The following is a 55530-nucleotide window of genomic DNA, read 5'->3' as shown; positions in this document are numbered from 1 at the left end:
GTCCGAGACTTGTGGATTCACGGAGAGGCCGCTCGGAAAGCCTACCTCGATTTGGCAGAAAATCCAGCGGGTCGGGCGCTGCTGGAGCGCTATTTGAGCCAGGGCTACGTGACGGTGAGGGATGTGCAGCAGTTGGATGCCGCCTACGCCGAGGAACCCAGATGGCGTCAGCCAGGGGATCCCTGGCCCAATCCTCAGCAGGTGCTTTCCCTAGAGCTTTTGGATCGGGGTGCCCAGAGAGACAGCACAGCAACTGAGCAGCGGAGCGGAGATTTGTCCTCCATCAACTCATTGGAGTCACCGCAGCCATTGGGGGATCCCACCCCGACTCCCAGGGCCGCTCTTCGCCAAGAACGCTGGCAGCAGCAGCTTTGGCAGCTCAGCGTCGAGTTTGCCCGCTATGGGGTGCTCGATTATCTACGGCAAGTCGCCCAACCCGTCCAGAGGCTGGGGATCCCGGCGGGGGCTGTCTTCTTCCCAGAAGGCAACCAGGCAGTAGGAGAAGGATTCGACGCTCGACTACAACCCTGGGATCGCTTTGATCCGGATATGGAATGGCACCCAATGTCCTATGCCAGGTGTGAGGATGCCACTTGTGTAGCCCAGCAGGTGGAGCAGGTTTTGGCCGTAGCTTCTCCCCAAACCTTCGTTTGTCCGGCCATCGCCGGCCTATGGGGACAGTCGCAACGACAGCGCCCCAGCCTAGAAGTGCAAATGGCAGAGCTGGCCCGCCGCTTTCCGCAGTTGCCCTGTGTAAGCCATTTTGCCCTCTCTTGGATCGAGCCTGAAATGGAGCGCAGCCGTCGCACCTGTCAACTCTAACGCCCATCCCAATCTGAAAGTTAGGAATTCTGAACTTATGAGCCCTGAGCAATTTGATCTGATTAACCGCCTGTTTCAACTGACCTTTCAGATCGGGGATCGCTTGGGCTGTGAATCCTCAGATCCTGCTCAATTGTTGCTGACCAACCGGCCCAGCCTGGAATCCAGTTGCACATTCTTTCCTTCCGATTTCACCTACGAAGCCTTGGATCCCCAAGTGTGGGCCGACTACATGGCGGAAGTTCCGGCCTTAGCGCAGATGGCGAATATTTTGCAACCTTATCCTTTCACCTGTGGCATTTATCGCCAAGACGAGGTTTCGTGGTGGATTTGCGCCTTTTGGGCAGCCCAAGAGGACTTGGGAACCAACTTGCTCTTGCGCGCCCACAGAGTCGAAACTTAGGCGCTTGAGCCCTATCTCCTCTCCCTCATCGAGACGGGGATCGGCGTTACCGGAATCAAAGGGGCTGATAGCAGTCGTGGTTTTTATTACCATCTATTTCAACTGATCGCGCTAGCGGGCCAGAGGCCTTAGCAGGAAGCAACCGGTCGTTTGTTTCACCTTGACGGTGAGATAAATGACTATGCGTTGTGGAACGGTTTATTGCAATTGACCTACTCGCGACCGCTATAGCTGGCTTCCGCCCAGAGCGTGAGCTGGGGGCCTTACGGCACTCCTTCGTAAATCACATAGACTCCGGCGCGCTCAGGCCGAGAATGCCGGTGAGGACGTTAAACAAAACCTGCTGCGTGGCCTGCACCAATTGGATGCGGGCTTGGGCCAAAAGGGGATCCTCTTTCAAGAGCGGCAAAATACGGCAGTTGTCGTAAAACTTGTTGAAATCGGCGGCGATGGCTTCTGCATAGCGGATGATCTTGTGGGGAGCGCGCTCTTCGGCAGCGGCGATCAGCTCATCCGGCAAGGCCAACAAGCGCAGCAGCAGGGCCCGCTCTTCTGGCTCTTTGTAGGGCAGTTTTTGTTGCTCCGTCAAAGGGACTTTGTTGGTCAGTTCAACCTTTTCTTCTTCCTGTAGCCGCCGCAGCAGAGTGCAACAGCGGGCATGGCTGTAGTGAACATACACGACCGGGTTATCGAAAGTTTGCTTGACGGCCAAATCCAAATCGAAGTTGATGGGGCTGTCCATGCTGCTGCTAAGCAAAAACCAGCGGGCTGCATCGACCCCCACGCCAATTTCTGGATCTTCGATCAGGTCATTGAGTGATACAAAGTTGCCGGTGCGCTTGGACATGCGCACTTCGGTTTTCTCACCGGTTTGCGGGTCGGTTTTGAACAATTTGACAAATTGTCCAATCAAGATTTCCAGCTTGACATCTGGGCTGAAGGCACCCACCGCCGCCTTTAAGCGGCCGATATAGCCATGGTGATCCGAGCCAAGAATGTTGATCAGCCGGTGATATCCCCGCTGCACTTTATCCCGATGGTAGGCAATATCGGCGGCCAGGTAGGTAAAAGACCCATCGGCTTTTTGCACCACCCGATCCTTGTCGTCACCGAACTCTTGGGTTTTGAAATAAACGGCTTCTTCTGCCCCTGGCTTGGGATCCTCACCCCGGGGAGCCTTGGCCCTGTAGAGAAAGCCGCGTTCTTCCAGCTCCTGTAAAGTCTGTTGGATGGCGCTCAGGCCCGTCTCGGGATCCGGGGTGTGCAGGCGGCGTTCGCTGAACCAGTGATCGAACTCGGTGCGCAATTGCTGGAGAGTTTGCTTCTGCCAGGCCAGCATTTCCCCGTAGGCCAAATCAATATATTCCTCCAAGGTGGTGGGCAGAGGGCGGATCCCGGCTTTCACCTGCTCCAAGAGACGTTGGGCCATCTCGATCAAGTAGGTGCCGTGATAGGCATCTTCCGGCAAAGCGATGTCTTCCCCCTGCAGTTGCCGCACCCGCACCTCGAGGGACTGGCCCAGGAGCCGCATTTGGTTGCCGGCATCGTTGATGTAAAACTCCCGCTCCACCTGGTGCCCCGTCCAGCGCAGCAGGTTGGCCACTGTGGAGCCGACGGCAGCCCAACGCCCATGGCCCACATGCAAAGGCCCCGTCGGGTTGGCGGAGACAAACTCCAGCAGAATGCGCTCGGGATGGGGGGTGGCTGTTTTGCCGAAGTGTTCTCCCAGATGCAGCAGCTCCTGCAGGCGCTCGGCCAAAAAGGGATCCCCCAGCCGGAAGTTGATAAACCCGGCCCCCGCCACCTGGGTTTCGATGTCCGGCAGATCCAGATGGCTCTGCAGGGTTTGGGCAATCTGTGTCGGTGCCATGCGACAGGCTTTGGCCATGCCCAGGGGGGTGGGACAGGCGTAGTCCCCGTAGCGAGGGTCATTGGGGATCTGGATCACGGGGGCAATGGCTGCGGCTTGTGGGGGAGCCAGGGATCCCAGTTGGCCTGCTTCTGCTGCCTGTCGAATGGCCTCAGATACAGCACCGGCGAGAAAGCGAACCAGGGAGGTGGAAGGGGATTGGATGGCCATGGTTGAAGAGGGATACACGTGAGTTAAGAGCAATGGCGATCGGGATCCCTGCGGCAGCAGGAGCACTATCATACCGGCAACGAACCGGCCATGACCAAGGCAGAGTTCTCACCTTGGCTAAAAGGGGATCCCCCAGCAGGTAAAGGTATCCTCAAATACAGAAGTTTGACTCCGCCTTGCTAAGTTGGTTGCTTATAGTCTTCACTCCATTGTTTGCCGCATTCCCGTTTGCGGATCCCTACTGAGCCAGGTGCTGTGGAGCATATAGATATGTCCATCCCGAAATCGTCGCGTCGTCAATTCCTTCAATCTGCTGCTGCGGCTGCCTCTTGGGTTGCCGTTGGAGGGCTAAAGGCGAGGGCTCAGAGCCGCGGGCCGCTTCTGGTTTCCCAGGGACTGACGCCCCTGAAGTTTACCCTCTCTTGGTTGCCCTCTTCGATGGATACCCCCCTTGTAACGGCGATCTTGAAGGGCTACTTCGCCGAAGAGGGGCTGGAGGTCACCTACGAGCGCGGCTATGGCTCCGCCGATTCCATCACCAAGATTGCCGCTGGCCAGTACGACCTGGGGGAAGGGGATCCCTACTCCATGATCGAGTTCAATGCCAAAAATCCGGACGTGCCCTTGGTAGCGATCTATGTCCACTTCAATCGCTCTCCCTTTGGCATCTACACCTTGAAAGATAAGGGCATTGGGGAGCCGGCCCAACTGGCGGGCAAGAAGCTAGGAGCACCGGCAGGGGATGCGCCGCGTCGGCTCTGGCCGGTCTTTGCCAAGCAAGTCGGCATCGATCCGGGCTCGGTGGAGTGGGTAACTATGGAGCCGCAGTTGCGCGAACCTTTCCTCATCCAAGGTCGGGTGGATGCCATCAGCGGCTTTATGACCTCAGCCATGCCCAATCTGGTGCGGGGCGGCGTCAGCTTGGAGGACATCACGGCTTTCCTTTACAACGACTATGGCCTTGAGCTGTACGGCAATGCGCTCATCACTCGTGTGCAATTGCTGCAGGAAAAACCGGAGCAGCTCAAAGCTTTTTTGCGGGCGTATGTTAAGGGTTGGCAAGACACTATTCGTGATACCGATGGCAATATGTTGGCCCTTCTGGACAAAGCCAAGGCCGACGGACAAGTGCTGGATACGGCAATTGAGAAATTGCGCCTTACCCTGGCAATGCCGCGCCTGTTTGTTACCGATGAGGTGCGACAAATTGGTTTGGGGGATGTAGTGCCTGCTCGTATGGAAACCTCGATTGCTCAGGTGGTGGATGGCTTTGGCTTGCCCACTAAGCCCTCTCTAGAGCAAGTGTTTGATGGAAGTCTGCTCCCACCCAAGTCTGAGCGGATGATTGGATAATCTGGGTTAGGCCAGCAACGATTTTGAAGCCTCTGTCTATTGGCTTGCCGGTGCAGGCCAACTTATCCTGCTTGCTGGGAGGCTATTTCTGGCTGCAGGTGCGGTCTGCGTCCTTATTGGATCCCTCATCCGCGAAGTATCCCCAAAGCTTTTCGTGGCAGGGATCCCAGGCTGCTCCCGAAAGAGGCCGACGGGAGACCTGTTCGCGTTGGTGGATGGGAGACCGGAAGCGGCATGGAGCAGTAGGGGAGTGTCTCGAACTTTGTTTAGGGTTACCCAAGAACGCCGTAAGGCCCCTGCCTTTGGGCATGGGGAGCATGTCAATGAAATCAAACCTGAGAAACAGATGTATTGGGAAGAGTAGCTTAGGGGTGCTTGAAGTCGAGATAGCTTTTCCGATCCCGAAAAAAAGCTGAATAAGTTTGTGGTGCTCAGGGATCCCTTTTAATCTGAAGAGGGTCGCTAGGAAGTTTGGGCCCTTGGAAACTTTTGTTCTGATTAAGCAAGTTCCCGATCAAAATGCCAAGGCCGGCATCAACAGCGACGGCACGATCGATCGCGCCAAGGCCAAGCGGATGTTGAACCCCTTCGATCGCTATGCGCTGGAAGCAGCCCTGCAAACCAAACGGCAGCATGGGGCAAGGGTAACGGCAATCACAATGGGGCCACCCCCGGCCATTGAGGTGCTCTACGAGGCAATTGCCCACGGGGTGGATCGGGGCATTTTGATGACCGACCGCCGCTTGGCCGCTTCTGATACCCTAGCCACAGCGTATACCCTGGCCCAGACGGTTCGCTATGCTGGCCGGCCTGATGTGATCTTCTGTGGGCTCCAGACCACCGACGGCGATACGGCCCAGGTGGGGCCACAACTGGCGGAGCGATTGGGGATCCCTCAGGTCACCTATTGCGAAGCCTTCGAGATTCGGGATGGGATCCTGGTGGCGCGGCGGGCCATTGAAGGGGGATCCCAGATCGTGATGGTGCCCCTGCCGGTTTTGATCACGGTGGCCAATTCCGCTCGGCGTTTGGCCTACCCCACCCTACGGGGTGTGCAGCGGGTGCAGCGGCTGATGCGGGATGAGGCGGCACGGGCCGAGGCGATCCAGATCCTCAACTTGGACGATGTGGGGGCAGACCCGGAGCGCTGCGGTCTCAAGGGATCTCCGACCATCGTGGCTGCCACCGAAAAAGTGGGGGAAATTGGCGGCAACTGTCAGATCTTTCAAGGGCAGTCCGTCCCCCAACTGGTCAACCAACTAACTCAGGCCGTTGACCTCTTCCGCTACGCGGCAACTTCCTAGATCTTCTGCCTTGCATCCCTCTGGCCAATTCTTATCTCCATCACCTTTCAATCCTCATCGTCTCATCTATCGATCCCAGGGTGGCTAGCCGGCGAAAGCTCCCGGTTTTGGGCAGTGAAAAGTTAACTCAGAAAGACTCTGCTGACCTCGTCGCAATTGCAACACCCAAGATTGCCCTCGACCCGATTCAATCCCGATCTCAACTTAGGAGTCACGGTTCTATGGATCGCAAGCGGATATTGGTCTTCGCGGAGCAGGTGAATGGGGAATTGCAGCCCATCGGCTTAGAGTTGTTGGGAGCCGGGCGGCGGCTGGCCGATAAGCTGGGAGCCACCCTGAGTGCCCTTGTTCTTGGACACAACATTGCCCATTTGCCCTCGATCCTGATCGGCCACGGGGCAGATCAAGTCTTCATTGCCGATCATCCGGAGTTGGCCGAATACCGCACCTTGCCCTACCGCCGGGTGATCACGGACTTGATCAAAAGCTGGCCCCAACCACCCCACACCATCCTGCTGGGATCCACCACCACCGGGCGAGATCTGGCCCCTCGCTTGGCCGCCCACCTGGAGACCGGCCTGACGGCAGACTGCACCGAATTGGACATCGGCCCCTTCGAGTACACCAATAGCAAAGATCCGAGCAAGTCTGGCCTCTTCCCCGACTGCCTCTACGCCATCCGGCCCAGCTTTGGCGAATCTCTCAAGGCCCGCATCCTCGGCCCGTGGAAAAACCCCCAAATGGCCACGGTGCGCCCAGGGGTGATGGTGCCTCTGCCCTGGGATGGATCCCGCCAGGGGGACGTGATCCCGGTGCCGGTCAACTTGGATCCCGGCGACCTGAGCCTGCAGATTGTGGAAACGGTGCGCAACCTGTCCCAGGCGGTGGATCTCACCCGCGCCAAGGTAATTGTTTCCGGCGGCTACGGGCTGGGATCCCCAGAGGGATTTGAGCTGTTGAAGGAGTTGGCCGCTTGTTTCCCCAACAGCGCCGTCGGCTCCTCCCGCAAGGCCGTGGATTCTGGGTGGATCCCCTACGCCCATCAAGTGGGCCAAACCGGCAAGACCGTCCGACCTCAGCTCTACATTGCCTGCGGCATTTCCGGAGCCATCCAGCATCGCGTGGGCATGGACAAATCCCAGACGATCATCGCCATCAACAAAGACAGCTCTGCCCCCATCTTCAAATTTGCCCACTACGGTATCGTCGGGGATCTCTACCAGGTGGTACCCGAACTGATCCGTCAGATCCAGCAGGTCAAGTACCCCCAGCTAAAGGTGGGGGCTTGTGGAAGTAAGGTCTAGCCAGCCTGAAACCCCAAGGGCAAGGAAAGACTAGCCTGCCCAAGCAACCCAGTCATGGAGGGCGATTGAAGGGGACTGAGCCGACTGGGCGTGGCAGCCCACAGTACGTAGCGAATGCTTCCCTAGTTGGCTACCTCTACGTTGGTCAGTGGCGAAGGGACGTACATACTCCGAGTAGGAGACTTACCGCATGTTTGTGCCTGTCGTAGACCACAACCAAAACCCGCTCATGCCGACCACACCCAGTCGAGCCAGAAGGTGGATTAAGACCGGCAAGGCTACTCCCTTTTGGAAGAGAGGGGTGTTTTGAGTCCGGCTTAACGTGGAGCCTTCTGACCGGCAAACCCAACCCATAGCCGTCGGCATTGACCCAGGGAGCAAGAAAGAGGGGTGGTCGGTTAAATCCGCCGCACAGACCTACCTGAACCTCCAAGCGGACGCGGTCACCTGGGTGAAGGAGCATGTCGAACAACGGCGCATCATGCGTCGAGCGCGACGGTATCGCCAAACGCCCTGTCGTCAACCCAGGTTTAATCGCGCCAGGGGTGGGTTGCCCCCTTCCACCAAGGCTCGCTGGCAGTGGAAGCTACGTCTGGCTCGGTGGCTAAGCCAGTTGTTTCCCGTATCCGTATTTGTGGTTGAGGACATTAAGGCGAAGACCCGTGGCAAGCGCCGCTGGGACGTGTCTTTCTCTCCCTCAGAGGTGGGTAAGCAATGGTTCTATCGGCAGCTAGCCAATCTGGGACAGGTACTAACCCGCTCAGGGTGGGAAACCCAGCAGATGCGGGATGCCTTGGGTTTGCAGAAAACCAACAAAAAGACCGCCGAAGTGTTTGCGGCCCACTGCGTGGATGCGTGGGTGTTAGCCAACTCCGTGACCGGGGGGCACCTGCAGCCGGACAATCAGCAGATGCTTATGGTCGTTCCTCTGCGGTTTCATCGTCGTCAACTGCATCGTTTGCAACCGGGCAAAGGAGGGAAAAGACTTTCCTACGGGGGTATGCTGAGCTTAGGTTTGAGGCGGGGTAGTTTAGTGCGCCACCCCAAGTTTGGGCTCACCTTTGTCGGAGGCAGTTCTGCTGGAAGAGTAAGTCTGCATCGGTTGGAGGATGGGAAAAGGCTAACCCAGAGCGCCAGGAAAGAAGACGTAAAGTGTTTGAGCTTCTGTTCTTGGAGGTTCTACAGAAGAAACAAATAAAGCCGACCTAAAGGGCAGGGATTCTTTTCCGGGTTGCAGGATGATTCCCACTTCCTGGGCTACACCACTCTTGCGAGTGGTGGGGGATGCCATGACCCCAACTGCTGGGATGAACTCCCAGATACTTTTCCTGTTGACACTGCGCCATAGCACAAAGCCGCCCTAGTCGCGTCAGCGGGCCGTAGGCCCTAGGGCAGGGCTTGCAACCCAGTTTTCTTGGTCATAGATTGTGTTCATGGGATCCGCATACCGTTGTTGGCTGAGCTTGATCTGTCTGGTGTTGGTGGGATGCTGCTGGGGATCCCCGGCGTTGGCTGCCCATTCGTTGCCCTCCACAGTGGCAGAGGCGGCTCAGGTGTCGCCCCAGCTCGCTCGCGATGGGGGTATAGAGCACCTTTCCCTGACCGTAGCGCGGCAGCGGCTGGAAGCCATTGCCGAGGCCATGCGCTCAATTCGCCTGTGCAACCGGCCCAACTGCCGTTACCGAGATATCGCTGTGGAGGTGTCGGTTCACGATGGTGGTGCAGAGCCCTTCTACGAGGGCAGCATCGACGCCATGATCGACCGTCCTTCCGGCAGCTTGGATAGAGCCCACTACCGGCTGCAGTTTCGCCAGGGGCGCTGGCAGTTGCTGGGGGGCGAAGAGGTGTCCGATGTCTCTTCCTTTTTCTTTGAGGGAGATACCTACGAGGTGTTCAGCGCCTACGGCACCCGCAGTCACAAAGCCAAGTTGGCAGATGCCGGCAGTAACCTGCGCGTGGGCTATCGGGAGCTGTATTACCGCGTTTTCGACCGGGGCCAAGAGCGTTTGCACTAGCGGTGCGGAGCATGATGAGAGGCCGGCAACACACCCTAGCCAGCTCTATTTCTCTGGAAGGCGTTGGCCTGCACACCGGCCTGCCGATTCGCTGCAGCCTGCATCCAGCTCCTGTCGGCAGCGGTCGGGTGTTTGTGCGGGTGGATCGACCGGGATCCCCTGAGATCCCGGCCCAGTTGGGATCCCTGGCCCCTGCCCATCTCTGCACCCTGCTGCAGCAGGGATCCCCCTCTGTTCAAGTGCAGACGGTGGAACACCTGCTGGCCGCCCTTTACATCCTGGGCATTGACAACTGCCGCATCGAGGTGGAGGGGCCAGAGCTGCCGATTCTGGATGGCTCTGCCCTGCCCTTTGTAGAGGCCATTGCCCAGGTCGGGATCCAGGCCCAAGATCAGCCAGCCCTGCTGGGGGTGATCCAAGAACCGGTCACTGTCTGGGCGGGGGAAGCCTTTGTCAGCGCCCTCCCCCATCCTACAGCCCGCTTTACCTATGGCATCGATTTTGCCGATTGCCCGATTGGAGAACAGTGGCTGAGCTGGAGGGAGAACAGGCCGGATTTTGTCCAGTCCATTGCGCCGGCCCGCACCTTCGCCCGCCAGCAGGATGTGGAGCTGGCCCGGGAACGGGGGCTAATCCAGGGGGGCAGCCTGGAAAATGCCATTGTCTGTAGCCAAACCGAGTGGTTGGGGCCATTGCGCTACCCAGATGAGCCGGTGCGCCATAAGCTGATAGATTTACTAGGAGATCTCAGCCTCCTGGGCTGCCGACTGCAGGGGCACATTGTGGCCTACAAGGCGGGCCATGCCCTGCACCACCGTTTGGCCGAGCAGTTGCTCAAGAGTGGATCCCTGCTGATCCATGAAGAGCAAGGGGGAGAAAGAGATCCGGTTGCGTAGCCACAACCCTGCCATCCTCAGGTGCGACAGCGGTGCCGAGCACTTTTCTTCAAGGGGATCCGCTCTATTGGAATCTCTTGATCTCTTCTCCGTAGATCCCTGGGTGCTCTTTTGGCTGAGTTCTGGCCTGCTTCCTCCCCATCCGGGGTTTCAGTTTTGTCTTCTGTCTCCACGGGTTCACCATGGCCTCTGATGTCTCCCCTCCTCCCCTTCTCTCGGCTGAGGCAGCCGCTCAATTGGCAACTGCTCCCCCTGTCTTCACAACGGAGCAGATTTTGGAGATCTTGCCCCATCGCTATCCTTTTTTGCTGGTGGATCGGGTTGTGGAGTATCAACCGGGGCAACGGGCAGTGGGCCTGAAAAACGTCACCTTCAACGAGCCCTTTTTTCAGGGGCATTTCCCCAACCGACCCATCATGCCCGGCGTCCTGATCGTCGAGGCTATGGCCCAGGTAGGGGGGATCGTGTTGACCAAGTTGCCGGACGTGGCCGGGCGCTTGGCCCTGTTTGCCGGGATCGATGGTGTTCGCTTTCGCCGCCCGGTGCTGCCGGGGGATCAACTGCTGCTCTCTGCCGACTTGCTCACCATTCGCCAGAGGCGCATTGGCAAGATGTTCTGCCGCGCTCAGGTGGGAGGGCAACTGGTGACCGAGGGGGAACTGATGTTTTCCCTGGTGGATTGAGGGACAAACAGCGGCCATCCGAGAGGCGCTCTGCTGTGGGTCTTCTCACCAATTGAGATAAAGTGTTGGCATAGGGAGATGGCTCGGGGACTGCTTGCGCCTTTCTGTCGGGATACGGTAGACATATTGCTGCGTTGGGGTGGCAGCCTATTGGTCACGATGGCGGAGCGTAGCTCTAAGGTTGATCTCCCCCGGAGTCAAGCCTTGGTGATCCTTCGCGGGGTTGGGAGCGTAACCACAGTTGCTGGCTAGGTTGGAAATGAGTTCGTTCGCTTCAGCGGGATCCACTCCCAACGCCTCTGCAAGTGCGCCGCACCGCTCACGCGAGCGGATTCATCCCACCGCGGTGATCCATCCGAAAGCTGAGCTACACGAGACGGTGCAGGTTGGCCCGTATGCGGTGATCGGCGAGCATGTTCGTATCGCTGCCCATACGGTGGTGGGAGCCCATGTGGTGATCGATGGCTGGACGGAAATCGGCGAGGACAACCACATTTTTCCGGGAGCAGTTGTGGGCACCGAGCCTCAGGATCTGAAGTACAGCGGCGCCCCCTCTCAAGTGGTGATCGGCAGAGGCAATCGCATCCGCGAGTTTGTCACCATCAACCGGGCCACCAATGAAGGGGAAGCCACCCTGATCGGAGATCACAACCTGCTGATGGCCTACACCCATGTCGCCCACAACTGCGTCATCGAAAATCAGGTGGTGATTACCAATGCTGTCTCTTTGGCCGGCCACATCCACATCGAGTCTCAAGCCCGCATCGGCGGCATGGTCGGGATCCACCAGTTCACCCGCATCGGGCGCTTGGCCATGGTGGGGGCGATGAGCCGGGTTGACCGCGACGTTCCCCCCTACATGTTGGTGGAAGGACATCCAGCCCGCATTCGCGGTCTGAATTTGGTGGGGTTGCGGCGAGCCAAAGGGATGGAGGGATCCCTGCCCTTGCTGCGGCAGGTCTACCGATTTTTGTACCGCTCAGGGTTGCCTTTGGAAAAAGCGCTGCAAACGCTGCGCAGCAGCCTGTGTGTTGTTCGTAGCGGCGGTGCGGAGGGAGAGCGCCACATCCTTTCTCTGCAGGGGAAAGAGTGGGTGGACGAGACGGGATCCCTGCAACATCTGCTGCAATTTTTGGAAGACTCCCTCTCGCAGCCGCAACGACGAGGCCCTCTGCCGGCCCTACGCGGGAGAGGGGAAGATTCCTTATCGACAGCGATGCGGAGCACTTCAGAGCTGGATGATTGAGAACTGCGGTCGGGAGTGTAGCTCTGGTGAGCCACCTGTTCATCTGCACGGGCGAGGTCTCAGGGGATCTGCAGGCCGGCCATCTGATTGAAGAATTGCTGCGCCAGCGCCCTCAACTGCGCATCACAGCGGTCGGGGGAGAGCGCATGGCTGCTGCCGGGGCCCGTTTATTGCACCGCACTACCGAGATCAGCTCCGTTGGCATTTTAGAGGCTCTTCCCTTTATCGGCCCCGCCCTCTGGACGGAATGGAAGATTCGCCGCTTTTTGGCCCAAGACCCGCCAGATGTGGCTGTGCTGGTGGACTACATCGGCGTCAACAGCCGCATTGCCCGTCTGCTGCAACGGCGGCAGATCCCTGCTGTCTATTACATTGCCCCCCAAGAGTGGGTGTGGTCGCAGGACGCCCGCCTCACCTACCAACTGGCCCAGCAGATGCGGCTGATGTTGGCAATTTTCCCTGAGGAAGCCCGCTACTACGCGGCGGCAGGAGCCCATGTCCAGTATGTGGGCCATCCCCTGTTGGATATTTTGGCCGCTGTGCCCAGCCGTGCTGCAGCCAGAGCCCAGTTGGGGATCCCTGCCGAGGCTACAGTGGTGGTGGTGGTGCCGGCTTCGCGGCGGCAAGAGCTGCGCTCGGTTCTGCCTGTCCTGCTCAAGGCGGCCCAGTTGCTGCAAGCTCACCTGCCCCAAGTGCAGTTTTGGGTGCCCTTGGCCTCGCCCCGTTTTGCTGCCCCAATCGCGCGGGCTGCCCACCGTCTTGGGTTAAACCTCACCCTTTTGGATCCCCAAGCTCTGCCCTTCTTCTCCCCCCACAAAGCCCATCACCTCGCCTTGGCAGCGGCTGATTTGGTGTTGGCCAAGTCCGGCACGGTGAACTTGGAAACGGCCATCTTAGGGATCCCCCAGGTGGTGATCTATCGCCTTAACCCCCTCACCTTCTGGATCGCCCGCCATTGGCTGAGGGTGTCGGTGCCCTTCATGTCTCCGCCCAACCTGGTGCAGATGCGCCCCATTGTCCCGGAGTTGCTGCAGGAGCAGGCCCAGCCAGAGAAGATTGCCCAACTGGCGCTGGAGTTGCTAACTCGGCCCGAACGCAAAGCCCAACTGCAGGCCGACTACGCCGCGATGCGGGCAGCCCTAGGAGAACCCGGCGTTCTGGCTCGCGCTGCCAAGGCCATCCTAGAGGTGTTGGATGGCGAAGCTGGATCGAAGCAGGATCCCTTCCGCCGCTAACTCCGGCGACCCAGCACCTGGGGCACGGCCCGTCCTCCCGCCAAGGCCGCTGTCGAATCCTCCTCTTCCAGATACTCAGCATCTTGGTTGACCCGCCACCCATCGTAGCGCCGTTCCCCTGCCACAATGTTGCGAGCGGCCAAGAGGCCCGTCATCATGGCGTGATCTTGGTTACTATAGCGGTGCATGCCGTTGCGACCTGCCACCTGCAAATTGGGCAGTGCCTCTTCCAAAAAGGCCCGAATGGTCTGGATGTGAGCTTGATAGCCTTGGTTGTAACCTTGCGATCCAGTTGTACCGGCTGCCCGGCTTCTGCCAGCAAGGTTTGAACGCGCTCCCACATCTGGCCTGGCCCTAGGCGAGGATAGCGAAAGCGATCGATCAGGGTTTTGATCACCCCCTCTCGGTTGGGGAAAAAGGTTTTACGGATCAAAGAAGCCATCGACAGACCCTTGATCCGCTGGGCTGCCCAGTCGGCGCTGATCTCATGACAGGGGATCCCCCACACCTTCTCGGTGTAGGTCTTAAAAAAAGTGCGGTACAGCCGTTCCCCAAACTGGTTGATGACCCAATCTTCAAAAGATACGGGATTGAGCCTGGGAAAGAGGCGCGCCTTTAGGTAGCTGAGCAGACAGAGACTGGTAAACCCTGGCCCCAGTTTGGCAAAGACATCCGCAGGTCGAATCGGATAATCAAAGAAAACACCTCGATAAAAAATGCGGGAAAGCCGCCGACAAACCTGCATTTCCGAGCCCAAAATTTCCGTCCACAGGGCCTCAATTTCCGCCGACTTGGAGAAAAAGCGGTGCCCACCGATATCAAAGCGATAGCCTTGGTAGGTTACAGTGCAGGATAGCCCCCCACCTGAACCGGATCCGCTTCCAAAACCGTTACGGCAACTCCTCACACCACCTCGCCGATCCTGACGGAAATAGGTCTGTCCAAGGGATCCCCTCACGCTTTGGGGTTTTAAAGTGCTCCGCACCGCTGTCGCGATAGACTAGGCTGGAGAGGGGTCAGGGATCCCTTTTGCGTGCAAAAAAGCCTTAGTGCTCTGCACCGCTGTCGCGAACGGCCAACTCTGTGGAGTGAATTTTGTGCAATCTCCACCTATCCCCAGTTCTGGATATCCGTTGCCAAATGCTTCGCCGACGGTGCTGCTGGCCGATGACGACCCATTCATACGCGGGTACTTGACCCACCTGTTGGTTCATGAAGGCTATCGAGTGGCAGAGGCCGAAGACGGCGACCAAGCCCTGCTGCTCTTCAGTCAAACTCAGCCTCAAATTGCCCTGCTGGATGCCCTCATGCCCGGCATGGATGGGTTCGAGTGTTGCCAACGCTTGCAGGCTCTGGATGCGGATCTACCCTGCTTGATGATCACCTCGCTCGAGGATCAAGCTTCCGTAGACAAAGCCTTTGCTGCCGGAGCCAGCGACTACATTACCAAGCCCATTCACTGGCCGGTGATGCGTCAGCGCATCCGACACCTGCTCAAGGCCCGCCAGAACTTGTTGAACCTACGCCAACAGGCGGCCCGCGAGCAAGCCCTAAACCGTGTCGTCCGGGCCATTCGCACCTCTCTGCAGTCGGATCAGATCTTTGCCGTTGCCACCCGCGAGATTTGCCATCTGCTAGAGGCGGATCGGGTGAGCATCAGCATCTATCGGCCTCAGCAACAGCATTGGCGCATTGTCTCCGAATATCCCCCTCAGCCCGACGGCTATCTGGGTTGTCAGATCCCCGATTCCGAAAGCCCCATTGCCCGGCAACTGAAGCAGGGGAAAGTGGTGTTGCTGGAGGCAGCCGACCAAGCCAAAGGCTGGGTCTACATCTCCGCCATGGCCAAAGCCTATCCTGGCAGTTGGCTGCTGGTACCGCTCTACGGCGGCGAAAGCCCCGAATCTGACTCGGCCCACCCCACCCTTTGGGGCAGCCTGTGCCTGCAACTGAAAACGGCACGTCCCGGTTGGTTGGCCACCAATCAGGATCTGATCTTGGCCTTGGCCGATCACCTCTCCATTGCCATTCAGCAGGCGGAATTGTTCCAACAGGTTCAGGAGCTGAACCGCACCCTGGAAGAAAAGGTACAGGCCCGCACCGCCCAACTGGAGCGCCAGGTACAGGAATTGCAGCGGCTGGATTGCCTAAAAAATGACTTCCTTAGCACGGTGTCCCACGAGCTGCGCACTCCTCTTTCCAACATGAAAATGGCCATCCGCCTGCTCAGCGCCGTTCTGCTGCCTGCTCAGAGCGCTGCCCGATCCCCGGATCCGGCCAAGATCTCTCAGTACTTGAAGGTGTTGGACAACGAATGCGAGCGGGAGATCAAACTGGTCGAGGATCTGCTGGAACTGCAGCAGTTAGAGGTGCTCAAGGGACTCCGTCCCGCTAACGCGAACGGTTCACAGCAGCCCTGCTGGTTGGAGCTGAAAGAGTGGTTGCCCCAGATCGCAGAGCCCTTTGCTCAGGAGGCCCATAGTCACCATCAGCGCTTCAGCCTTGGGATCCCTCCAGAACTGCCTGCCATTTTTACTCTGCCGGGAGTGCTAAAGTCGGTGCTGGCGGAATTGCTGAAAAATGCATGTAAATTCACCCCTGCTGAGCACCTGATCAGCCTTCAGGCCATGTACCATCCCGACCACCTGGAAATCCAAGTCCTCAACACCGGCGTAACCATTCCTCCAGAAGAACAAAAGCGGGTATTCGAGAAGTTCTATCGGGTGCCCAGCGTGGATCCCTGGCGGCAAGGGGGGACAGGGTTGGGGTTGGCCCTCGTGCAGCAGCGGGTAAGCCTGTTGCAAGGAAGCATTCACCTCAACAGCGAGGCCAATCGCACCTGTTTTACTTTGCGGCTGCCTCAGGTTCTCCCTGCCTTTGGCCAAGGCAAGCCAGCTCAGCCTAGGGTGTAGGCGTCGGGGTAGCCGGCTTTGGAGAGTTGGAAGCTTCCCCTTCCTGCAAAACTTCTTGCAAGCGCACACGAACCCGCTGGTTGAGGACGGGATTTTCGTTGGCCAAGGTCATCAATTCGCGGTATTGAAGCACCGTCAGCCCTTGCTCTTCAACAATGCGGCTGGCTTGGGTTTCTGTGCGCCGCATAATTTGCTCGTACTCTTCCTCGTTCTGGGTTTCCCGCAGTTGGGCGCTGGCTTCCCGAATCAGGGGATCCAACTCCAACAAAATCCGCACCAACTGTTCCACCTGGGCATCGGTGACTTGCTCTGGGGTTAGAGTCGGAGATGCCAGAGGGCTAGGAGTTGCTGTGGCCGGAGCCTCCCCCGAAGTTGGAGAAGCAGTGGCAGCAGGGCTAGGCAGCGGGGTTGCTCCCTGTGCCCAAACCGGCAGGGATCCCAGGCTGAGTCCCAGACCCATCAGCAATCCAAATTTCATCATGCCCAAAACTCCCTAGACCCAGACAAGATAAACCCAAATAGACTTAAGTCCTTGAGGCGCAGCCAAGCCTGAAGTAAGGCTAGCAAGATGCCTGAATTCCGTCTAATCGGTTCAGCGCAGTCCTGGCAGCCCATCAAGCCCATTCCAGCTTGCCGGTCACCTGGCGCGGGATCTATCCAATCCCTACGGTACCAGAACTCCTCACTCCAGGGCTCCCAGGATGAACTCGCGAAAGGGCTGTGTGGACATGCTGGGGATCTGCAGTGGATCTCTTGTAGAAACAAGAAGTTGGTTGTACAGTCTTACATGCGCTGTTCAACGGTAGCCCGGCACCGGAGTGCCCCTTTCTCTCCTCGGTTGAGCAGCTCCAGACTTGCAGCATTGGCAATTGACTTAGCACTTCAGCCCAAAGGGGGTTGTCTTGAAGCTGAGCTTAGGTATATGTTCTGTTGAGTATCGTTTTTGTTAATGTTAGGCTAGGGGCCAGATTTGATGCGGATCTCCCACATCGGCATCTGACTTTCTTCGCAGGTGTCAGAGCCCGTGGATCCCCTATCAATATCAGCAGTCAACCTAGCAAACGCCCAATCGCCAGCTCTCTTTGCAGGCGATTGTTGGAGGATTTTTTGTTCGGAGAAAGGTTCCCGATTAGATTTTTTTGGGCGCGTCCATAAGTAACCCTTCAAGGGCTTTGAGGGCGACTGCTGTCTTTATTGCCTTTGTAAAAGATGATAACAAAAATGGGTAAAAGTTATTGCTTTTCTTAAGCAGCGCTGATATATTCTTTGCGGTTGCGGTTGTTCGGTCATCCTTCTACAGGAGGCTTACATTGGTTAGGAGAAGAAAGCGTAAGAGTCGCCGTCGTCTGGAAGGGCGCAAAATTTTAGATCACATTCCTCAATTTAATCTGGACAGTGGTGAAGAGAAGTCTGTAACCGCTGCTCGAAAGTATATTCAGGAAAAGTCTATTCAGCCCCCCGCGCTGATTTTGGTGCGGCGAAATGAGCATACCGTTGATCGGTTTTTTTGGGCGGAGAAGGGGTTGTTCGGCGCGCAATATGTCGAGGAAAACCACTTCCTTTTTCCCAGCCTGCGAGCTTTGCTAGCGGAGGTTGCGGCTGAGAAGCCGGAGAAAAAATCCTCGAAGGTTCTTGCAACTGCCGCTCGCTAGCCTCTGACCAGCTTTTCCTATTAGCAGGAGCTCAGGAAACAGCCCCCCTACCCTGGGGGGTTTGTTGCAGCCGCTCTCAGAAGATCGAAAGAACTGACCCTGTGTACGGGATCCCTCCCCACGGGTTGAGCTCCTGCTGCCTCACTCGCCATACTCGACCTGCTGGCGGCAGCAAGGGCACCACGCGCTACCCTACAAGGGATCTCGTCGGGAGATGCCGGATGAGCCGACTGCCTCAAACCACTGCCCATGTCCAAATTACCCGCCGCTCTTGGCAAGAGGGGGCCATTGAGGGGGAAGTCAACGCCAACGGTTGGGTTTGGCGCTTTTGCTGGTGCTTTCGGGCCGGGGAGCTCAAGGTGGAACCCTCTGTGGGGCGGGCTTTGATTTGCGAGCCCTTGAGCCGTTTTCTGGAAAAATCGGACTATCTGCTGGAACCGGGCAGCAACTATTCGTTTGTGATTCGCAGCAGCTTGTGAACTCCTCTCAAGCTGCACAGAGCTTTTGCCCAGCACCGAAGACCGGGGCTGAGCATTGGAAGGCACCTGTTAGGGTGACTGGGAATACAGGGATCCCTGAGAATGGACAGGATGGTGGGGAAGGCTGGTCATGATTGAGGCAGGGACAAGCGTCTTGAGGCGGATGTTGGGGGTCTACGGCAGCTCCAAGATGGGCGTCCTGCTGCTGTTGGGATTTTCTTCGGGTTTGCCGCTGCTGTTGATCAACACCACCTTGAATGCTTGGCTGACCCAAGCGGGCTTGACCACCATTGCCATCGGCTTGTTTAACCTGCTCAATTTGCCCTACTCCTTCAAGTTCCTGTGGTCGCCTGTTCTGGATCGATTTCTGTTGCCGGCACCGGGATCCCTGCGGGGCAGTCGGCGGCGGGGGTGGATGGCCCTGACCCAAGTGCTGTTGCTGCTCAGCATAGGGCTACTGGGTTTTCAGGATCCGACCCAAACCTGGCTGGAAGCTCTGGGATGGGAAGAGCTGGCCCAGACTTGGCCGGGAATCACGGTTTTCACCCGCCCGATCTTTCTGGTGGGGTTGCTGGTGGCTTTTTTGAGCGCCTCTCAGGACATCGCGGTGGATGCCTACCGTACCGATATCTTGGCAGAGCGGGAGATGGGGGCAGGGGTAGCGATTTTTGTATTCGGCTACCGCATCGCGCTGCTGGTCAGCAGTGGCGTGAGTTTGATCTTGGCGGACTATTTGCCCTGGTGGCAGGTGTACGGGATCATGGCACTGCTGATGTCAATCGGGGTGGTCACCTCGTTTTTGGCTCCCGAGCCGGAAAACAGCGCCCTCAAGCCTACCTCTTTGCGGGCGGCTATCCTCGAGCCATTTCAATCTTTCTGGCGGCATCGCCTGGCCTGGGCAATCCTGCTGTTTGTGGTCTGCTTCAAGTTGCCGGACAGCTTGGCAGGGCAAATGACCCCTACATTTTTGTTGCAGACGGGATTTAGCACCAGCGATCTGGGCATTATCCGCAGTTGGATAGGCTTGTTGGCCACCTTGGCGGGGGCTTTTGTGGGGGGGGAGTGGGTCAGCCGCATCGGCACCTACCGCTGCCTGTTCATCTTCGCGGCATTGCAAGGGATCGGCAATTTGGGCCTGGGAGCGATTGGGTTGGTGGGGCAAAACTATCCGCTGCTGGTGGGGGCAACCATTTTCGACAACATGGCCGGGGGCATGGGCACGGCTGCTTTTCTGGCTTTTTTGATGAGCCTCTGCGACCGGCAATTTAGTGCCACTCAGTATGCTTTGCTCACCAGTGTGTTTGCCGTGGGGGGAACCTTGGCCGGGGCTGTGTCAGGCTATTTGGCGGCTGCGGTCAATTGGCCTTTGTTTTATCTGATCACGGCGATGACAGCCGCTCCGGCAATGGTGATCCTGCTGTGGCTCGGCCCCCCTTCATCGCCTGCAACCCCGGCCACAACCGCATCTGAACCGTAACTGCCCCACCGCAAATCCGGTTCTAATAGCCTTGCCTTGAACGCAACAAGGATGGCCGCCTACAGCGCAGCCCCGATTTTGGCCGCCAGATCCACCAGCCGCGCCGCATAGCCGTACTCGTTGTCATACCAGGAGAGCACCTTTACTGTGCGATCCCCTAAGGTCATGGTGGATCCCAAATCCACAATGGAAGAGTGGGGATCCCCGACGATATCCGCCGAGACGATCTCCGGTGGAGCAATGGCCAGGATGCCGCGCATCGGGCCTTCTGCAGCCTCGACAAAGGCTTGGTTGACGGCTTCTCTGGTGATGGGCTGCTCGGTACGCACCACAAAGTCCACGATCGAGCCCGTCAGGGTGGGTACCCGCAACGCCAGGCCATCCATCTTTCCTCTCAGGGCGGGCAAAACCTCGGCCACTGCCGTGGCAGCCCCAGTGGTGGAAGGCACAATCGACACCGCTGCCGAGCGGCCCCGCCGGTAATCTTTGGGATCCGGGCGATCCACAATCGCCTGGGTGGCGGTATAGGCATGGCAAGTGGTGAGAAAGCCGGTCTCGATGCCGAAGCGATCCAACAAGACCTTAGCCAGCGGCGCCAAGCAATTGGTGGTGCAGGAAGCATTGGAGACGATGTGATGCCGCTCCGGGTCGTATTGGTCGTCGTTGACCCCCATCACCACCGTCAAGTCGGGGCCTTTGGCGGGAGCAGAGATGATCACCTTTTTGGCCCCGGCTTCCAGGTGTTTGGCCGCCCCCTCTCGTTTGGTGAACAAGCCGGTTGATTCCACCACCAGGTCAACCCCTAGATCTTTCCAGGGCAGTTGCGCCGGATCCCGCTCTGCCAAAACCCGGACTTTCAGGTGGTTGCCGATTTGCAGATGCCCGTCCACCGCGCTCACGGTTTGGGGAAGGCGCCCATAGGCCGAGTCGAACTGGAGCAGATAGGCCAAGTTGTCGGGTTCGGTCAGGTCATTGACTGCTACCACCTCCAGCTCCCGAGCTGGCTGAGACAGCAGCACCCGCAAGAAGGCCCGCCCAATGCGACCAAATCCGTTGATGGCTACCCGTGTGGTCATCGCAATCCTCCAGTGTCAGTTCATACCGTGGGTCGAGGGACGCGGCATGGGAGACGCTACCCCCTATGGATAGGGTAGAAGAAGAACGGGATCCACATCGCTTTTGCACCCAAGATCTCCAGATTTGCCACTGGGACTCACCCAAGAAGTTGCCGGCAGAAGGGAAAAGTAGGAATGAAGGTATTGCTGACCAACGATGACGGCATCGAGGCTGCCGGGCTGGCCAATCTCAAGTTGGCCCTCAGCGCCCTCATCCCGGAAGAACACTGTTGGATTGTGGCCCCCCACCAACCGATTTCCGGCTGCAGCCACCAGGTGACAACGGGGCGACCTTTTCGGGCCTTGGCCCGCGGCGAGCGCACCTTTGCCGTCGAGGGATCCCCTGCCGACTGTGTGCGGGTGGCCCTATTCAAGCTGGCCCCAGCGGTGGATTGGGTGCTTTCCGGTATCAACGAAGGGGGAAACCTCGGATCGGATGTGTACCTGTCGGGAACGGTGGCAGCGGTACGGGAAGCGGCGATGCGCGGGATCCCGGGAATTGCCATTTCCCAATACCGAGCAGGGGGCCAACCCATCGACTGGGAGCAGGCCCAGCGGTGGACGCGGGAAATCTTGGCGGAGCTGATGGAACAACCCCTGCCCAGGGGGGCGTTTTGGAATGTGAACCTGCCCCACTTGCCCGCCGGATCCCCTCTGCCGGAGCGGGTCTATTGTCCCCTCTGCACCCAACCCCTGCCGCTCGATTATGCGGTGGAAGCCGAGGGAAATGGGGCAGAGTCGCTGTGGTTTCGCTATCAGGGCCGCTATGCGGAGCGCGCTCGGGATCCCCAAACCGATACCGACATCTGCTTCTCCGGTCGGGTGGCCATCACCCAAGTGCAACTGGCCTCAGGCGTTTCCGCTGGGGGGGGTAGAAGCCAGGTTGCGGGCAATGGTTCTCAGCCGTTGCAGCCGTAGCGCCGTCAGGATATCGGTGGGATCCAGCTTCAGAACCTGTTCTATGGCATCTGCCAGGTGTTGAGCGGCCTCCTGTCGGGTGTAGCCGCGAAACTGAGCACGGCGCAGGGCAAATTCATCGGCGTCGAAATGGGCGCTCTCCCGGTTCAGGTTTTGCCAGATCTGCCGGACGGAGAGAGCCGTAATGCCACCTGCCAACAGAGCGGAAAAGGGGTGCTGCAAAGAGAGCTCCGCCACGGTGGTGATGCCCCCGAACAAGGCCAGCGACTGGTAAAACCCCGGCTGCAGCCAGTTGCGATTGTCCAGCCAGCCCACCTCCCGCAGAAACAACAGATCCCGCTGTGGCTGAGGGATCCCTTGCCAACGGCGAAAATCGATGGCGATGGTGCCCTGGGGCTGCCAAGGGGCTTTGCGGCGGGAGATGAGCAGGGCTTCACCCCCGAAGTGGGGAACGACGCTGATCAAGGGTCGGAAGGAAGCGGGGAGTAGATCTCGCAGCCGTTCGGTTTCTTCTTTTTCAAAGGATTTGAAATCTGGGCGGCTGTTCATGGCCTCACCTGTTAGGGGCATTGAGGCGGGGAGCCCGCCTGAACACGGGCGCTGTTCCGGCCCCCGACACCACAGCCCTGTGTAGAACCAATGCGAGGTTAGTCTATCGCATCTCCAGGCTGGCCGTAGAACTCCATGGGTTTCTGTTCGCGGTAGCGGGACGGAGTCCTTAGATCCCAATCCTAGGTTGCGTAGACTGGGAAGGCGAGCCTATCTGTCTCAAATCTGAGGCCATGACTTTCCCAGCTCAGCCAGAACCCCAAGTGCTCCGTACTGCTGACGGGAATGAGCAGAGTGCCGTTCGCGGTAGCGGGACGGAATCCTTTAGCCCCCTTTACACGTACGCCTTCTTCCTGCAGCCAGCGCCAGAGCTTTTGCCCTTCATCCGGCAAACCGAGGGGATCCATCGGTCGGTGCAGGTGTTCTCCCCGACAGGCAGCCGAATTGCCGCTGCTGTGGAGCCGATGCAGGATCCAGAGTCGCTGCAAGTCTCGGATGAGGTGTTGGTGCGCTCTGCCCTGCGCCACGACCAGGTGATCTGCCGACTGTTCGCCCAGATGCCGGTGCTGCCCCTGCGCTTCGGCACCTGCTTCCTCTCAGCAGAAAAGCTGGGATCCCACCTGCTGTCCCGGCAAGCGGAATACGAACAAGCCCTGGCAGCCATTGGGGGGCGGGCCGAGTATTGTCTCAAAGGAAGGGTTCGACCTCAGCCCCAACCGGAGCCACAGTCCTCCCTGAGCGGAACAGCCTATCTTTTGGCCCGCAAGCAAGCTTATCTCCAGCAACGACAAGCCCAAGAGCAGCAAGAGCAGGAGCAGCAAGCCCTACAGCAGCTTTGGCCTTCCACCTGGCCTGTGCAAAGGGTGGATCCCCAACCGGGAGAGGCCTTGCGGCTCTACTTTTTGCTCACTCCTGCCGAGTGGGAAGCCGCCCTTCAGCTCACCCAAACCTGGCTGGCTCAGCACCCCCATTGGCAACTGGATTGGAGCGCCCCTTTGCCCCCTTATCACTTTGTCCGTGCCCTGCGGGATCCCCTGGCCGACAGGTGATAGATCCCAACTAAGGACGCCGTCCCGCTAGCGCGAACAAAGTGCTCTGCATGCGGATCATGGTCGCGTTAGCAGAGCGTGGATCCAAGCGTGATAATGGTGAGGGGATCCCGTCCGCTTCCTGTTTGCATTGGCGAGGCGGAGCCCTCACAGGGCAAAGGACTCCGTCCCGCTAACGGGAACAGCAGGCAAAAGGAAGAGTTGTGGTCTAAAGCGCTATGCGCCGCTACCGCGAACGAGTTGGGCTATTGGGGCTGGGCACGGTTGGCACGGGTGTTGTGCAAATTCTGCAGCAACCCCGGCATCCTCTCTTGCAGTCGGTTGAGATTGCGGCGGTGGGGGTGCGCTCTTTGGACAAGCCACGGCAAGTGCGGATCCCGCCTGAGCGCCTGACCACCAATCTGGAGCAAATCGTGTCGGATCCGGAAATCGACGTGGTCATCGAGCTGATGGGGGGCTTGGAGCCGGCCCGCACCTTGATCTTAAAAGCCCTTGACCACGGCAAACCGGTGATCACAGCCAACAAAGCGGTGATCGCCCGCCACGGGGAGGAGATCTTTCAGGCGGCAGCCCAAGCCAAAGTCTCGGTGCTCTTGGAAGCGGCAGTTGGGGGCGGGATCCCCATTCTGCAGCCCTTGCAACAGTCCCTGCAGGCCAGCCACATCCAGGCGGTCTGGGGCATTGTGAACGGCACCACCAACTTCATCCTCAGCCAGATGACCCAGGCGGCCAGCTCATTTGAGGAAGCCCTGGCCCTGGCCCAGGCCCACGGCTACGCCGAAGCGGATCCCAGCGCCGATGTGGAAGGTTGGGATGCCGCCGACAAGATCGCCATTTTGGCCAGCCTTGCTTTCGGGGTGTCTGTGAAGCGGGAAGCCATCCCCTGCGAAGGGATCCGCGGCATCAGCCCCACCGACATTCGCTATGCCCGCGAGTGGGGCTACACCTTCAAGCTCTTGGCCATCGCCCAGTTGCGTCAGCATTGCGGAGCAGCAAGGGCCCATCCTGTTCGCGCTAGCGGGGCGGAGCCCTTGGATGACGGGGAAGGGGCGGTCGCGACAGCGTTGCGGAGCAACACGATGGCCTTGGACATCCGAGTTCACCCCACCCTTCTGCCCTCTACCCACCCCTTGGCCAACATCAACGGCGTGGACAATGCCGTTTTGGTGCAGGGGGATCCCTTGGGTCAGGTGGTGCTGTCGGGGCCGGGGGCGGGGCGGGGGCCGACTGCCAGCGCCGTTGTCGGCGATCTGCTGACCCTGATTGCCCACCGGCAAACGGGGGCTCATACCCCCAATCCGCTGTGGGGATTCCCCTGCTTTCCTGCTGCCGCCTCTTTGATCCCTCTCTCGGAATTGGAGTCGGAGTTTTACGTGCGGGTATTGGCCCAGGATCAGCCGGGGGTGATGGGGGCGATTGGCACCTGCTTTGGCCGCCACCGGGTTAGCCTGGAGAGCATTACCCAAAAGGAATGTCACCAAGAGCAGGCGGAGATCGTCATCCTCACCCACACCGTCCGCGAGGCCGATTGCCGACAGGCGCTGGCCGAGATCCAACAACTGCCCCAGGTGGCCGGGATCCCCAGCCTATTTCGGGTGCTGCGCTAGCTGCTATAGATCCAAAATGCTCCGCACCGCTGACGCGAACGCGCTGGTGGGACGGGGAGCGGCTCAGAGCATAATTGTTTGACTCTTGAGGATTGAAAACCCCGTTGGAACCCAAAAGATGAACTCTTCTGTTGAGCACTTTAGCGGGACGCAGCCCTCGCAGGCCGAGGTGGTGGTGGTCGGGGCGGGCATCAGCGGCCTAACGTTAGCCTTGCGACTGCAACAGGGCCTATCCTCCAGGGATGACTCCACCCAGCCGGTGCTCCTGGCCGAGGCCAGCTCCCGCGTGGGGGGCTGTATCTCCACCCAATCCGGAGGCGGCTATCGCTGGGAAGAGGGCCCCAACAGCTTCACTCCCACCCTCCCTTTGCTCAACCTGATCGCCGAGGTGGGCTTGGCCGGTCGAGACAGCGGGACGGAGTCCTCTCAACTGGTGCTGGCCGATGCCCAGTTGCCCCGCTACATCTACTGGGAAAAAGAGCTGCTGCCGGTGCCCCTGAGCCCTTCTGCGGCAATTGGCTCGCGGCTGTTGAGCGTGGGCGGCAAGTTGCGGGCCTTACGTGGGTTGTTGGGGTTTGTCGCGCCACCGCCGGGCAAAGAGGAAACGGTGCGGCAATTCTTCCAGCGGCAACTGGGATCCGAGGTGGTGGAACGGCTGGTCGAACCTTTTACCTCAGGGGTGTATGCCGGGGATCCGGATCAGCTCAGCGCCTTGGCAGCCTTCCCCCGCATTGCCGGCTTGGAAGAACGCTACGGCAGCCTATTTGCCGGTGCTGTGCAGGCTTTGCGCAGCCGTTATCGCTACGCGACGCTCCCGCGAACCCGTCACCAGGACAGCGCCAACTCCCCCATCCAGCCTCCTCCTAGGCGGGGCCAACTGGGTAACCTGCGGCAGGGGTTGCAGCAGCTACCTGAGGCGATTGCCCAGAAACTGGGCAGTGCGCTGCGGCTGGGCTGGCGGGCTGTGCATCTCAAGCGGGATGAAACCGGCTACCGGGTGGGCTTTGCCATACACCACAGCGGCGCGGAGCACAACGCCCCAGAAGAAATCCACTGGGTGGTGGCTCAACAGGTGGTGCTCACCCTCCCTGCCTACGCCGCTGCCACCCTCCTGCAGGATCTCAACCCCCAAGCCAGTCGGCTGCTGGCCGAAATTCCCTACCCCCCTGTGGCGGTGGTGGCTTTGGCCTATCCAGAAGAAGCCCTTCCCCAGCCGCTGCGAGGGTTTGGCCATCTGATCCCTCGCTCTCAGGGCCTGCGCACCCTGGGCACCATCTGGGCCTCCTCCCTCTTTCCAGAGCGGGCTCCTCAGGGCTATCACTGCCTGGTCAGCTTCATTGGGGGGGCCACCGACGCGGCTTTTGCCTGTCAGAAAGGGATCCCGCCCATCACAGCTCTCTCCCCCGACGAGCGGGCCCAAATCGTACATGCAGAACTCAGCCAGATCCTGCTCACCCGCCCTGTCGAGCCCATCCGCCTGGGAGAGCGCCTGTGGCCCCAAGCTATCCCGCAATACACGCTTGGCCATCGGCAGCGGATTGCCCAATTGCAGGCCAGCCTGGCCGACCAAACCCCAGGGGTGTGGGTGTGCGCCAACTACCTGGATGGCGTGGCCTTGGGAGATTGTGTGCGGCGGGCCGAGGCCCTAGCCCAGCAGATCCTGTCTGTCCGGCGTTAGCGGTGCAGGGCACTTTATCGCTACGCGACGCTTTCGCGAACACGATGGTGGTGCGGAGCACTTTCACGACAGTGGTGCGGAGCACTATGAGCCACCCCTACACCAGCCTCCTGCTCATCCCCACCGGCATTGGTGCCCGCATTGGCGGCTTTGCCGGGGATGCCTTGCCCATTGCCCGCACTCTGGCAGCAGCCGCAGAGCGGGTCATCACCCATCCCAACGTGTTAAACGGAGCCAGTTTGTTTTGGCCGATGGGGAATGTGTTGTATGTGGAAGGGTACGGCCTGGATCAGTTCTGTGCGGGAGTGTGGAATTTGCGGCCAGTGCGCCAAAACTGTGTTGGGGTAGTGCTGGATGCCGGGATCCCCCCTGATCTGCAACAACGCCACCTGCAGGTGATGCAAGCCGCTCAGGCCACCTTGGGGCTCAACATCGGCCCCTGGCGCTTGACCCGCCAACCCTTGGGCGTTTCCGTCAGCTTCTCCCCCTCCGGGGCCAGCCAGGGATCCCTAGCCCGGCCCGATGCTCTCTTGGAGACTGCCCAGGAGCTGGTTCGCCTGGGGGCAGAAGCCATTGCTGTGGTGGCCCGCTTTCCGGATGACTTGGACTTCAGCCAATACGAGCAAGGAATGGGGGTGGATCCCTTGGCCGGCGTCGAAGCCCTGATCAGCCACCTGGTGGTGCGGGAGTTGCGGATCCCTTGTGCCCACGCCCCCGCTTTCTACCCTGAGACTTTCCCCAAGCCGGTTCACCCCCGCGCTGCCGCAGAAGAGGTGGGGTTTACCTTCCTGCCTTCGGTTTTGGTGGGCCTCAGCTATGCTCCCCAATTTGTCAAGAGCGGGGATCCCGTCCAACCGGGTGACCTGACAGCAGAGCAGGTGGACAGCGTCATCGCCCCGGCCACTGCCTTTGGGGGGCCTGGCTTGCTGCACCTGGCCAGCCGTTATGGCTCCGCAATGCTGTCGCAACCCCACCACAATGCTCCGCCGCTGACGCGAACGGACGGAGTCCTTGCCCGTCCTCCGCTTTTCATTGCCGTCGAGGAAAACACCACCGTGATGCAGGTGCACCCCCGCCAGTTGGGGATCCCTCATGTGTCGGTAACCTCCTATCTGGAGGCGGTTGGAGTGGTGGTGGCCCACCGAGCAGGAGTGGCCTGGTCGTCGCTACGGCTCTCCTCCTCCACCCGGGACAAGCTGGGATCCCACACTTGCGCCGTTATTGCTACGCGACGCTGTTGCGTTCGTGACAGCGGTGCAGAGCACAATAGTGGGACAGAGTCCTTTCGCGATAGCGGGACGGAGTCCCAGTAGGCTACCGGTCGCGTTAGCGGGACGGAGTCCATGAGCAGATGGGAGCCGGCAGGGGATCCGCTGGGTTTAGGCCGGCAAACCACTCGGATAGGGCAGCCGGCAAGCAGAGGCCGGGGTTTCCCTCGATGTGCAGCCGCTCCAGTCGGGGCAGTTCTGCCAAAAAGGTCGGCAATTCTCCCGTGAACTGGTTACGTGCCAAGCGCAGATCCCGCAACTGACTCAGTTGGGCCAGTTCGGGGGGCAGGGATCCGCTGAGGCGATTGTCCGACAAGTAGAGGTTTTCCAGATGGTGCAGTTGCCCCAGTTGAGGGGGGATAGGCCCAGAGAGCTGATTGCGATCCAAAAACAGGCCCTTGAGAGAGCTCATCTGGCCCAGTTGGCCGGGAAGGGTGCTGCTGAGGCGGTTGTTTTGCAGGATGAGGTTTTCCAGATGGTGCAGTTGCCCCAGTTGGGGGGGAATAGGCCCAGAGAGCTGGTTGTGATCCAAAAACAGGCCGCGCAGGTTTCGCAACTGCCCCAGCTCGGCTGGAATGGAGCCGGAGAATTCGTTGTAATCGAGAAACAGGTTTTCCAACTGGCCGAGTTGCCCCAGCTCGGGCGGAATGGGGCCGGAAAGTTGGTTGTGGCTGAGGGACAAGGCTCGCAACCGGCGAAATTGGCCTATTTCGGGCGGCAGGGATCCGCTCAACCCCTGACGATCCAGCACCAGTTGGACAAGGCACTGATCCGAATCAAAAAGGGCCACCTCCTCTACCTTCACCTCCGGGCGGCCCAGAGCTGCCAAGATCTGCCGCAGCAAGAGGGGATCCCGACAAAGGGGAGCAGACCAGGCCCCCACCCCCCAGCTCAGCCAAACCCAGATTGCCAGCAGGCCCACCGCCCACCTCTTGTGCTGAGCCATTCCTCTCTGCTGCCTCATCCTTGCTCTCCAAAGAATCTTTGCCAAGGTAGCATCCTACTCTGTCCTGCCTCTGCCGGAGTTGTTGCTGTGCCTACGGTAGGGCAACGCTAACGCTGTCGCGACGAGGCTGCGAGCAGCAGGAGTAGAAAAGTTCTGTCTCGCTCCGTCCCGCTGGCGCGATAGGACTCCGTCCCGCTGGCGCGATAGGACTCCGTCCCGCTGGCGCGAGCAGTAGCCCAGGCGTCTCACTCTAGCCTGAAACGACTGCATATCACGTTCAAAATCAAAAGACTGGGATCTCTTGCCATTCCGGTCGGCTGTGGGCGTGAGCTGACTCACCACAAGTGCGGGGGGTGGGAAAGATCTTGCCGGGGTTGGCGATGTGCTGGGGATCAAGCACCTGCCGCACCCATTGCATGCTCTCCAGATCCGCAGGCGTAAACATTTCCGGCATGTAGCAGCGTTTGTCTGCCCCGATGCCATGTTCGCCGGAGATGCTGCCCCCCAAGCGCACGCAGAGCTTGAGGATTTCGCCCCCCAGTTTCTCCACCTGCTCCAGGGATCCCGGCACCGACTCGTCGTAGAGGATCAAGGGGTGCAGATTGCCGTCGCCAGCGTGAAACACATTGGCCACCGGATAACCGTACTCACGGCTGAGGCGCTCGATTTCCTTCAAGACAAAGGCTAGCTGGCTGCGGGGGATCACCCCATCCTGAACATAGTAGTTGGGGCTGAGCTTGCCCATGGCCGCAAACGCTGCCTTACGTCCTTTCCACACCCGCGCCCGCTCTTCTGGGTCGGATGCGACTTGCACCTGTCGCGCCCCATTTTTGAAGCACAGCGCCCTCACCTGTTGGCCGGCTTCCTCCACCTCCAGCTCTAGCCCATCCACCTCCACCAACAAAATGGCCGCCGCATCCCGCGGGTAGTAGCCCAACTGAACCACATCTTCCACGGCATTGATGCTGAAGTTATCCATGATCTCCAGGCCGGCGGGGATGATCCCGGCAGCGATGATGTCGGAGACGGTGGCTCCCGCCGCTTCTACGCTGTCAAAATCCGCCAGCAAAACCTGAACCTGAGCCGGGGCCTTGACCAAGCGCAGGGTAATCTCGGTGGCAATGCCCAGGGTGCCCTCGGATCCCACAAACAGCCCCACCCAGTCGTAGCCGGGCATCTCCGGGAGCTTACCCCCCCAGCACACCACCTCCCCATCCGGCAGCACCACCGTCAGGCCGAGAATGTGATTGGCTGTTACGCCGTACTTGAGGCAGTGAACACCGCCGGAGTTCTCCGCCACATTGCCGCCGATGGAGCAAACCGACTGGCTAGAGGGATCCGGCGCATAAAAGTAGCCTTGGGCGGCCACGGCCTGGGTAATCCAAGTGTTAATAACGCCCGGCTGCACCACCATGCAGCGGTTGTCCAGGTCGATTTCCAGGATTTGCTTCATCAGGGTGGTGGCAATGACGACGCTATTTTCCACCGGCAGGGCTCCCCCTGAGAGGCCCGTACCGGATCCCCGCGCCACAAAAGGCACCCCGTAGCGGCTGCACAGCTTCACCACCTGCGCCACCTCTTCTGTTGTGCGGGGCAGCACCACCAGCGCCGGCCTTTGCCGGTAGCTGACCAGCCCATCGCATTCGTAAACCAGCAGCTCCTCCGGCTTGCTGATCACCCGCTGGGGATCCAGAATTTTTTTGAGCTCAGCCGTCAGCCTGATCCAGTCGAAGGTGAGGCCGGTCTGTAGAGGATGAGCAGAAGCGTTCGCGCTAGCGGTGCGGAGCACTTTCATGACAGTGGGCCCAGCAGGAGCTTTAGGAGGGATATTGTCACTATAGTCTTGCTGGTAACCGAGCCAGCCAACAGATAGCCCATGCAGCCCAACTCCCCCAGCGCCGAACAAGTGCTCAACCAAGTGCGGCAGCTCTACGAGCTCTACCCCTTCCCCCCGCAGCCCATCGGCACTGTTCCCCCGCCAGGGTGGAATTGGCGCTGGAGCTGGCCCCAGGCCCATGCCTTTTGTACGGGATCCCATCCGGGTCGGCGCAGGGTGCGCATTCTGGATGCCGGCTGTGGCTCGGGAGTGGGAACAGAATACATTGCCCACCAAAACCCCAACGCAGAAATTTGGGCCTTTGATCTGAGCAGCCGCGCCCTGGAGATTGCCGAGGCCCGTTGTCGAGCTTCCCAGGCACCGCCGGTGCAGTTTCGCCAGCTCAACGTCTACGACATCGACCAGCTGCCGGGGCAGTTTGACTTCATCAACTGCGTGGGCGTGCTCCACCACCTGCCCGATCCGCTAGCGGGGCTGCAGGCTTTGGCCGGCAAATTGGCTCCCGGCGGGCTCTTGCACCTGTTTGTATACGGCGAGCTGGGCCGCCACGAAATCCGCCTCATGCAAAAGGCCATCCGCCTGCTGGTAACGGGTTCTGAACACCAGACCCTCGCCTCGGCGGAGCAATTGCAGAGGGGTCTCCAGGTGGGCCGCCGCCTTTTCGAGATCTTGCCGGAAACCAACCGCATCCAGCAGCAAGAACGGGCCCGCTGGGCCATCGAGAACGTGGACGACGAATGCTTCGCCGATATGTACCTGCACCCCCAGGAAGTGGACTACACCATCGAGACTCTGTTTGAATTAATCCGGGCTTCCGGACTGCAGTTTCTGCGCTTTTCCAACCCGGAGTTTTGGCGGCTGGAACGGGTGTTGGGCCAGGACGAGGCCCTGCTGGCTCAGGCGGCTCAGCTGCCGGAACCGGAACGCTATCGCTTGATCGAGCTGCTGGATCCGGTGGTGGCCCACTACGAGCTGTTTCTCGGTAAGCCCCCCATCCGCCGCTGGGAATGGACAAGCCCGGAAAGTGTAGCATCAGCCATTGCCCACCTCAGCCCCTGTCTGGGCCTGTGGCCGGGGCGGAGCATTTTCAACTATGCTTACGAAGCCATCTCCCTGAGCGAAGAAGCCTTCGCCTTTCTCCAACAGGTGGACGGGATCCGCACCGTCCAAGAGATCCAGGCTGGCCTAGAGTGCCCCCTGAGCTTCGAGCAACTGCAACGCCTGCTGCGCTGGCAAGTGCTGCTGCTGGAGCCGCAAAACTCGGTCTCTTGAGAGTTTCTCGACCCCTTTCCCTTGCCTCAGCGGGACGAACCTTGGCATTTGCCCTCTTGTTCTTCTATGGCTTATGCTAGAAGGCTGTGACCTTTAGCTCTGGCCCCGCGTATTCTGGGGTTACCATCATGCCCAAAATCAAAACCCGCAAGGCAGCAGCCAAGCGCTTCCGCCTGACCGGCAGCGGCAAGTTTATGCGTCGCAGGGCCGGGCACAACCACTTGCTGGAGCACAAAACCAGCAAGCGCAAACGCAAATTGGCCGGTGTGGCCCTGGTGGACAAGCGGGATGTGGTCAATGTGCGCCTGATGTTGCCCAACACCCACTAGCCGGGATCCTGCTCGCGCCGGCAAGAAGATTTCAGGGGCTGGCATTGGCGACAGCAGTTCCGATCCCGTTAGCAGGACGGAGTGCTTCTACCCTTCAGTTTGAGTTTGTTCAAGTTCCTATTGAGTTACTGCCATGAGAGTCAAACGGGGCAATGTCGCCCGCAAGCGCCGCAAAAAGATCCTCAAGCTGGCCAAAGGCTTTCGGGGAGCTGGTTCAAAGCTGTTCCGCACCGCCAACCAGCAGGTGATGAAGGCTTTGCGCAGCGCCTACCGGGATCGCCGTCGCAAGAAGCGGGATTTTCGTCGCCTATGGATTACCCGCATCAACGCGGCCACCCGTGCCCAGGGCCTGCGTTACCACGAGTTCATCGATGGTCTCAAAAAAGCCAATATCCAGCTCAACCGCAAAATGTTGGCCCGCTTGGCTTTCCTGGATCCAGAGGCCTTTACCCAGGTGGTGGAGGCAGCGCGCCAGTCTCGCGCCTCCTGAGGAGGTTCCGACGGCTATCCAGAAGTCCTTCCTGGCAGCCATTCTGGCCCTCGCCTGCCTGGGGAGAGGGATCCCTACTGTGGCTCGTCCTTGGCCGGAGATTGTGGATTCTGGACGGCTGCGCGTTGCCGTAAAAGACAACTTGAGGCCGCTGGGGTTTCGCACTCCCCAAGGGGATCTGCAGGGGTTTGAGATCGAGCTGGCTTGTGAGCTGGGATCCCGGCTGTTGGACTCGGCAGAGGCTGTGGAGTTGGTGCCGGTCTCGAATGTAGAGCGGCTGCAGGTGCTGGCTGACGGCCAGGTGGATTTGGCCATTGCTCAGATCGGCATTACCCCGGATCGGGCGCGCCAGGTGGAGTTCACTTCTGCTTACTATCAGGATGGCCCCAGCTTGGTTGTGGCTCGTTCCCACAACTGGGAAAGCTGGTCGGACTTGCGGGGCGGTCGCGTTGCGGTCTTGCGCGGCTCCAGCGCCATTCCCCTGCTGAATCGATACCTGCCAAGGGTGGAGTTGGTGCCGGTTGACTCCTATCAGGCAGGAGCAGAACTGCTCTTGGAGGGAGCTGTGCAGGCGTGGGCAGCAGATCGCTCGGTGCTGGCAGGGTGGCTAGCAGAGCATCCCCGTCGCGAAAGCGCTGCGGAGCAACAGTTTCAATTTCTGGGATCCCCCTTGGCAACGGTGGGGCTGGGCATTGCCATGCCCAAGGGGCTGCAGCACGCCGAATTGCGGCTGCGGGTGCGCCGAGAACTGGAGAATTTGCGGGCTGAGGGCTGGCTGGCAGAGCGGGCCAGAGCCTGGGGGTTGCCCTAAAGTTGAGGATACTCCCTACTCTTTGTCTCTCTTGGGAAGATTTCTCTCTTGAGCAGAAAGGCGGGCTCAGTGCAGAAAGTGACGTATGCCGGTGCAAACCATGGCAATACCGGCAGCGTTGGCAGCAGCAATGGAATCGGCATCGCGGATGCTCCCCCCCGGCTGGATGATGGCGCGGATCCCTGCTTGGGCAGCCATCTCCACGCTGTCGGCAAAGGGGAAGAAGCCATCGCTGGCCAAAACAGCTCCTGCTGCTTGGGATCCCGCCTGCTGGAGAGCGATCTCCGCTGCTCCCACCCGATTCATTTGTCCGGCTCCGACGCCGAGCGTCTGCCTCTGCTTGGCGACGACAATGGCGTTGGATTTCACATGTTTGCAGACTATCCAGGCAAATTCCAGATCTGCCCATTCTGCGGGGGTGGGCTGGCGTTGGGTGACCACTTGCCAAGAGGGGGGGCTGTCGGTTTGCGTCAGTCCCTGGTCGCGACAGCGTTGCGGCACAACAGGTGAGTCGGCATCCTGCACCAGAAAGCCCCCGGCCAGGGTGCGGATTGTTTGGGCAGGCCCCACACACAAGTCCGGCAAGATCAAGACCCGCAAGTTCTTTTTGACTGACAGTAGCTCAGCCGCTTCTGGAGTGCAATCGGGAGCCACCACACACTCCAAAAAAGGCTCCACCAGCCGTCGGGCGGTCTCTGCGTCCAAGGGTTGGTTGAGGGCGACGATGCCCCCAAAGGCCGAAACTGGATCAGCAGCCAGGGCAGCCTCGAGGGCGGCAGCCGGCGATGGGCGAATGGCCACCCCGCAGGGGTTGTTGTGCTTAACCACCACCGCCACCGCTTGTTCAGGTTGCAAGAACTCCCTCCGAGCAGAGCCAGAAGACACAGAGCCCTTCCCGTCAGTGGGCCGCGTCGCATCAGCATTGCGGAGTAACAAGGTTAACTCTGCCGCCAGGGCACGGGCCGCCTCCAGATCCAGCAGGTTGTTGTAGCTCAGCTCCTTCCCCTGCAACTGCTTAGCCCGCTGCCAGCCGGGGGCAGCCGGATCCGTCACATACCAAGTGGCAGCTTGATGGGGATTTTCCCCGTAGCGCAGGCGTTGCCACAGGATCCCTTGCAGTTGAAACCTGTCTTCAGCGGCAGCTGCGGAGGACTGGGAGGGACCTGCTAGCTCCAGGCGAGCCAGGTAGGTGACGATGGCGCGGTCGTAGGCCAGTACCTGCTCAAAGGCCCGACGAGCACACTGGAAGCGAAACGCCAGCCGCTCTGTTTCCCCATAGGCCCCGGAGAGCAGTTGCAAATACTGGGGGTACTGGCTGGGATCCGTCAGCACCGTGACGTGGGGATAATTTTTGGCTGCCGCCCGCGCCAAAGTGGGCCCGCCGATATCGATCTGCTCAAAAGCTTCCTCCAGAGACACTCCTGCCTGGGCCACTGTCTGTTCAAAAGGGTAGAAGTTGACCACCACCAGTTGGATGGGAGGGATCCCCAGCGCCTCTAGGTCTGCCCGGTCTTCGCTGCATTCCAGGCGGGCCAAAATGCCGCCGTGGATGCGGGGGTGCAGCGTCTTCACCCTTCCCCCCAAGATTTCCGGCGCGCCAGTGTGGGCAGAGACAGGGGTGACCGGGATCCCAGCTTCTGAGAGCGCCTTGGCGGTTCCCCCACTGCTGAGCAGTTGAAAGCCATGCTCTTGCACGAGGGACTGGGCCAGCGGGATCAGTCCGGTTTTGTCGGATACACTCAACAAAGCCAACGGTACAGAATCCTGTTCGCGACAGGGTTGCGGAGCAACAAGGGACATCGGACGGCGTTACCCAATAGAGATTCAGAGGAAAAAGCTGGCCAGCGCTCTCACAGCATACCCCGAAAGCTGGACCCTCTTGTCCAGCCACCTGGTTCAGACAAATCTTCAGATCGGCTCGGTTCAGCGGCGACAAGTAACCTTTGCCCCCCACCAATATCTCCCAACCGTCCGCTGCAACCGAATTGTTCGACTGCGCGCTGTCTCTAACTTTTCGGTTTAGTTGACTAAAAAGACTTCACCTTTGGATTCAATGCGTAGTGAAGAAATGACCAGTAAGAGACCAAAATACTGAATAAACGGAACCAAAGTAGCATATCCCATCTACCCTGTAATTCTCGAATGGTGAATTGCGATCCAGCACCGTTCAACATCGATACGATAGTGTTATTTATCGGAACAGAACCAATGAAAACCAATGCGAAATACACAGCCAAACTGATTAACCCGATTCTCAACAAATACGGCTCTGAGCGAGAACTTGAAACTACATTCAAAATAACGGCACAGGCAAGCATAGCCAGAAAAACAACGGGCATAAACTTGGCAGATTGTAAGTGAATATTACCCATTACCTCCAGAAGAGATTGGTCGCTGATGCGCTGAAAAGCTTGTTTAACTACAACAACCCAGAAAAAGTCAGTCCCTAAACTTGCTGTCAGTAGCGTTAATACCCCTATCAAAGCAATAGTTTCCAGGCTCATGCTCAATCAACCCACTGTTTCACTAGATAACTCTACACATTGCCTAAACCGTGATGATTTTAACAGACAACTTCCGAACCATTTTAGATCAAGCACTAACAGATAACCCTACAGCTACCGCCATCACCCATAAACGAAGCAGTCGAACGTTCGCATCAGCAGGACGGATCAGGAATATTCTGCTTCGCCTCTCACCTGATCCTGCCGGACCTGTTCCCGTTCCCGGTTAAGGCGGGCCACCTGGGCTTCCAGATCTTGGATACGGTGCAGCAACTGTTCGATAGCCCGTCCCACTGGGTCAGGCATGAGATGGTGATCCAGGTCAATGCCATGGGCGGGGATGCGGCGCTGATGGGGCGGGATGACCGCACGGCCTGGGATCCCAACCACCGTCATGCCGGGAGCTACATCCTGAATCACGACCGCGTTGGCTCCGATACGAGCTTTTTCCCCAATGCGAACCGGCCCCAGAATCTTTGCCCCCGTGCCGACAATCACCCCATTTTCCAGGGTGGGATGACGTTTGCCCTTGTTCCAAGAGGTACCCCCCAAGGTGACCCCGTGGTAGAGGGTAACATCATCGCCAATTTCTGCCGTCTCACCGATCACCACCCCACAGCCGTGGTCAATGAAAAAGCGCCGCCCAATCTTGGCTGCCGGGTGGATTTCAATCAATGTGAAAGAACGAGCCAAGAAGCTGAGCAGCCGCGCTAGGAAAAACCAGCGCCGTTTCCACAGCCAGTGGGCGATGCGGTGCAAAAACAGAGCATGCACACCGGGATAAGTGAAGATGACCTCCCAGCGATTGCGTGCTGCCGGATCCCGATCGAAGACACAATCAACATCCTCCCAAAATTGCTGCCAGAACCCCAGTTTTGGCTCCGGCTTGCCAGCAGGGAGAGAATTGCCCTCCCCCGTTTTGGGGCTTTCCACCGCCGACTGCTCGGCCTCCGTCAGCATGAATGGTCTCCGTTTAGGAACCTCCACTCCCCTTTTAGCACTTTTTGCCGGCAGCAAGGAGAGATCTCCAATCGCGCCAAGGGAGCTCCTCGCGCAACTCTCCACTGGGTCGAGCTCAAGCAAATTGCCTTCTGCCCTAGCCTTTACTCAACTGCTGAGCCACCAGTTCTCCAATGGCTTGCGCGGCTCCCGGCCTTCCCCCCAGCCGCTGCAGTTCTGTCTGCATTTGCTGACGGCGCTGGGGATCTTCCAACAGAACTCGCATTTGCTCGGCCACGGCCACCGGGCGCAAATGGCCCCGCAACTCTGGCACCACCTCTCGCCCCGCCCAGATGTTCGGCCAAGCCAAGTGACCTAGCCAACGCAGAGCAATTCTGTTGACGGCGCGGGCCAGCCAAGTGCCCAAGCCTGGAAGGCGGGTCAACAGGCCAAGAATCCCATCCCAGGCGCGCATTGCCTCCAGCTTGTTGGTAGGGATCACCACAACCATCGGCACCCCCAAATAGGCCAGCTCGGCGGTGTTGGCGCCAATGGTGGTCAGACAGAGATCACAGTTGGCCAGCACAGAATAGGCAGGGAAGCTTGTCCACAATTGCACCGTGCTGCCAAAGGGGGTAACAAACTGGGATCCCAGATTGGTCTGCTCCAGAATGGCTGAGGTGCCATAGATCAAAGCCATATCGGGATTGAGCCTGGGATGAGCATAGGCTGCCAACGACTGGGGGGTTTGTCCTGGGGCCACCGGGATCACAAAGCGGACATTCGGCAGCATCTGTCGCAGCTCATCGGCCACAGCCAACACCAATGGCACCCCCAAGGAGAGCTTGGCTGGCTTGGAGCCTGGGAGCAGCCCCACCTGATAGTGGGTGCGGTTCTCATCGCTCAGACGCTGCCAGCCGCGCGGTAGCAATTCTTCAAAGGCCTCCGGCCCGCTTACGCGAAAGGCCTCCGGCCCGCTTACGCGATCGGTGAAGCGGTTCCCCACTCTCTCTGGCGCAGTTCTTACAGGCTCCCCCTCGCCGATGGAGCTGGGAGATGCATCTTGGAGCAGGCCAAAGGCTTGGGTTGGGGAAGAAAAGCCTGCCGTGGGTTTGGAGGCAGCGGCAGGAGATCTGCTGCCAAGCCAGCCGGAAAGGGGCACCCCCGGCAAATAGACAGCGCTGGCTACGCCATCCGCCATCAAATCCCCGACAACGTGCATTTTGTGGGCCCAAGGGTGGCCCAGCAGCCGTCCGCCATCGTAGCGGCGTTTGATTGCCTCGGTTCGCACGGCGAAAGCATGTACCCAAGGCCGCCAACGGGGTTGATGCTCAGCATAGACCACCAGCCGATAGCGCAAGCGGCGAGCAATCCAGACGGCAAAAAACTGATCCCCCCCCAGAAACAGCACCACCCCTCGCTTGGCCCAATTCCAGGCTTCTTCGGTTTGGCCAGTAAGCAAAAAAGCCAGAAAAAAATCGGGATCCTGCACCCGATCCACGTCGACGAACGCTTGCGCTATCTTCATCTCTTGCCCGGAAGCATGGGGGCAGGGGGACAGCACCAGGGAGAGGCGTGCCTGAGGCAGTTGCTGGCGCAATTCCATCACCACCGGACGCACCCAGGTGGTCAGCTCTCCAGGGCCGTTTGAGAGAATAAGAATGTCATAGGGAGGCTCACCGCTGCTCAGTGGGGCCATCGGAGGCTGGGATCCTGCAATTAATCGTCTCATTCTACCGTTTGCCCATGGCCCTGGGCCGATTCCTGCCAGTCCGGAGATTTGTCGGGATCCCTTCCCAAAGAGGCAGCCCCAGCGTCGGCTGAGGGGCAAGGCGTTCTTCAGAGAGGCATCTGGCCATGCGAGAGGCCAGGGGATCCCTCAGGCCAGCAGGGATCCGCCGATCATCCCCGCCAGCAGAATAAACCCTTGCACCACATTTTGGCCGAAGATGGCCAGGTACAAGGTGGGAGAGGCATTCCTTTGGTGGAGCTGCCAGGTTTGCCGGCCCCAGAGGACAGTGACGATGGCCAAGCTGACAAAATAAACTCCATGCAACCGTAGGCTGAGGCCTACCCCCAACAGCGCGATGGCAGTGCCCAAAAAAAATAGCCCTACCGCCGTCGGCGTCCGCTGCCCGAAAAAACGGGCGCTGGAATGGATCCCGGCCCGCTCATCGTCCTCCCGATCCGCAAGAGCATAGACGGTATCAAATCCCAGTGTCCACAACACCGTGGCCAGCCACAGCCAGCCCAGCCCCTCTTCCCACAGGGGTGTGTTGGCATCTTGGCCGCTCACCGCCGTCCAACTGATGAGCACGGCAAATCCCCACGCCAGAGCCAGCACCAACTGCGGCACCGGAAACACCCGCTTGGCCCCCGGATAGAGCAGGATCACCGGCACCGCCGCCACACAGAGGGCAAGGCTAACCGGGTTGAGAAACAGCGCCAGCCCTGCCGCACAGGCCAAACTCACCACCGCCATCAGGATCCCGACGCCAACGGTCAACTCCCGGCTGGCCAACGGGCGATGGCGGGTGCGCTCCACCAGCGGATCCAAATCTCGATCCCAAAGATCGTTGATGACACAGCCTGCCCCACTGGCAGCCAGGCTGCCCAAAATGATGATCCCGACCAACGGCCAAGGGGGCGTTCCCCGTCCGGCCAAAAAAGCTCCCCACAGCGCCGGGATCATCAAAATCAGTCGCCCTGCCGGCTTGTGCCAGCGCAACAGCCGCAGAATGGCTCCGCCAGTGGCCCAGAGTGCAGAAGGGGAAGCAGACATAACCGGTTTCCGGCCAATCGCGACAGCGGGACGGAGTCCTTAAAGCGTGAGTTGCCGTTCGCGGGAGGGGTGCAGAGCACCATGAGGCGTGGGTAGGGGCGGCTCCACATTAGAGATCTTAAATCAATCATCCTGAATTGCAGGTTTTTGGAATCTTTGTGGCCCCATTCGCCGTCTCAAGACCTTGGGCAATCAGTCCACCCCTGTTCTCTTTACATTGGCCGGCCCTGGAAGTTTGATATCCTATCGGGGGGCTGCTGTTGACGGTGGCGGCACTTGCCCTTCTCACCCTGTGAGGCTGTTATCGCTACGTGACGCTTCCGCGTTCGTGACGGCGGTGCGGAGCACTTGCGTGCAGGCGCAACGGAGTTCTGTATGGAAGCAACCCTCTCCATGACCGGTCCACTTCCTCAAGCCAAGGAAGCTGCTTCCCATCTGGAGACCCTGCTGGTGGTGGATGACGAGGATGCCATTCGGGAAACGGTTGCCCTGGCTTTAGAAGAACAGGGATATCAAGTTTTACAGGCCGCTGATGGTCGGCAAGCCCTTGAGGTGGTACATACGGCTGAGCGGCTGGATTTGATGATCCTGGATTTGATGTTGCCCAGCTTGAACGGTTTGGATCTATGCAGGCTGCTGCGCAGGGAGGGCAACACGATTCCCATCTTGATGTTGACGGCCAAAAGTAGCGAAACCGACCGGGTGGTGGGCTTGGAACTGGGGGCCGACGATTATCTGACCAAGCCCTTTGGTATGCGGGAGCTGATCGCCCGCTGTCGCTCGGTGTTGCGCCGGCAACAACTGGCCCAAGCCAGCGATGCCACGGTGCTCCGTTACGGGGATCTGTGTATGTTTACCCAGGAGTGCCGCGTGTTGGTGCGGGGCGTCGAGGTGAGTTTTTCCCCCAAAGAGTTTCGCCTGTTGGAGCTGTTTATGTCCAACCCCCGCCGCGTTTGGACGCGGGAACAGCTTCTGGAGCGCATCTGGGGATCCGACTTCATGGGCGACAGCAAGACCGTCGATGTACATATCCGCTGGCTGCGGGAAAAATTGGAGCTGGATCCCAGCAACCCAGAGTATTTGGTGACGGTGCGCGGCTTCGGCTATCGCTTCGGCTAGTCTTTTTGCTGGCCACGCCACCGGCGGGCAAAAGAGAGCGCCTCGGCACGAGTTTGAATCTGCCCCCAAGCCTGCGCCTCCTGGAGGTCTTGCAGCAACTGGCCTACCCAGGGGCCGGGTTTGGCCCCCAAGCTGTGCAGCAGATCGCGGCCATCCAGCAGGGGCACCAGATGGGCCAGGGGATCCTGGGGGTCTTCGTAGCGTTTGAGCCAAGACTCCAGCTTTTGAGGGTCGCCGCCCGTAGCCACCGCCAACAGCGCCAAGCCGCCGAACAGGGATCCCGCCTGTTGGTAAAGCCGCCACTGTTGCGCAGGGGTGGGGGAGTCCGTCAGGAGAAGCTGAAGCTGAGGCAGAAGATGGTGTAGCTTTTGGATGGCCCGCATTTCCGCTCGGCTGAAGCGCAGCCGCTCCAGCTCGGTTTCCACCCTTTCTGCCGTTCGCGTCAGCAAGACAGAGTCCTCAGTTCCCGCTGGATCCCACAATAAAGCCGCCAGCACCACTGCCAACAGCCTGCCGCGCCCTTCGCGTGAGGATGTCAAGGGCTGGGCCAGCTCTGCCAGCGTGCGGGGATAGAGCGGTTGCCAGCGCCCGGCCCACTCCCACACGGCCTGAGCTTGAGGGAAGCCCGGACTTTCCGGCTTCAGGTGGGGCAGCCAAGCCTGCAGCAACCCCGCCGCCACCGCCGCCTGTAGGTGAGCCAGCCCTGGGATCCCTGCCTCCAACAGGGCTACTACCTCTGCCCGCACTCGTTCTGCCGCCACGTTGGCCAAAAGGGGAGCCCGCTCCCGGATTGCCTCTTGCGTAGCCGGATCCAGCCCAAACCCCAGCTGAGCCGCCTGTCGATAACCCCGCAACAGCCGCACCGGATCGGCACTGAGGTTGTCGGGGTGTACCATGCGCATCCGGCCCTGGCGAATATCGGCTTGTCCGCCCGTGGGATCCAGCAGTTGCTCCCGTTGCAGATCCAAGGCCAGGGCATTGCAGGTGAAGTCCCGCTGCTCCAGATCCGCCTCAGGGGTGGATCCCGCCTGCAGCCCCACGTCCACGGTCAACTTTGCCAACACAATGCGGGCAATCTGCCGTTCGGGATCCAACACCACAAAGCCCGCCCCCAACCGCCGTGCCACTGCCGCTGCCCAGCCCACGGGATCCACAGCGCACATCAGGTCCAAATCCACCGACGCTGAGGACTCCATCCCACCGTCGCGAGCGGGATCCCCAGCAGCACGGCCCTGCAGCCAAGCCAGGTAAGCATCCCGCAGGGATCCCCCTACCCAATAGCTTTTCTGCGGCAGCCACTCTTGGGGGAAAGGCAGCCGTTGGTAAAAATAGGTCAGCAGCCACTTCGTCAGCAAGGCTTCGCTCAGGCTTAGGGTCATTCCCAGTCAAAACTCCATGAAGATGAGACACCTGGGGTGGTAGGAGAACGCTTCTGGGGGTATGAAGTCAGCGTCCTCGTCTGGTCGCGTCAGCGTTACAGAGCAACAATGAGCAGAGCAACAATGAAATGCCTGGCGTTCTTCCCTACCGCTCCAGCAGCGAGCTGCCCACAGCAGCAGGGACAAAGGCAGGAGCTGCCAAGCCTGGAGTGAGCAGATGAGGCCGCACCAGCGCCGCCAAGCCAGCAATGAACAGAGGGTCGGTATTTAAGGCGGGCACACGGCGAAAATCGGCAATCCCAGCTCGATGGGCCAGTTCCCGATACTCGATGTCAATCTCCTGCAGGGTCTCGATGTGCTCCGACACAAAGCTAATCGGCACCACCAGCAACTGTTTCACGCCTTGGGATCCCAACTCCAGGATGACCCGTTCGGTATAGGGTTGCAGCCACCGCACCGAACCCACCCGGCTTTGATAGGAGAGGGTGTGGTCATTGGGGCGTCCCACCTGCTTCCAGATCAGCCGCACGCAGGCTTCCATTTCCCGTTGGTAGGGATCCCCGGCCTCGGTGACATAGCTTTCGGGAATGCCATGGGCGCTGAACAGCACATGCACCCCTTCGGGCTCGGCAAATCCATCCAACTGTTCCCGAATTGCTCTGGCCATCGCCTGCACGTACTGAGGCTGATCGTACCAGGAGTAGATCTGGCAGCGCTCGATGCATGCCAGCTCCGGATCTTCAGCCCAGAGCCGATCCAGCAGCTTAAAGCTGGATCCCGTCGTGCTGATGGAATACTGCGGGTAGAGCGGCAGCACCACCAAGCGGGTGATCCCATCCGACTTGATCTGCTGCACCACCGACTCGATCAACGGATGCCAGTAGCGCATGGCAACATACACCGGCACGTCATAGCCCTCAGCCACCAGGTGGGCCTGCAGTTCTCGCGCTTGCTCAGCAGTAATGCGCCGCAAGGGGGATCCCCCCCCAATGGCCGCGTAGTTGCGGCGGGATTTTTCGGCCCGCAGTGTGGAGATGGCCCAGGCAAAGGCCCGCTGCAAGAAGGGAAACGGCAGCCGGATCAGCTCGGGATCGGCAAACAGATTGTAAAGAAAGGGCTGCACATCGGCCTGGGCCTCTGGCCCCCCCAAGTTCAGTAGGAGCATGCCGCTTTTGGACATAACAAGGCTCATTGCGTTGGCGGTGCGGAGCACCATGTTCTTCTTTATCCACTGTAGGGGCTCTTATCCCCCAGCGGGAAAGTGACCTTAAGTTTTTTTGCAGTCTTTCTCAGCTTTCCCCTCAGGAGAAACCACCCGCACCCAAACCTACAAGTCCAATCCGGAGACTCCGTCCCGCTGTCGCGAACAAAGTCCAAAAAGGGATCCCCACCCACTGCAGGGATCCCCGGCATCAACACCCCATTGCCGCTAAGGAGCAGAGCGCTGTCAGAACTCTTGACCGCGGTAAACCCGCTGCAGGGCCGGAGTGACGGGGTAGCGATCAATATCGGCCAGGCTCAACTTCAAGCGCAGCGTATTGAGGAGTTTCCAGTAGGGGGGCACAAAAGCCTTTTCAGGGATGGGTTGGACGGCAGGAGAGGGATCCCCAGGTCGGGCAACCGTCTCCATGGGGCAGCCGCGGTAGCGGAGCGGACGGGATCCGAGGTGAGCTGAGCGCAGATCTCGGCTGGGATCCACCGTCAAGCCGCGAAACTGGATCGCCCCCGGACGAGAGGCTTCCCGATAGCGCAGATAGCCTGCCCACACCTGGGCAATCCACTCCGGCAAAGCTTCGGGCCGAATGTGATAGCGCTCCGGCAACAGACGGTCGTTGAGAAAACCCATCAGCCCAGACCAAACTTGCCAGACAAAAGCTCCGACGATGCGAGCAGCGGGAGACGATGAAATCTTCATGGTGGAAGCTGAAAAATGTAGAGAACCTGAAAAACCGGTGATGCAGCCAGAATTTGCCGTTGATTATATCAGCCCAGATGCATCGGAGCGCTCACTCTGAACGTTTTGGCCTCCAGTTTTTCTGCTCACTGGAAAGCAGAAGCCAGCTTGCGGCCAAGCGCGTTGAGCCACCCAAATCCATCGACTACAATAGGCCCAAGGCTTGGGTGTTGCTTTCTCTTTCCGACCTGTAGCTTGCGGGGATCCCAGAAGCGCACCGACAAGCCAGCTCCAGTAACCATTGCACCTATGGGGATCGGCGGATTATGACCTGGCGCGGCGACATCACTCCCATCAATCGGCTGTGGGGATCCCTTCCCTACCTTTTGCCTTTGGTATCGGCTCTGCCCTTGGGCTTTTTGCCCTCTGGGTTGTTTCAATCTCTGCCAGGGCTGATCCCCATTTTTGCGCCTCTGTTTCGTCTGGTGCCCCTGGCCACGGGCTGGCTGGGAATGGGGGTGTTTTTGGCTCTGCTGTTCCTGGTGATCCGCAACACCCGCGTAGCCCATTTTGTTCGCTTCAACACCATCCAGGCGCTCTTGCTCAACATTGCCTTGTTCTTGGTGCAGGTGCTGATGCAGGCGTTTGGCATACTCTTCGGCAACCTTGGCCTGGCAGCGATGGTCAGCATTTTGGCCACCACGGCTCTCTTGGGGGTGATTGCCATCACCGTCTACGCCTGGGTGCAAAACATTCGCGGCCACTACGCCGAGGTGCCGGTGCTCTCTGATGCCGCCTATGCCTGGATTCGCTACTAGTTGTCAAGTCCCTGCGGGTCTGGTTGCCGATTTGCCGACCTCATCGGAGCCTAAGCCAACTCTTCAGCTCTCAAGGATTGTGGGAGGCCGGGGTGCCATCGGATTCGAGTTCTAGTCGCGCCAGCAGGACAGAGTCCTTTGTTGGGCAAGCCCTCACCCACCTGGACGCCTCTGGCCGAGCACAAATGGTGGAAGTGGGACACAAGCCCATGGTTGCCCGCTTGGCCACTGCCCAAGGACAGGTACGCATGTCAGAAACGACTTTGCAGACCATCTTGGCCGGTCAAGGGCCCAAAGGGAATGTGGTGGAAACAGCCCGGCTGGCCGGGATCATGGCTGCCAAGCGCACCGCCGATCTGATCCCGCTGTGTCATCCTCTCCCCTTGAGCAGCGTCACTGTGGATCTGGATCCGGATCCCCATCTGCCCGGCTTTCTGATCACCGCTACAGTAAAAACCAACGCCCAAACAGGGGTGGAGATGGAGGCTCTGACGGCTGTTTCCGTGGCCGCCCTCACCCTGTACGACATGGCCAAGGCCCTGGAAAAGACGATGGTGATCGAAAACATCCGGCTGTTGCGCAAGTATGGGGGGAAGTCTGGGCCCTTCGAGGTAGAGGATGGGGACAACGCCGAGAAATGCTAAAAGCGTTGTGCCAACCGGAGAGGGGTGTTGGGATAGGGTTGCTGGTGGGAGTCGTGGTGCTGCTCTGGCCCATGCTGCACCAGGGATATCCCATCACTCATTCCACCCACTTCAACCTCAGTTGGGCCTTTCAGTATCAGCGACAGTTTTTCAGCGGGCAGTTCTACCCCCGCTGGCTGGAGTATTCCAACTTCGGCTACGGCAATCCTACCTTTGCCTTTTACCCCCCTCTGTGCATGGTGGCCCCTCTGCCGTTTCGCCTGCTGGGGCTGGACATGCCCACCTCTTTGGTGGCCAGCATGGGCTTGGCAATGGCGGTCTTCGGGACAGGGCTGTATGCCCTTCTCCGGCAACTCATCCCCTGGGCTTGGGCTCTGGTTTTGGCTCTGGCGGGTATGGCCGGCCCCTATTGGCTGGTGGATATTTACCAACGGGGGGCAATGGGGGAAGTGTGGGCCATTGCTGTCTCTCCCTGGATTTTCTGGGCCTCAGTCCAGGTGATCTGCCGGCCCCAGTCCCTTTGGCCGATTGTGGCCTTAGCCATTAGCTACGGCCTGTTGGCCCTATCTCACTTGCCCACTTTGCTGGTCTTTACGCTAACTTGGCTGCCTCTGCCTTGGGTGCTGGGCCGCTGGGATCCCCTCTGGCCCAGGGTGGGGCGCTGCTACTTGGGGTTTGGGCTGGGGCTGGGGTGGACGGCGTTTTATCTGCTGCCAGCCTTTTGGGATCAGCGCTTTGTCCAGGTGGACTTCGTCAATTTCGTCGAAGAGTACATGCCCCAACATCGTTTGATGGTGAGTGGGCTGACCCGGCTCCAGCCACAACTGACGCAGCACTGGTTTGAGAGCGGCCTGGTGGGGTACTGGATCTGGATGGTGGCCGTTGTCTTGGGTGCTGGGATCCTGGTTTTCTGGGAATGGCTGGCCCGCAGGACAAGGGGGATGACCCCGATCCATTCCGTTCGCGCTGGCGAGACGGAGTCCCATGGTGCCTTAGAATCCTCTGCTCCCCTGGCCAAAGCCATCCTGCTCTACAGCTTGGGGGCCAGCTTGGTGGCCTTGCTGATGATGACGGATCTGCTGGGTTGGCTCTACGAGTGGGTTTTGCCCCTGCGCCGCATTCAGTTTTCTTGGCGCTGGATGGCGGTGACGGCGGTAACCGTGCCCTGGCTGTTGGGATCCCTGGCCGCCTGGGGGTGGGGGCAAAAGGGCTGGAGGATCCTCTTGATTGTGGGGATAGGTCTGGCCATGGGGATACAAAGCTGGCAGGGCTGGCAGGTCTTGTCCAGAGCCTGGTTTGACCCGCAAACCATCCAGACTTTTCAAGAGCTGTCTGCAGCCAAGCCATTTCCCAATGAGCCCCAGCAGCGACCGGGCATCGCTTTTCTTCACTGGCACTGGATCTTTCCCGATGGGCTGGCGCTGGTGGATGTGCTGGAGTACCGACCTCGCCAAGCAACCCTGCCCATGCCGCCCCCAGAGGTGGATCCGCTGCTGCGGTGGCAGGGGGACGTAGTGGATTTTGGACAAGAGCAAGGCAATCTGGAGCCACTGTTGGAAGTGGAGCAGTGGCGCTATGGCTACCGTCGTTTTCGGGCCGTTAACCCCACCGATCAGGATCAATGGGTAGTCCTGCGCACTTTTTACTACCCTGCTTGGCGGGTACAGGTGGATGGTCGCCTCACGTCTGCTGAGCACAGCGGAGTGGGGCTGTTGCAGGTGCGGATCCCACCAGGGGATCATCGCGTGCAGGTGCGCTATCTGGGTACTGCAGCCGAGTGGATGGGGTGGATCTTGACCGGCCTGACGGGGGTGCTGCTGGTGAAGGTGCGGCGGCTGCTCCGCCTGCTGGGTTTGAACGGAGCGCGGAGACAAGAAACTCCAGAGGAGGTAACAGCATGCTGAGTCGCGTGGCCGATTCCATCTACTGGCTCAACCGCTACGTGGAGCGCGCCGAGAACATCGCCCGCTTCATCGATGTCAATCTCAACCTCATCCTAGACTTGCCCAGCGGTCCCGCCCAGCAGTGGGATCCCATCGTCTACACCACCGGGGATCAGGAGCTGTTTTACCAGCGTTATGGCCAGGCGACCCAAGAAACGGTCATCCAGTTCCTGGCTTTTGATAGGGATTACCCCAACTCCATCCTTTCCTGTTTGCGGCTGGCGCGAGAAAATGCCCGTTCTGTGCGGGAGGTCATTTCTTCAGAAATGTGGGAGCGGGTCAACCGCTTTTATTTGATGGTCAAAGAAGCAGCTCAGCAAGGCCCCCACCTGAGTCAGCTCCACGATTTCTTCACGGAAGTGAAACTGGCCAGCCACCTATTCGCCGGGGTGATGGATGCCACCATGACCCACGGGGAAGGTTGGCACTTTGGCCAGATTGGCCGTCTTTTGGAGCGGGCGGACAAAACGGCGCGCATTTTGGATGTTAAGTATTTTATTTTGCTGCCCTCTCTGCAGTATGTGGGTACGGCTTTGGATGAGTTGCAGTGGATTGCTTTGCTGAAGTCGGCCAGTGCTTATGAAATGTACCGGAAATACAGCCGCCAGCACCGCATCAATCCCAGAGAGGTGGCCTCTTTCCTGATTTTGGATCGGCAATTTCCCCGCTCCATTCAGTTTTGTCTTATTCATGCGGATCGATCCCTGCACCAGATCACCGGCACCCCAGCCGATACTTGGCGGGATCCCAGCGAGCGAGCTTTGGGCCGCCTGCGTTCTGAGCTGGACTACCTGACCATCGACGACATTATGGAGCAGGGCTTACATGAGTTTCTCGACAAATTGCAGCTACAAATGAACCACGTTGGCGATTGCATCTACGAAACTTTCTTTGCCATTCGCCCCTTGCAACCGTCTGAATCCTCTCCCCTGCTGCAACGGCAGGCTTAGCTAAAATCCCTCACCCCTAGCCCCTCTCCTACAAGAGTTAGAAATTAATCTAACGAACGCTTCCACAGCTATCGACAATGAGCCAAATGTGTTGCTTATATCTCATTGCTATTGTGCAATGGATTGACAATGGTGAAACAGGAGCAAAGGGACGGGTTGATTTTCTGGATCCCTGGCTCCTCTCTTTTTCTGGGACTGGAGGCGGCGCGGAGCGCTGGGGCAGGTCTGGAATTGCCGCACCCCCGGTAGCAGTAGGATTGGGGAAATGGAAGCCGTTGCCAAGGGCGTTTGGAAAGTGGGGTTAGAGCAGCAGCCGAGAGGGATCGACCAGGCAGCCTTTATTGCCGCCAATGCCACACTGATCGGCGATGTCCATCTTTCGGAAGCGGTGAGCATCTGGTACGGGGCCATCTTGCGGGGGGATCTCTCGCCCATTGTCATTGGCCGCCGCAGCAACATCCAAGATGGAGCCATCCTGCACGGGGATCCCGGACAGCCGACCCTGGTTGGCGAGGAAGTGACCGTAGGCCATCGAGCGGTCATCCACAGTGCCCACATCGAGGGGGGATGTCTGATCGGGATTGGGGCCATTATCTTGAACGGGGTCACCATCGGGGCAGGCAGCATGGTGGGAGCTGGAGCAGTGGTCACCCGGTCTGTGCCACCCCACTCTTTGGCGGTAGGGATCCCGGCCAAGGTTATCCGCACCCTCACCGAGGAAGAGGTCGAGCAACTGCGCCTTCACGCTCAGCACTACGTGGATCTGGCGCTTCAACATGCCAGCCGCTTTGGCCGGTGGAGCAGAGGTTCGGGCGAGCGACTTTGAGCCTATTTTGCCAGCCGTCTCTCAACAGCCGGGATCCACACAGAGCACCCAGGTATCTTTGCTGCCGCCCCCCTGGGAGGAGTTCACCACCAGGGATCCCTTCTTGAGGGCGACGCGGGTCAGCCCCCCTGGGTGAACATAAATGTCCTTGCCATAGAGGATGTAGGGCCGCAAGTCCACATGACAGGGCTCCAGACAGGGGCCTTCTCCCCGATCCACCAAGGTGGGCACGCGAGAAAGGCACAGGGTGGGTTGGGCGATGTAGTTGCGCGGTTGGGCGCGGATTTTCTCGGCAAAAGCAGCCCGCTCTTCCGGTGTGGCCTGGGATCCCATCAACATGCCGTAGCCACCCGACTCGTTGGCTGCCTTCACCACCAGCTTGTCCAGGTTTTCCAGTACGTACGCCTGATCCTTAGGATCCCAGCAGAGGTAGGTGGGCACGTTGGGCAAAATGGCCTCTTCTCCCAGGTAGTAGCGGATCATCTGCGGCACATAGGCGTAGATCACCTTGTCGTCCGCCACCCCTGTTCCCAAAGCGTTGGCAATCGCCAGCCGCCCTGACCGATAAACCTCAAACAGGCCCGGAACCCCCAGTAGAGAATCGGGGCGAAAGGCCAGCGGATCGATGAAGTCGTCGTCGATACGGCGGTAGATCACATCCACCCGCTGCAGCCCCTTGGTGGTGCGCATTTGCAAATAGCCATCTGCCACCACCAGATCCCGTCCTTCCACCAGCTCCACCCCCATCTGCTGGGCGAGGAAAGAATGCTCGAAGTAGGCGGAGTTGTAGATGCCGGGGGTGAGCACCACCACCGTTGGATTGGCCAGTTGCGGCGGCGCCAGGTAGAGCAGAGTATCCAACAAGTGGCTGGGGTAATCGTCCACCGGGCGGATCCCCATTGTGTTGAACAGGGAGGGAAAGGTGCTTTTCATCACCCGCCGATTTTCCAGCACGTAGGAGATTCCCGACGGACAGCGCAGGTTGTCTTCCAGCACGTACCAAGTTCCGTCCCGATCCCGCACCAAGTCGGTGCCGGTGACGTGGCACCAAATTCTCCCCGGTGGGTTGAGCCCCACACAGGGCCGCAGAAATCCCTTGGCCGTCTCGATCAGCTCGGCAGGGATCACCCTATCCTTGAGGATTTTCTGGTCGTGATAAACATCGTCGATGAACAGGTTGAGGGCGTGGATGCGCTGCTTAAGGCCCTTCTCCAGCCGCTGCCACTCGGAAGCCGAGACGATACGGGGAATAATGTCAAAGGGGAAAATCCGCTCTGTGCCCTGGCTATCGCCATAGACGTTGAAGGTCACCCCCATTTGAAAGAGGGCCGCCTGCGCCGCCGCTTGCCGCTGCTGCAGTTCCCCTTCTTCCAGAGAATGAATGCGCTCAATCAACGGGATCGCCTCAGGACGGGGCTGGTTACGCCCCAAAAACAGCTCGTCGTAAAACCCCTCGCCCGGGTCGTAGGCATCAAAACGCACGTCTGGGATCCCTGGAACGCTATCATCTTCTTCTACTTCTTCTACTGTTGGCGGCTCTGGATCTGCATAGTGTGCTTTCAGCTACTTTTAGCCTGGTAAAAAGAAAGGACTCCGTCCCGCTGACGCGAAAGGACTCCGTCCCGCGAACAGTGGGTTGGCCAAACCAGGGGGGGAGCTCTAGGGATCCGCCACCTCAAAGGCCCATAGCCCCCGCTCGGCAGGGATCCGATGCAACTGCCCCTTGGGAAAGCGCCGTTGCAGCTCTGCCCCCTGCTGATCCCATACTGCCTCATTCGTGAACAGGGTAAACGGCGGTTCTAGGTCTTGGCCGGGCAACGTCTCTGGGGAAAAAACCTTCACCTCCTGCTCCGGCCCAGCAAAAAATTGAATCCAACTTTGCCAGTAGATAGGCTCTCCCCAGCTGAAATAGGGGTAGGCAGTGCTAGCCGCCAGATAGAAGCGGTAGTCGGGATCCCCTTGGCGAGCTGCCACATAGCGCCCGGTAGCCCCCACATCATTGCCTTGAGTCCAGCCCTTGAAGACAAAATCTCCGAAGATTGCCAAGTTCCATCCCCCAATCGCCAGGATCGCGCCCCCCATCGCCACCGCTAGCAACCAACCTCTTGCCTGAGATCCTGCCCACTCCAGAAGACCGCTCAGCGCCCGCAGGAGCACCTGGATCCCTTCTAGGGTGAGGTAGGCCACGAAGGGCAGAATGACCAGCAGGCGGGTGTAGTTGGGGGCTTTGGTGATGGCCAAGCTAAACAGCAGGTAGAGAAATAGGAAGCTGCCGATACAGAGCCAGTCGTGGGGCTGGCTGCGCTTCTTGAAAAGGCGGTAGAGGCCGGATCCCAGCCCCAGCCAGATCAAAGCCCCCGTCAAGGGATCCACAAAAGCATGGCCGTAGTTGGGATAGATGTAGCCGCGGTCGTGCTGGCCGGGGTCGTTGAACATACTCAGGCCGTTGAAGATGTTGCGCCAGACCGCCTCCTCTGGCGTAGCCGCATTCACCCACATCTGTTGTAACGCCCGCCCTTCCGGGAAAAAGAGAAATTGTTGGCGAGAGTACTCGGCGCTCACCGCAGGTGCTGTGACCGTGGCCACCAGAATGGGCCCAGCCACCAGAAAAAAGCCCAGCGCCGCGGGCACCGTCAGCTTAGCCAGGACCCAGAGGGGATTAGCTTGCTTGTTTTCTCCTCGGAGATCCTCCCGGCCCAGGAGCAGGTACAGAACTCCAAACAGCAACCCCAGCAGGATCACCACCCGCCCCGGCAAATAGCCGTAGAGGGAGAAAGCCGCCGCTCCTCCCCCCAGATAGAGCAACAGGGGGTTTTTCTCCCGCACCCCCTTCAAGATCAAGGCCAAGGCTGCACACTCTACCAAGACAATGAGGTTTTCCCGCATCGCCATACGGCTAATAGCCAGCAGGGCATGGTTGGATCCCAAGAGGGCTGCCCCGGCCAAGGCCAGACGGGATCCCCAAAATGCCCGAAAAAACCCGTAGGCCACCAGAATGGTGACGACCCCGAAGGCGGCATGTACCGTGCGCACATTGAGCAGCGTGACTCCCCCCATCAGCCGCGTCAGGCCGCCGAAGAGGCTGAACATGAAGCGGGGGAAATAGAAATACTCCGGCATCAGCCCAAAGATATCGGGATAGCGCACCCCTGAGGCGCGACGGGCCATGGAGGTGATCACAATCTCGTCAGTATTGATCTGAAAAGGGATGTTGGGCAGGTCGTAGAGGTAGATCGGGGCAAAGACCAACACCAACAGCCCCAGGTGCAACAGCTCCTGTTGCCAGCGCAGCCGCGTCGGATCCCAAGGGGGTTGAGCCGGGGAAAACTGCGCCCAATACAACCCCACCAGCAGGATGCTCAGCAGCCAGAGGCCAATCTGCAGCACGTGGTAGCCAAACACCCCGTACCAGAGGATCAGGGCTACCCCCAAGCCCAAGCCGGATCCCAGCAGGGGCAGATGCCGGGAGGTCATCACCCTATCCCAAACCGCCATAGAACCGATACGACTGGAATCAGGAACGAATCGATCCCTCTCAGCCTACCAGGCGCAAGATGCTCGACAAAACCAGAACTCAGTCAGCGCCCTCCCCCCTAGTCTTTCTCCCAAGGGGCGAGGGGAGATCAGAAAAGGTTGGAATCAAAACTTTGCCCCACCTGTTCTAGGGATCGCCAACAGGGATTCACAAAATCAATAACCCCGCATCGGCTCCGCCTCTGGCTCCAATTCCGGATCTATGAAGTTGGACGGATCGTAGAGGAAGCGGTTGACCTCGTCCTCAATGCGATAGATCTCGAAGGGCTCCAATTGTTTGCCAGTTCGCAAGGCCAGCAGGTAGCCATCCACCAGCAGACGTAGCTCATCGGTGCGCCGGTAGCCCCGCTGCCAGGTATCCACCAGAGCATCGGTCAAAGCCTGATAGTGCCGGATCAACTTTGGGTCTTGCAACATGGTGTTCCCTTGCCCTGCCTGTTTCTATCCTAACGTTTGGTGTCTCTTTGTAAGGGGTGATTGCAAACGGGATCCCGAAGCATCGTCTCTTCTTGGCTTCAAGCCATGGGCAGGTGCAGCCGCGAAGGCGTCTCGCCACCGCTGCGGAGAGTGATGGTGAGAATGCGGGCCTCAATCAGCCGCTCTTCCCGCATTCCCGTGCCTGTGTTGACAGGATAGGCCGGAAAACAAGCCGCGCTAAGGCTGAGGCGCAGAGCATGACCGCAAGGAATGCGAATACAGGTGGGCTGACAGGGAATCAGAATGGGGGTACTGGGCTGGGGATCCCGTAGGCGACAATAGCCTTGGGAAAAGTTATACACCTGCCCATCGGGCCTTACCACCGAGAGCACAGCGCAAAGATCGAAACTGGGGCTGTCGGCCTCCGCGTACACCTCCACAGCAATGTCCCCGACCAGAACCAGCTCGGCTTGCAGCGGCGGAGTGGTATAGGTCAGGACATCGGTGCGGCAGTCGAGGGCGGAGCGCTCTTGCGGCCCGGCAGGCTGAACTAGGTGGCCCCCCAAGGCCGGCACCGGTCGCCAGGGATCGTGAACAAAGGTATCCGATTGTTGCGTCGGCGAGGGTTCAGGGCGAAGGGATCCCTCTGCTTCTGAAAGGGCAGCCAAGCCGGTGCTGTGTAGGTAAAAAGCTTTTGGCTCAGGGGTAGGCCAAGCATCAAAGCCGCGCCAGCGGTTGGATCCCATCTCGAACAGGCGTACCGGCGGCTCCTGGAGGATCCCTGTATCTTTGCCTTTGAGGAACTGGTCAAACCAGCGCACCTGCAGGCAATCGATGGGGCTGACAGCCTCTGGGCCAAAGTCCAACGCCCCCACTTTGCGCCCCCAAGGGAGATGGATCCAAGGGCCGATGATCAGGTATTGAGGGTTCTGGCTGCGGGCGCTCATTTCCTTGTAGAGGCGCAGGCTACCACTCAGGTAGCTGTCAAACCAGCCGGCAATGTGTAGCATCGGCAGATCCACCACCTCTAGACGGGGAGAGAGCTTGCGCCAGTATTCATCCGGCTCGCTGTGCTCCAGCCAGTCGAAGTAATAGGACTGGGGGGCATACTGCTGCAACACCCCCGGCTTGAGGGGGATAGGGTCGTAGAGGGGGAGATTGCGGGCAGCTTTCAAAAGCGCTTGGTAGGCATTGGCATCCCCCCTGAGACGCGCCCCTTCGGTCTCCAGTTGCAAGGCCCAACTGAGGTTGTTGTAGAAGGCAAAGGCCCCCCCTGGGTAAGCGGCATCGGCATAGAGATCGTAAGGCAGCATCGCCGGGCAGATGGCCTTCAAGGCGCTGGGACGGGTAGAAGCCGCATACAGCTGGGTCATGCCCTGATAAGAGAAGCCGTACATGCCCACTACGCCGTTGCTCCCCGGCAAGGCAGCCGCCCAATTGACGGCGTCAAACCCGTCTTCCACCTCATGGCGGAAAGGGTAGAAGGATCCCTTGGAAGTTCCCCGTCCGCGCACATCCTGGATGACCACAATGTACCCCTGGGCCGCATACCACCTGGGATGGGCATACACCACCGTCGAGGCAATGGCCCGCCCATAGGGCTGCCGCATCAGCAAAACCGGGTAGCTCCCCTCCCCTTGCGGGCGATAGACATCCGCGTCCAGTTGGATCCCGTCGCGGGTGAACATGGAAACAGTTTCGCGGGGGCGAACGGGCAACATGGCCTGGGTTGGGCTAGCGGATCTTGCCAAAGGGATACCAACCAAGGACAACCTAAGGGATCCCTGGGTGGATTCTTCCTAAGATAAAACAGAAGCCCTTATGAGAGGGAGAAACTCCCACCAGAGTTTGAGCCCCTTCCCTGGTATTGCCCTTGATCTCCGGCCTGCTGGCGCAAACGCAGCCCCCTCCAGACCCCTCTTTTATGGCTTTTATGGATTTATGGAAACAGAGACCCTGGGAAAAGATTTGTCGGAGCATGCCTCTAACCCCCAAAACCCTGAACTTTGCTGAATTTACTGAGCTTTAGGCGGTTTGGCAAAAGTCATTGA

The 55530-nt window shown here is 59.3% G+C and carries 48 protein-coding genes and 2 pseudogenes; 30 read left to right on the top strand and 20 right to left on the bottom strand.

The features are described from left to right. Both NW849_RS01375 and NW849_RS01370 read left to right on the top strand, forming a co-directional pair. Positions 1-822, top strand: a pseudogene (locus tag NW849_RS01375) (hypothetical protein); the annotation flags it as partial. 37 nt (positions 823-859) lie between these two features. Continuing rightward, positions 860-1225, top strand: a complete 366-nt coding sequence (locus NW849_RS01370; protein WP_011433539.1) for a hypothetical protein — start codon at positions 860-862, stop codon at positions 1223-1225. Between the two features lie 283 nt (positions 1226-1508). Here NW849_RS01370 and argS read toward each other — a convergent pair whose 3' ends face one another. Beyond that, on the bottom strand, positions 1509-3305 hold the full coding sequence (gene argS, locus NW849_RS01365) for an arginine--tRNA ligase (RefSeq protein WP_414355598.1): 1797 nt from the start codon (positions 3303-3305) through the stop codon (positions 1509-1511). 270 nt (positions 3306-3575) lie between these two features. Between argS and NW849_RS01360 the strand changes: the two genes are divergently transcribed. The 9 genes and pseudogenes from NW849_RS01360 (at position 3576) to lpxB (ending at position 13341) form a co-directional block, all read left to right on the top strand. After that, a complete protein-coding gene (locus NW849_RS01360) occupies positions 3576-4658 on the top strand; it encodes an ABC transporter substrate-binding protein (protein ID WP_414355591.1) in 1083 nt (360 codons plus the stop codon). 479 nt (positions 4659-5137) lie between these two features. Then, on the top strand, positions 5138-5962 hold the full coding sequence (locus NW849_RS01355) for an electron transfer flavoprotein subunit beta/FixA family protein (RefSeq protein WP_414331223.1): 825 nt from the start codon (positions 5138-5140) through the stop codon (positions 5960-5962). Between the two features lie 221 nt (positions 5963-6183). Further along, complete coding sequence (locus NW849_RS01350; protein WP_414355590.1) at positions 6184-7266, top strand: electron transfer flavoprotein subunit alpha/FixB family protein; 1083 nt, start codon at positions 6184-6186, stop codon at positions 7264-7266. 190 nt (positions 7267-7456) lie between these two features. Further along, positions 7457-8464, top strand: a pseudogene (locus NW849_RS01345) (RRXRR domain-containing protein). Positions 8465-8699: 235 nt separating this feature from the next. Then, a complete protein-coding gene (locus NW849_RS01340) occupies positions 8700-9281 on the top strand; it encodes a hypothetical protein (RefSeq protein WP_414355589.1) in 582 nt (193 codons plus the stop codon). Positions 9282-9295: 14 nt separating this feature from the next. Continuing rightward, a complete protein-coding gene (gene lpxC, locus NW849_RS01335; protein ID WP_414355597.1) occupies positions 9296-10177 on the top strand; it encodes a UDP-3-O-acyl-N-acetylglucosamine deacetylase in 882 nt (293 codons plus the stop codon). Between the two features lie 182 nt (positions 10178-10359). Next, the gene (gene fabZ / locus NW849_RS01330) at positions 10360-10860 is read left to right on the top strand and encodes a 3-hydroxyacyl-ACP dehydratase FabZ (protein ID WP_414355588.1); all 501 of its coding nucleotides are present in this window, start codon (positions 10360-10362) and stop codon (positions 10858-10860) included. A gap of 259 nt (positions 10861-11119) precedes the next feature. After that, positions 11120-12106, top strand: a complete 987-nt coding sequence (lpxA, locus tag NW849_RS01325) for an acyl-ACP--UDP-N-acetylglucosamine O-acyltransferase (protein WP_414355587.1) — start codon at positions 11120-11122, stop codon at positions 12104-12106. Positions 12107-12132: 26 nt separating this feature from the next. Continuing rightward, positions 12133-13341, top strand: coding sequence for a lipid-A-disaccharide synthase (gene lpxB, locus NW849_RS01320; RefSeq protein ID WP_414355586.1), 1209 nt, complete (start codon positions 12133-12135; stop codon positions 13339-13341). Here the strand turns inward: lpxB and NW849_RS01315 are convergent. Together NW849_RS01315 and NW849_RS01310 are read right to left on the bottom strand one after the other, a co-directional pair. Beyond that, positions 13338-13499 (bottom strand): hypothetical protein, encoded by a 162-nt coding sequence (locus NW849_RS01315; RefSeq protein WP_414355585.1) that lies wholly within the window; start codon positions 13497-13499, stop codon positions 13338-13340. The two genes, lpxB and NW849_RS01315, sit on opposite strands and share 4 nt — an antisense overlap. Continuing rightward, on the bottom strand, positions 13496-14248 hold the full coding sequence (locus tag NW849_RS01310; protein ID WP_414355584.1) for a hypothetical protein: 753 nt from the start codon (positions 14246-14248) through the stop codon (positions 13496-13498). The genes NW849_RS01315 and NW849_RS01310 overlap by 4 nt, the downstream gene beginning before the upstream one ends. Before the next feature lie 226 nt (positions 14249-14474). On the opposite strand from NW849_RS01310, the gene NW849_RS01305 reads away from it, so the two are divergent. Continuing rightward, entirely contained in the window at positions 14475-16253 is a 1779-nt protein-coding gene (locus NW849_RS01305) for a response regulator (RefSeq protein ID WP_414355583.1), read from the top strand. Here the strand turns inward: NW849_RS01305 and NW849_RS01300 are convergent. Next, entirely contained in the window at positions 16243-16734 is a 492-nt protein-coding gene (locus NW849_RS01300) for a DUF4168 domain-containing protein (protein WP_414355582.1), read from the bottom strand. The two genes, NW849_RS01305 and NW849_RS01300, sit on opposite strands and share 11 nt — an antisense overlap. Before the next feature lie 829 nt (positions 16735-17563). Here NW849_RS01300 and NW849_RS01295 point away from each other — a divergent pair. The 3 genes from NW849_RS01295 (at position 17564) to NW849_RS01285 (ending at position 19861) form a co-directional block, all read left to right on the top strand. Further along, positions 17564-17905, top strand: coding sequence for a DUF3155 domain-containing protein (locus tag NW849_RS01295; protein WP_414355581.1), 342 nt, complete (start codon positions 17564-17566; stop codon positions 17903-17905). A 221-nt stretch (positions 17906-18126) separates the two neighbouring features. After that, positions 18127-18384 carry a DUF3146 family protein gene (locus NW849_RS01290; RefSeq protein WP_414334803.1) on the top strand — a complete coding sequence of 86 codons (258 nt, stop codon included), beginning with the start codon at positions 18127-18129 and terminating at the stop codon, positions 18382-18384. Positions 18385-18574: 190 nt separating this feature from the next. Further along, positions 18575-19861: an AmpG family muropeptide MFS transporter gene (locus NW849_RS01285; protein ID WP_414355580.1), complete on the top strand. Its 1287-nt coding sequence runs from the start codon at positions 18575-18577 to the stop codon at positions 19859-19861. Between the two features lie 59 nt (positions 19862-19920). Here NW849_RS01285 and gap read toward each other — a convergent pair whose 3' ends face one another. Continuing rightward, positions 19921-20937 (bottom strand): type I glyceraldehyde-3-phosphate dehydrogenase, encoded by a 1017-nt coding sequence (gene gap / locus NW849_RS01280; RefSeq protein ID WP_414355579.1) that lies wholly within the window; start codon positions 20935-20937, stop codon positions 19921-19923. Positions 20938-21111: 174 nt separating this feature from the next. Between gap and surE the strand changes: the two genes are divergently transcribed. Further along, the gene (surE, locus tag NW849_RS01275) at positions 21112-21894 is read left to right on the top strand and encodes a 5'/3'-nucleotidase SurE (protein ID WP_414330243.1); all 783 of its coding nucleotides are present in this window, start codon (positions 21112-21114) and stop codon (positions 21892-21894) included. Here the strand turns inward: surE and NW849_RS01270 are convergent. Then, on the bottom strand, positions 21826-22443 hold the full coding sequence (locus tag NW849_RS01270; protein WP_414355578.1) for a DUF3318 domain-containing protein: 618 nt from the start codon (positions 22441-22443) through the stop codon (positions 21826-21828). The two genes, surE and NW849_RS01270, sit on opposite strands and share 69 nt — an antisense overlap. A gap of 233 nt (positions 22444-22676) precedes the next feature. Here NW849_RS01270 and NW849_RS01265 point away from each other — a divergent pair, with 233 nt between their 5' ends. The 4 genes from NW849_RS01265 to NW849_RS01250 all read left to right on the top strand — a co-directional run bounded on the left by NW849_RS01265 (position 22677) and on the right by NW849_RS01250 (position 28090). Next, positions 22677-23492, top strand: coding sequence for a GvpL/GvpF family gas vesicle protein (locus NW849_RS01265; RefSeq protein WP_414355577.1), 816 nt, complete (start codon positions 22677-22679; stop codon positions 23490-23492). A gap of 218 nt (positions 23493-23710) precedes the next feature. Then, on the top strand, positions 23711-25099 hold the full coding sequence (locus tag NW849_RS01260) for a homoserine dehydrogenase (RefSeq protein ID WP_414355576.1): 1389 nt from the start codon (positions 23711-23713) through the stop codon (positions 25097-25099). A 118-nt stretch (positions 25100-25217) separates the two neighbouring features. Next, complete coding sequence (hemG, locus tag NW849_RS01255; protein WP_414355575.1) at positions 25218-26777, top strand: protoporphyrinogen oxidase; 1560 nt, start codon at positions 25218-25220, stop codon at positions 26775-26777. A gap of 86 nt (positions 26778-26863) precedes the next feature. Next, positions 26864-28090: a DUF3326 domain-containing protein gene (locus NW849_RS01250; RefSeq protein WP_414355574.1), complete on the top strand. Its 1227-nt coding sequence runs from the start codon at positions 26864-26866 to the stop codon at positions 28088-28090. Positions 28091-28103: 13 nt separating this feature from the next. Here the strand turns inward: NW849_RS01250 and NW849_RS01245 are convergent, their stop codons facing one another. Continuing rightward, a complete protein-coding gene (locus NW849_RS01245; RefSeq protein ID WP_414355573.1) occupies positions 28104-28991 on the bottom strand; it encodes a hypothetical protein in 888 nt (295 codons plus the stop codon). 283 nt (positions 28992-29274) lie between these two features. After that, positions 29275-30786 (bottom strand): glycolate oxidase subunit GlcD, encoded by a 1512-nt coding sequence (gene glcD / locus NW849_RS01240; protein ID WP_414355572.1) that lies wholly within the window; start codon positions 30784-30786, stop codon positions 29275-29277. 81 nt (positions 30787-30867) lie between these two features. Between glcD and NW849_RS01235 the strand changes: the two genes are divergently transcribed. The 4 genes from NW849_RS01235 to NW849_RS01220 all read left to right on the top strand — a co-directional run bounded on the left by NW849_RS01235 (position 30868) and on the right by NW849_RS01220 (position 33730). Next, complete coding sequence (locus NW849_RS01235; RefSeq protein WP_414355571.1) at positions 30868-32100, top strand: class I SAM-dependent methyltransferase; 1233 nt, start codon at positions 30868-30870, stop codon at positions 32098-32100. A 128-nt stretch (positions 32101-32228) separates the two neighbouring features. Then, positions 32229-32429 carry a 50S ribosomal protein L35 gene (gene rpmI, locus NW849_RS01230; protein WP_011434387.1) on the top strand — a complete coding sequence of 67 codons (201 nt, stop codon included), beginning with the start codon at positions 32229-32231 and terminating at the stop codon, positions 32427-32429. A gap of 133 nt (positions 32430-32562) precedes the next feature. Further along, positions 32563-32919, top strand: coding sequence for a 50S ribosomal protein L20 (rplT, locus tag NW849_RS01225; RefSeq protein WP_011434388.1), 357 nt, complete (start codon positions 32563-32565; stop codon positions 32917-32919). A 79-nt stretch (positions 32920-32998) separates the two neighbouring features. Further along, complete coding sequence (locus tag NW849_RS01220) at positions 32999-33730, top strand: transporter substrate-binding domain-containing protein (RefSeq protein ID WP_414355570.1); 732 nt, start codon at positions 32999-33001, stop codon at positions 33728-33730. 66 nt (positions 33731-33796) lie between these two features. Here NW849_RS01220 and purH read toward each other — a convergent pair whose 3' ends face one another. From purH to NW849_RS01195, 5 genes are all read right to left on the bottom strand, one after another. Continuing rightward, positions 33797-35530 (bottom strand): bifunctional phosphoribosylaminoimidazolecarboxamide formyltransferase/IMP cyclohydrolase, encoded by a 1734-nt coding sequence (gene purH, locus NW849_RS01215; protein ID WP_414355569.1) that lies wholly within the window; start codon positions 35528-35530, stop codon positions 33797-33799. A 227-nt stretch (positions 35531-35757) separates the two neighbouring features. Beyond that, on the bottom strand, positions 35758-36234 hold the full coding sequence (locus NW849_RS01210) for a hypothetical protein (RefSeq protein ID WP_414355568.1): 477 nt from the start codon (positions 36232-36234) through the stop codon (positions 35758-35760). A gap of 168 nt (positions 36235-36402) precedes the next feature. After that, the gene (cysE, locus tag NW849_RS01205; RefSeq protein WP_414331426.1) at positions 36403-37194 is read right to left on the bottom strand and encodes a serine O-acetyltransferase; all 792 of its coding nucleotides are present in this window, start codon (positions 37192-37194) and stop codon (positions 36403-36405) included. A 136-nt stretch (positions 37195-37330) separates the two neighbouring features. Further along, a complete protein-coding gene (locus NW849_RS01200; protein WP_414355567.1) occupies positions 37331-38872 on the bottom strand; it encodes a hypothetical protein in 1542 nt (513 codons plus the stop codon). Between the two features lie 180 nt (positions 38873-39052). Further along, positions 39053-39955, bottom strand: a complete 903-nt coding sequence (locus tag NW849_RS01195) for a 4-hydroxybenzoate solanesyltransferase (protein ID WP_414355566.1) — start codon at positions 39953-39955, stop codon at positions 39053-39055. A gap of 393 nt (positions 39956-40348) precedes the next feature. Between NW849_RS01195 and NW849_RS01190 the strand changes: the two genes are divergently transcribed. Continuing rightward, positions 40349-41074, top strand: coding sequence for a response regulator (locus NW849_RS01190; protein ID WP_414355565.1), 726 nt, complete (start codon positions 40349-40351; stop codon positions 41072-41074). Here the strand turns inward: NW849_RS01190 and NW849_RS01185 are convergent. The 3 genes from NW849_RS01185 to NW849_RS01175 form a co-directional block, all read right to left on the bottom strand. After that, the gene (locus NW849_RS01185; RefSeq protein ID WP_414355564.1) at positions 41071-42453 is read right to left on the bottom strand and encodes a CCA tRNA nucleotidyltransferase; all 1383 of its coding nucleotides are present in this window, start codon (positions 42451-42453) and stop codon (positions 41071-41073) included. The two genes, NW849_RS01190 and NW849_RS01185, sit on opposite strands and share 4 nt — an antisense overlap. Positions 42454-42598: 145 nt before the next feature. Further along, positions 42599-43633 (bottom strand): ferrochelatase, encoded by a 1035-nt coding sequence (gene hemH, locus NW849_RS01180; RefSeq protein WP_414355596.1) that lies wholly within the window; start codon positions 43631-43633, stop codon positions 42599-42601. Positions 43634-43900: 267 nt separating this feature from the next. Next, positions 43901-44368 carry a hypothetical protein gene (locus NW849_RS01175; protein WP_414355563.1) on the bottom strand — a complete coding sequence of 156 codons (468 nt, stop codon included), beginning with the start codon at positions 44366-44368 and terminating at the stop codon, positions 43901-43903. Positions 44369-44673: 305 nt separating this feature from the next. Here NW849_RS01175 and NW849_RS01170 point away from each other — a divergent pair, with 305 nt between their 5' ends. From NW849_RS01170 to NW849_RS01150, 5 genes are all read left to right on the top strand, one after another. Continuing rightward, positions 44674-45165 (top strand): Tic20 family protein, encoded by a 492-nt coding sequence (locus NW849_RS01170; protein WP_414355562.1) that lies wholly within the window; start codon positions 44674-44676, stop codon positions 45163-45165. A gap of 92 nt (positions 45166-45257) precedes the next feature. Next, positions 45258-45809 (top strand): cyclic pyranopterin monophosphate synthase MoaC, encoded by a 552-nt coding sequence (gene moaC, locus NW849_RS01165; protein ID WP_414355561.1) that lies wholly within the window; start codon positions 45258-45260, stop codon positions 45807-45809. Between the two features lie 44 nt (positions 45810-45853). Continuing rightward, entirely contained in the window at positions 45854-47713 is a 1860-nt protein-coding gene (locus NW849_RS01160) for a hypothetical protein (RefSeq protein WP_414355595.1), read from the top strand. Further along, entirely contained in the window at positions 47707-48702 is a 996-nt protein-coding gene (locus NW849_RS01155; RefSeq protein ID WP_011429917.1) for an alpha-E domain-containing protein, read from the top strand. The genes NW849_RS01160 and NW849_RS01155 overlap by 7 nt, the downstream gene beginning before the upstream one ends. A gap of 265 nt (positions 48703-48967) precedes the next feature. Beyond that, on the top strand, positions 48968-49528 hold the full coding sequence (locus NW849_RS01150) for a gamma carbonic anhydrase family protein (protein WP_414355560.1): 561 nt from the start codon (positions 48968-48970) through the stop codon (positions 49526-49528). A gap of 21 nt (positions 49529-49549) precedes the next feature. On the opposite strand, the gene NW849_RS01145 is transcribed toward NW849_RS01150, so the two are convergent. The 4 genes from NW849_RS01145 to NW849_RS01130 form a co-directional block, all read right to left on the bottom strand. Further along, entirely contained in the window at positions 49550-51010 is a 1461-nt protein-coding gene (locus tag NW849_RS01145) for a circularly permuted type 2 ATP-grasp protein (protein ID WP_414355559.1), read from the bottom strand. 177 nt (positions 51011-51187) lie between these two features. After that, positions 51188-53002 (bottom strand): glycosyltransferase family 39 protein, encoded by a 1815-nt coding sequence (locus tag NW849_RS01140; RefSeq protein WP_414355558.1) that lies wholly within the window; start codon positions 53000-53002, stop codon positions 51188-51190. Between the two features lie 216 nt (positions 53003-53218). Further along, the gene (locus NW849_RS01135) at positions 53219-53479 is read right to left on the bottom strand and encodes a DUF6761 family protein (protein WP_011434405.1); all 261 of its coding nucleotides are present in this window, start codon (positions 53477-53479) and stop codon (positions 53219-53221) included. 98 nt (positions 53480-53577) lie between these two features. Next, entirely contained in the window at positions 53578-55251 is a 1674-nt protein-coding gene (locus tag NW849_RS01130; RefSeq protein ID WP_414355557.1) for a CocE/NonD family hydrolase, read from the bottom strand. Positions 55252-55530 lie beyond the last annotated feature (279 nt).

Source organism: Synechococcus sp. R55.3 (assembly GCF_047461975.1).
Taxonomy (GTDB): Bacteria; Cyanobacteriota; Cyanobacteriia; order Thermostichales; family Thermostichaceae; genus Thermostichus.
This window is presented reverse-complemented; position numbering and strand designations above follow the sequence as displayed.

Bases quoted from the DNA above. Each gene is read 5' to 3' on its own strand.
- lpxC (WP_414355597.1), top strand. From the start codon at position 9,296: ATGAGAGGCCGGCAACACACCCTAGCCAGCTCTATTTCTCTGGAAGGC.
- NW849_RS01245 (WP_414355573.1), bottom strand. From the start codon at position 28,991: ATGGCTCAGCACAAGAGGTGGGCGGTGGGCCTGCTGGCAATCTGGGTT.
- NW849_RS01200 (WP_414355567.1), bottom strand. From the start codon at position 38,872: ATGGCCCCACTGAGCAGCGGTGAGCCTCCCTATGACATTCTTATTCTC.
- glcD (WP_414355572.1), bottom strand. From the start codon at position 30,786: ATGAAAGTGCTCCGCACCGCTAGCGCGAACGCTTCTGCTCATCCTCTA.
- argS (WP_414355598.1), bottom strand. From the start codon at position 3,305: ATGGCCATCCAATCCCCTTCCACCTCCCTGGTTCGCTTTCTCGCCGGT.
- NW849_RS01270 (WP_414355578.1), bottom strand. From the start codon at position 22,443: ATGAACAGCCGCCCAGATTTCAAATCCTTTGAAAAAGAAGAAACCGAA.
- NW849_RS01235 (WP_414355571.1), top strand. From the start codon at position 30,868: ATGCAGCCCAACTCCCCCAGCGCCGAACAAGTGCTCAACCAAGTGCGG.
- NW849_RS01340 (WP_414355589.1), top strand. From the start codon at position 8,700: ATGGGATCCGCATACCGTTGTTGGCTGAGCTTGATCTGTCTGGTGTTG.
- lpxA (WP_414355587.1), top strand. From the start codon at position 11,120: ATGAGTTCGTTCGCTTCAGCGGGATCCACTCCCAACGCCTCTGCAAGT.
- NW849_RS01210 (WP_414355568.1), bottom strand. From the start codon at position 36,234: ATGAGCCTGGAAACTATTGCTTTGATAGGGGTATTAACGCTACTGACA.
- NW849_RS01155 (WP_011429917.1), top strand. From the start codon at position 47,707: ATGCTGAGTCGCGTGGCCGATTCCATCTACTGGCTCAACCGCTACGTG.
- gap (WP_414355579.1), bottom strand. From the start codon at position 20,937: ATGACCACACGGGTAGCCATCAACGGATTTGGTCGCATTGGGCGGGCC.
- NW849_RS01135 (WP_011434405.1), bottom strand. From the start codon at position 53,479: ATGTTGCAAGACCCAAAGTTGATCCGGCACTATCAGGCTTTGACCGAT.
- NW849_RS01260 (WP_414355576.1), top strand. From the start codon at position 23,711: ATGCGCCGCTACCGCGAACGAGTTGGGCTATTGGGGCTGGGCACGGTT.
- NW849_RS01185 (WP_414355564.1), bottom strand. From the start codon at position 42,453: ATGACCCTAAGCCTGAGCGAAGCCTTGCTGACGAAGTGGCTGCTGACC.
- NW849_RS01175 (WP_414355563.1), bottom strand. From the start codon at position 44,368: ATGAAGATTTCATCGTCTCCCGCTGCTCGCATCGTCGGAGCTTTTGTC.
- NW849_RS01195 (WP_414355566.1), bottom strand. From the start codon at position 39,955: ATGTCTGCTTCCCCTTCTGCACTCTGGGCCACTGGCGGAGCCATTCTG.
- NW849_RS01265 (WP_414355577.1), top strand. From the start codon at position 22,677: ATGACTTTCCCAGCTCAGCCAGAACCCCAAGTGCTCCGTACTGCTGAC.
- NW849_RS01360 (WP_414355591.1), top strand. From the start codon at position 3,576: ATGTCCATCCCGAAATCGTCGCGTCGTCAATTCCTTCAATCTGCTGCT.
- surE (WP_414330243.1), top strand. From the start codon at position 21,112: ATGAAGGTATTGCTGACCAACGATGACGGCATCGAGGCTGCCGGGCTG.
- cysE (WP_414331426.1), bottom strand. From the start codon at position 37,194: ATGCTGACGGAGGCCGAGCAGTCGGCGGTGGAAAGCCCCAAAACGGGG.
- hemG (WP_414355575.1), top strand. From the start codon at position 25,218: ATGAACTCTTCTGTTGAGCACTTTAGCGGGACGCAGCCCTCGCAGGCC.
- rpmI (WP_011434387.1), top strand. From the start codon at position 32,229: ATGCCCAAAATCAAAACCCGCAAGGCAGCAGCCAAGCGCTTCCGCCTG.
- NW849_RS01315 (WP_414355585.1), bottom strand. From the start codon at position 13,499: ATGATGACGGGCCTCTTGGCCGCTCGCAACATTGTGGCAGGGGAACGG.
- NW849_RS01250 (WP_414355574.1), top strand. From the start codon at position 26,864: ATGAGCCACCCCTACACCAGCCTCCTGCTCATCCCCACCGGCATTGGT.
- NW849_RS01190 (WP_414355565.1), top strand. From the start codon at position 40,349: ATGACCGGTCCACTTCCTCAAGCCAAGGAAGCTGCTTCCCATCTGGAG.
- NW849_RS01300 (WP_414355582.1), bottom strand. From the start codon at position 16,734: ATGATGAAATTTGGATTGCTGATGGGTCTGGGACTCAGCCTGGGATCC.
- NW849_RS01285 (WP_414355580.1), top strand. From the start codon at position 18,575: ATGGGCGTCCTGCTGCTGTTGGGATTTTCTTCGGGTTTGCCGCTGCTG.
- NW849_RS01290 (WP_414334803.1), top strand. From the start codon at position 18,127: ATGAGCCGACTGCCTCAAACCACTGCCCATGTCCAAATTACCCGCCGC.
- NW849_RS01170 (WP_414355562.1), top strand. From the start codon at position 44,674: ATGACCTGGCGCGGCGACATCACTCCCATCAATCGGCTGTGGGGATCC.
- NW849_RS01150 (WP_414355560.1), top strand. From the start codon at position 48,968: ATGGAAGCCGTTGCCAAGGGCGTTTGGAAAGTGGGGTTAGAGCAGCAG.
- fabZ (WP_414355588.1), top strand. From the start codon at position 10,360: ATGGCCTCTGATGTCTCCCCTCCTCCCCTTCTCTCGGCTGAGGCAGCC.
- rplT (WP_011434388.1), top strand. From the start codon at position 32,563: ATGAGAGTCAAACGGGGCAATGTCGCCCGCAAGCGCCGCAAAAAGATC.
- purH (WP_414355569.1), bottom strand. From the start codon at position 35,530: ATGTCCCTTGTTGCTCCGCAACCCTGTCGCGAACAGGATTCTGTACCG.
- NW849_RS01350 (WP_414355590.1), top strand. From the start codon at position 6,184: ATGGATCGCAAGCGGATATTGGTCTTCGCGGAGCAGGTGAATGGGGAA.
- hemH (WP_414355596.1), bottom strand. From the start codon at position 43,633: ATGTCCAAAAGCGGCATGCTCCTACTGAACTTGGGGGGGCCAGAGGCC.
- NW849_RS01370 (WP_011433539.1), top strand. From the start codon at position 860: ATGAGCCCTGAGCAATTTGATCTGATTAACCGCCTGTTTCAACTGACC.
- NW849_RS01140 (WP_414355558.1), bottom strand. From the start codon at position 53,002: ATGACCTCCCGGCATCTGCCCCTGCTGGGATCCGGCTTGGGCTTGGGG.